The organism is Rhodococcus sp. ARC_M12, assembly GCF_022810385.1.
GTDB classification, from domain to species: Bacteria; Actinomycetota; Actinomycetes; order Mycobacteriales; family Mycobacteriaceae; genus Rhodococcoides; species Rhodococcoides navarretei.
On the sequence record NZ_JALGQI010000010.1, the window covers coordinates 112,489 to 170,159 of the forward strand.

At 65.0% G+C, this 57,671-nt stretch carries 44 protein-coding genes and 1 pseudogene (2 of these 45 only partly in view); 27 read left to right on the forward strand and 18 right to left on the reverse strand.

Annotated features, from left to right (window positions below; genetic code table 11):
• The 3 genes from MTX35_RS14515 to MTX35_RS14525 form a co-directional block, all read left to right on the forward strand.
• A protein-coding gene (locus MTX35_RS14515) for a non-ribosomal peptide synthetase (protein ID WP_308198132.1) crosses the window boundary here: on the forward strand, positions 1-5,696 show its 3' portion. It extends 8,986 nt beyond the left edge of the window; only the last 5,696 of its 14,682 coding nucleotides appear in the window; its start codon lies off the left edge, out of view; its stop codon occupies positions 5,694-5,696.
• A complete protein-coding gene (locus MTX35_RS14520; RefSeq protein ID WP_243595654.1) occupies positions 5,693-6,709 on the forward strand; it encodes an alpha/beta hydrolase family protein in 1,017 nt (338 codons plus the stop codon). Before MTX35_RS14515 ends, MTX35_RS14520 begins: the two co-directional genes overlap by 4 nt.
• 197 nt (positions 6,710-6,906) lie before the next feature.
• The gene (locus MTX35_RS14525; RefSeq protein ID WP_243595655.1) at positions 6,907-7,593 is read left to right on the forward strand and encodes a thioesterase domain-containing protein; all 687 of its coding nucleotides are present in this window, start codon (positions 6,907-6,909) and stop codon (positions 7,591-7,593) included.
• Positions 7,594-7,602: 9 nt separating this feature from the next.
• Here the strand turns inward: MTX35_RS14525 and MTX35_RS14530 are convergent, their stop codons facing one another.
• Positions 7,603-8,940: an amylo-alpha-1,6-glucosidase gene (locus MTX35_RS14530; protein ID WP_243595656.1), complete on the reverse strand. Its 1,338-nt coding sequence runs from the start codon at positions 8,938-8,940 to the stop codon at positions 7,603-7,605.
• A gap of 108 nt (positions 8,941-9,048) precedes the next feature.
• Between MTX35_RS14530 and MTX35_RS14535 the strand changes: the two genes are divergently transcribed.
• Together MTX35_RS14535 and MTX35_RS14540 are read left to right on the forward strand one after the other, a co-directional pair.
• Positions 9,049-9,564 carry a DinB family protein gene (locus tag MTX35_RS14535; RefSeq protein ID WP_243595657.1) on the forward strand — a complete coding sequence of 172 codons (516 nt, stop codon included), beginning with the start codon at positions 9,049-9,051 and terminating at the stop codon, positions 9,562-9,564.
• A 123-nt stretch (positions 9,565-9,687) separates the two neighbouring features.
• Positions 9,688-10,359 (forward strand): SDR family oxidoreductase, encoded by a 672-nt coding sequence (locus MTX35_RS14540; RefSeq protein WP_243595658.1) that lies wholly within the window; start codon positions 9,688-9,690, stop codon positions 10,357-10,359.
• A gap of 76 nt (positions 10,360-10,435) precedes the next feature.
• Here the strand turns inward: MTX35_RS14540 and wrbA are convergent, their stop codons facing one another.
• Positions 10,436-11,035: an NAD(P)H:quinone oxidoreductase gene (gene wrbA / locus MTX35_RS14545; protein WP_243595659.1), complete on the reverse strand. Its 600-nt coding sequence runs from the start codon at positions 11,033-11,035 to the stop codon at positions 10,436-10,438.
• A gap of 547 nt (positions 11,036-11,582) precedes the next feature.
• Between wrbA and MTX35_RS14550 the strand changes: the two genes are divergently transcribed.
• The 4 genes from MTX35_RS14550 (at position 11,583) to MTX35_RS14565 (ending at position 18,246) form a co-directional block, all read left to right on the forward strand.
• The gene (locus tag MTX35_RS14550; RefSeq protein ID WP_243595660.1) at positions 11,583-13,979 is read left to right on the forward strand and encodes a heavy metal translocating P-type ATPase; all 2,397 of its coding nucleotides are present in this window, start codon (positions 11,583-11,585) and stop codon (positions 13,977-13,979) included.
• 19 nt (positions 13,980-13,998) lie between these two features.
• A complete protein-coding gene (locus MTX35_RS14555; protein ID WP_243595661.1) occupies positions 13,999-14,550 on the forward strand; it encodes a flavodoxin domain-containing protein in 552 nt (183 codons plus the stop codon).
• A 119-nt stretch (positions 14,551-14,669) separates the two neighbouring features.
• A complete protein-coding gene (locus MTX35_RS14560) occupies positions 14,670-14,933 on the forward strand; it encodes a hypothetical protein (RefSeq protein WP_243595662.1) in 264 nt (87 codons plus the stop codon).
• A 148-nt stretch (positions 14,934-15,081) separates the two neighbouring features.
• Complete coding sequence (locus MTX35_RS14565) at positions 15,082-18,246, forward strand: HAD-IA family hydrolase (RefSeq protein WP_243595663.1); 3,165 nt, start codon at positions 15,082-15,084, stop codon at positions 18,244-18,246.
• Here MTX35_RS14565 and MTX35_RS14570 read toward each other — a convergent pair.
• A complete protein-coding gene (locus MTX35_RS14570) occupies positions 18,230-18,859 on the reverse strand; it encodes a cytochrome b/b6 domain-containing protein (protein WP_243595664.1) in 630 nt (209 codons plus the stop codon). The two genes, MTX35_RS14565 and MTX35_RS14570, sit on opposite strands and share 17 nt — an antisense overlap.
• A complete protein-coding gene (locus MTX35_RS14575) occupies positions 18,843-19,568 on the reverse strand; it encodes a molybdopterin-dependent oxidoreductase (RefSeq protein ID WP_243595665.1) in 726 nt (241 codons plus the stop codon). The genes MTX35_RS14570 and MTX35_RS14575 overlap by 17 nt, the downstream gene beginning before the upstream one ends.
• Positions 19,569-19,656: 88 nt before the next feature.
• Between MTX35_RS14575 and MTX35_RS14580 the strand changes: the two genes are divergently transcribed.
• Complete coding sequence (locus MTX35_RS14580; RefSeq protein WP_243595666.1) at positions 19,657-20,082, forward strand: pyridoxamine 5'-phosphate oxidase family protein; 426 nt, start codon at positions 19,657-19,659, stop codon at positions 20,080-20,082.
• A 5-nt stretch (positions 20,083-20,087) separates the two neighbouring features.
• On the opposite strand, the gene MTX35_RS14585 is transcribed toward MTX35_RS14580, so the two are convergent.
• The gene (locus tag MTX35_RS14585; RefSeq protein ID WP_243595667.1) at positions 20,088-21,326 is read right to left on the reverse strand and encodes a lipase family protein; all 1,239 of its coding nucleotides are present in this window, start codon (positions 21,324-21,326) and stop codon (positions 20,088-20,090) included.
• A 117-nt stretch (positions 21,327-21,443) separates the two neighbouring features.
• Positions 21,444-24,266: a leucine--tRNA ligase gene (gene leuS, locus MTX35_RS14590; RefSeq protein WP_243595668.1), complete on the reverse strand. Its 2,823-nt coding sequence runs from the start codon at positions 24,264-24,266 to the stop codon at positions 21,444-21,446.
• 68 nt (positions 24,267-24,334) lie between these two features.
• On the opposite strand from leuS, the gene MTX35_RS14595 reads away from it, so the two are divergent.
• The 4 genes and pseudogenes from MTX35_RS14595 (at position 24,335) to MTX35_RS14610 (ending at position 28,134) form a co-directional block, all read left to right on the forward strand.
• Positions 24,335-24,739, forward strand: coding sequence for an SdpI family protein (locus MTX35_RS14595; protein WP_243595736.1), 405 nt, complete (start codon positions 24,335-24,337; stop codon positions 24,737-24,739).
• Positions 24,740-24,743: 4 nt separating this feature from the next.
• Positions 24,744-25,724, forward strand: a complete 981-nt coding sequence (locus MTX35_RS14600; protein ID WP_243595669.1) for a DUF1648 domain-containing protein — start codon at positions 24,744-24,746, stop codon at positions 25,722-25,724.
• A 9-nt stretch (positions 25,725-25,733) separates the two neighbouring features.
• Positions 25,734-26,735 carry a bile acid:sodium symporter family protein gene (locus MTX35_RS14605; protein ID WP_243595670.1) on the forward strand — a complete coding sequence of 334 codons (1,002 nt, stop codon included), beginning with the start codon at positions 25,734-25,736 and terminating at the stop codon, positions 26,733-26,735.
• A gap of 36 nt (positions 26,736-26,771) precedes the next feature.
• Positions 26,772-28,134 (forward strand): annotated as a pseudogene (locus MTX35_RS14610) (glutamate decarboxylase).
• A 63-nt stretch (positions 28,135-28,197) separates the two neighbouring features.
• Here the strand turns inward: MTX35_RS14610 and MTX35_RS14615 are convergent.
• Both MTX35_RS14615 and MTX35_RS14620 read right to left on the reverse strand, forming a co-directional pair.
• Positions 28,198-28,815, reverse strand: a complete 618-nt coding sequence (locus MTX35_RS14615) for a YqgE/AlgH family protein (protein ID WP_243595671.1) — start codon at positions 28,813-28,815, stop codon at positions 28,198-28,200.
• A gap of 120 nt (positions 28,816-28,935) precedes the next feature.
• Positions 28,936-29,625, reverse strand: coding sequence for a TetR/AcrR family transcriptional regulator (locus MTX35_RS14620; protein ID WP_243595672.1), 690 nt, complete (start codon positions 29,623-29,625; stop codon positions 28,936-28,938).
• Between the two features lie 118 nt (positions 29,626-29,743).
• Here MTX35_RS14620 and MTX35_RS14625 point away from each other — a divergent pair, with 118 nt between their 5' ends.
• From MTX35_RS14625 to MTX35_RS14635, 3 genes are read left to right on the forward strand one after another with little or no spacing between them, the layout of a single operon-like run.
• On the forward strand, positions 29,744-30,673 hold the full coding sequence (locus tag MTX35_RS14625; protein WP_243595673.1) for an NAD-dependent epimerase/dehydratase family protein: 930 nt from the start codon (positions 29,744-29,746) through the stop codon (positions 30,671-30,673).
• 24 nt (positions 30,674-30,697) lie between these two features.
• Positions 30,698-31,987: an MFS transporter gene (locus MTX35_RS14630; RefSeq protein WP_243595674.1), complete on the forward strand. Its 1,290-nt coding sequence runs from the start codon at positions 30,698-30,700 to the stop codon at positions 31,985-31,987.
• A gap of 59 nt (positions 31,988-32,046) precedes the next feature.
• Positions 32,047-33,549: a DUF4185 domain-containing protein gene (locus MTX35_RS14635; RefSeq protein ID WP_243595675.1), complete on the forward strand. Its 1,503-nt coding sequence runs from the start codon at positions 32,047-32,049 to the stop codon at positions 33,547-33,549.
• A gap of 50 nt (positions 33,550-33,599) precedes the next feature.
• Here MTX35_RS14635 and MTX35_RS14640 read toward each other — a convergent pair whose 3' ends face one another.
• The gene (locus MTX35_RS14640; RefSeq protein WP_243595676.1) at positions 33,600-35,066 is read right to left on the reverse strand and encodes a CCA tRNA nucleotidyltransferase; all 1,467 of its coding nucleotides are present in this window, start codon (positions 35,064-35,066) and stop codon (positions 33,600-33,602) included.
• Positions 35,067-35,167: 101 nt separating this feature from the next.
• On the opposite strand from MTX35_RS14640, the gene MTX35_RS14645 reads away from it, so the two are divergent.
• The 8 genes from MTX35_RS14645 (at position 35,168) to MTX35_RS14680 (ending at position 46,580) form a co-directional block, all read left to right on the forward strand.
• Entirely contained in the window at positions 35,168-35,758 is a 591-nt protein-coding gene (locus tag MTX35_RS14645; RefSeq protein WP_243595677.1) for an NUDIX hydrolase, read from the forward strand.
• On the forward strand, positions 35,755-38,166 hold the full coding sequence (locus tag MTX35_RS14650; RefSeq protein ID WP_243595678.1) for a glycoprotein: 2,412 nt from the start codon (positions 35,755-35,757) through the stop codon (positions 38,164-38,166). The genes MTX35_RS14645 and MTX35_RS14650 overlap by 4 nt, the downstream gene beginning before the upstream one ends.
• Positions 38,163-42,293: a lipid II flippase MurJ gene (locus MTX35_RS14655; RefSeq protein ID WP_243595679.1), complete on the forward strand. Its 4,131-nt coding sequence runs from the start codon at positions 38,163-38,165 to the stop codon at positions 42,291-42,293. The genes MTX35_RS14650 and MTX35_RS14655 overlap by 4 nt, the downstream gene beginning before the upstream one ends.
• Before the next feature lie 99 nt (positions 42,294-42,392).
• Positions 42,393-42,974 (forward strand): RNA polymerase sigma factor SigM, encoded by a 582-nt coding sequence (sigM, locus tag MTX35_RS14660; protein ID WP_243595680.1) that lies wholly within the window; start codon positions 42,393-42,395, stop codon positions 42,972-42,974.
• Positions 42,975-43,033: 59 nt separating this feature from the next.
• Positions 43,034-43,765 (forward strand): hypothetical protein, encoded by a 732-nt coding sequence (locus MTX35_RS14665; protein ID WP_243595681.1) that lies wholly within the window; start codon positions 43,034-43,036, stop codon positions 43,763-43,765.
• A 127-nt stretch (positions 43,766-43,892) separates the two neighbouring features.
• A complete protein-coding gene (gene trxB / locus MTX35_RS14670) occupies positions 43,893-44,882 on the forward strand; it encodes a thioredoxin-disulfide reductase (protein WP_243595682.1) in 990 nt (329 codons plus the stop codon).
• Positions 44,883-44,916: 34 nt separating this feature from the next.
• The gene (gene trxA / locus MTX35_RS14675; protein WP_243595683.1) at positions 44,917-45,249 is read left to right on the forward strand and encodes a thioredoxin; all 333 of its coding nucleotides are present in this window, start codon (positions 44,917-44,919) and stop codon (positions 45,247-45,249) included.
• A 137-nt stretch (positions 45,250-45,386) separates the two neighbouring features.
• Complete coding sequence (locus tag MTX35_RS14680; protein ID WP_243595684.1) at positions 45,387-46,580, forward strand: N-acetylmuramoyl-L-alanine amidase; 1,194 nt, start codon at positions 45,387-45,389, stop codon at positions 46,578-46,580.
• A 33-nt stretch (positions 46,581-46,613) separates the two neighbouring features.
• Here MTX35_RS14680 and MTX35_RS14685 read toward each other — a convergent pair whose 3' ends face one another.
• The 9 genes from MTX35_RS14685 to rpmH form a co-directional block, all read right to left on the reverse strand.
• Positions 46,614-47,294 carry a GNAT family N-acetyltransferase gene (locus MTX35_RS14685; protein WP_243595737.1) on the reverse strand — a complete coding sequence of 227 codons (681 nt, stop codon included), beginning with the start codon at positions 47,292-47,294 and terminating at the stop codon, positions 46,614-46,616.
• Positions 47,295-47,558: 264 nt separating this feature from the next.
• Positions 47,559-48,635, reverse strand: coding sequence for a ParB/RepB/Spo0J family partition protein (locus MTX35_RS14690; RefSeq protein WP_243595685.1), 1,077 nt, complete (start codon positions 48,633-48,635; stop codon positions 47,559-47,561).
• A gap of 4 nt (positions 48,636-48,639) precedes the next feature.
• Entirely contained in the window at positions 48,640-49,650 is a 1,011-nt protein-coding gene (locus MTX35_RS14695) for a ParA family protein (RefSeq protein WP_243595686.1), read from the reverse strand.
• A gap of 90 nt (positions 49,651-49,740) precedes the next feature.
• Positions 49,741-50,418: a 16S rRNA (guanine(527)-N(7))-methyltransferase RsmG gene (gene rsmG / locus MTX35_RS14700; RefSeq protein ID WP_243595738.1), complete on the reverse strand. Its 678-nt coding sequence runs from the start codon at positions 50,416-50,418 to the stop codon at positions 49,741-49,743.
• A gap of 1,606 nt (positions 50,419-52,024) precedes the next feature.
• On the reverse strand, positions 52,025-52,702 hold the full coding sequence (locus MTX35_RS14705) for a R3H domain-containing nucleic acid-binding protein (RefSeq protein WP_243595687.1): 678 nt from the start codon (positions 52,700-52,702) through the stop codon (positions 52,025-52,027).
• A gap of 25 nt (positions 52,703-52,727) precedes the next feature.
• Positions 52,728-53,819 carry a membrane protein insertase YidC gene (gene yidC, locus MTX35_RS14710; RefSeq protein ID WP_243595688.1) on the reverse strand — a complete coding sequence of 364 codons (1,092 nt, stop codon included), beginning with the start codon at positions 53,817-53,819 and terminating at the stop codon, positions 52,728-52,730.
• A gap of 4 nt (positions 53,820-53,823) precedes the next feature.
• Positions 53,824-54,153 (reverse strand): membrane protein insertion efficiency factor YidD, encoded by a 330-nt coding sequence (yidD, locus tag MTX35_RS14715; protein WP_243595689.1) that lies wholly within the window; start codon positions 54,151-54,153, stop codon positions 53,824-53,826.
• On the reverse strand, positions 54,150-54,530 hold the full coding sequence (gene rnpA / locus MTX35_RS14720) for a ribonuclease P protein component (RefSeq protein ID WP_243595690.1): 381 nt from the start codon (positions 54,528-54,530) through the stop codon (positions 54,150-54,152). The genes yidD and rnpA overlap by 4 nt, the downstream gene beginning before the upstream one ends.
• Positions 54,531-54,560: 30 nt before the next feature.
• A complete protein-coding gene (gene rpmH, locus MTX35_RS14725; protein ID WP_026347786.1) occupies positions 54,561-54,704 on the reverse strand; it encodes a 50S ribosomal protein L34 in 144 nt (47 codons plus the stop codon).
• A 620-nt stretch (positions 54,705-55,324) separates the two neighbouring features.
• On the opposite strand from rpmH, the gene dnaA reads away from it, so the two are divergent.
• The gene (dnaA, locus tag MTX35_RS14730; protein ID WP_243595691.1) at positions 55,325-56,857 is read left to right on the forward strand and encodes a chromosomal replication initiator protein DnaA; all 1,533 of its coding nucleotides are present in this window, start codon (positions 55,325-55,327) and stop codon (positions 56,855-56,857) included.
• A 583-nt stretch (positions 56,858-57,440) separates the two neighbouring features.
• Positions 57,441-57,671, forward strand: the 5' portion of a protein-coding gene (dnaN, locus tag MTX35_RS14735) for a DNA polymerase III subunit beta (RefSeq protein WP_243595692.1). The gene runs 954 nt beyond the window's last position; 231 of the gene's 1,185 nt are visible here — the first part of the coding sequence; it begins with the start codon at positions 57,441-57,443; the stop codon falls past the right edge of the window.

Genomic DNA, 57,671 nt, shown 5'->3' on the forward strand with positions numbered 1-57,671 from the left:
CGCTCGCAGATCCGACTCGGCCGGTGGGAGACATCCCCATCCTGACCGCCGAGGAAGCACCCCGGCTCGTCGGTGCCCCCGCGCTCGGACACCGCACACTGCCCGATCTGCTGGCGGGTGCGGTCATGAGTGCGGGAGGCAGCGGTATCGCGCTCGAGAGCGGTGCCTCGAAGTGGACGTACTCCACGCTCGACGATGCTGCGACCGTCCTCGCTCGCACACTGATGCGGCGCGGTATCGGGCCGGAGCAGTACGTGGCAATAGCGCTGCGCCGTGGAATCTCCTCGATGCTGGCAACCTGGGCGGTGGCCAAAACCGGTGCCGCGTTCGTTCCCATCGACCCGACGTACCCAGCCGATCGTATCGACTACATGCTCACCGATTCCGGTGTGAGTCTGGGAATCACCGACGACGATCACCTGAATTTCCTGCCCGGAGAGCACACCTGGATCTCCATCGACAGTGCAGCCGACCCGCTGATCGACTGCGCACCGGTGGGTGACCTCGACCGGACCGCGATGCTTCGACCCGATCACCCGGCATACACGATCTACACCTCGGGGACCACCGGGCACCCCAAGGGCGTCGTCGTGTCCCACCGCGGCCTGGTGAACCTGGTTGCCGACCTCGTCGATCGGTTCGGTCTCGACAACGACTCTCGTACCCTGCATTTCGCGTCGCCGAGCTTCGACGCCTCGGTGGTGGAACTGCTGATGGCCGTCGGGGCCGGATCGACCATGGTGATCGCCGACCCGGAAATCCTCGGCGGTTCCGAACTCACGGCCGTGCTGCAGCGCGTCACCCATGCTTTCGTCACCCCGGCCGCGTTGGCCACCGTCGACCCGTCCGAGATCTCGGCGTCGACCACCATCGTCGTCGGTGGCGAAGCCTGCCCCCCGGCCCTCGCCGACGCGTGGGCGCAGCACCTCAGGTTCTTCAACGGTTACGGCCCCACCGAAACCACCGTCTTCGCCACGATCGACGGGCCCGTGCAGGCCGGATCGCCCGTGTCGATCGGCGGTCCGGTGCGGGGAATCGAATCGGTCGTGCTCGACGATCGGCTGCATCCGGTACCCGTCGGTTCGGTCGGCGAGCTGTACCTCACCGGGGATGCCGTCGCTCGGGGCTATCATCGGCGATCCGGCATGACGGCAACACGTTTCGTCGCCGATCACGGCGGTCGTCGGCTGTATCGCACCGGTGACCTCGTCCGCAGGATCAGCCGGGTCGGTGCCGCGGGTTCCGATCCGCACAGTGATCGCTACCAGTTCATCGGCCGCGCCGACGCACAGGTGAAGGTACACGGATTCCGGATCGAGCTCGGCGAGATCGACGCCGTGCTCGCCGAGTACGACGGCGTCGCCCAGGCGGTGAGTGCGGTGAACGGCTCCCAGGTGTTCGGCTACGTCGTGCCTGCTGCGGGGCGGGTGCTCGATCCCGAGTCGATTCGCAGCCACTCGCGACGCTTGCTGCCCAATCACATGGTGCCGCAAGCGATCACGATCCTGAACGGCTTACCGCGTACGGGCTCCGGCAAGGTCGATCGCGCGGCGCTGCCGATGCCGGCCCTGGCCGCACGGAGGTTCGCCGAACCCGCCACTGCCACCGAACACCTCGTCGCCGCAGCCTTCGCGCTGGTCCTCGATGTCGCCGCAGTCGGTGCCGAGGACGACTTCTTCGCACTCGGCGGCACGTCCCTCTCCGCCACTCGGGTGATCGCGCACATCAACGACACCGCAGGCACCGCGCTCGCGGTCCGTACGATCTTCGAGTCGACGACGGTGCGCTCGCTGGCCGGTGCAGTCGACGCTGCCGAACGTTCCGCGTTGCCGCGTCTGGTGGCCGGTCCGCGACCGTCGAACATCCCCCTGTCGTTCGCGCAGATGCGGATGTGGTTGCTCAACCGTTTCGAGCCGGCGTCGGCCGCGTACAACATCGCCTTCGCGGTGCACCTGGACGGCGATGTGGACTGTGATGCACTGCAACTCGCAGTCGACGACGTGCTCACCAGGCACGAGGCGCTGCGCACCTACTTCCCGGTGGTGGGAGCCGGTCCCGCCCAGGTGATCCTCGACCACGTCGAACTCGACCTGAACCCGGTCGACATCGACGAGAGCGAGGTGCTGGCACGGGTGGCTGCGGTGATCGGCCGCGGATTCGATGTCACCGCCGCCGTGCCGTTGCGCGGTGCGCTACTGCGGACCGCACCGAGCACACACGTGCTCGTGCTCGTCGTGCACCACATCAGCGCCGACGGTCTGTCGATGACACCGCTGGCACGGGACGTTGCGCTCGCCTACGGGTCACGAGTCCATGGCACCCCGCCGCAGTGGACTCCGCTGCCGGTGCAGTACGCCGACTTCGCCGTATGGCAACGCGAGGTCCTGGGCAACGACGAGGATCCGACCTCCGTGTTGTCGCGGCAGATTCGATTCTGGACGACAACTCTGGCGGATCTGCCCACGGTACTGGACCTTCCGACGGATCGACCCCGGCAGGCCGTGGCGTCCAAACGTGGACGTGCGGTGCAGTTCTCGCTGTCCGAGCAGACCGCTGTGGGTGTGCGGGCCCTTGCCCGCCGGACCGGGACCTCGGTGTTCATGGTCATGCACGCGGCGTACGCAGCTGTGCTGTCTCGACTGACCGGGGGCACGGACATCCCCGTCGGGACCCCGGTGTCGGGTCGCGGATCGGGTGCGCTCGACGACGTCGTCGGGATGTTCGTCAACACCCTCGTGCTGCGACTGAACGTGGATCCGAGTCGATCGTTCACCGAACTCCTGGCGCACACACGCTCCGTCGATCTCGCCGCGATGGAGCACTCCGACGTACCGTTCGATCGAGTGGTGGAGTCCATCGCGCCTGCCCGCTCGACGGCACATTCCCCGTTGTTCCAGGCGTTGCTGGCGCTCGAGACCGAGCGACCTCGGGGCGTGGATCTCCCAGGACTGACGATCACACCGTTTCCGTACGAATCCGAGGTCACCCGCTTCGATCTGGCACTGACGATCACCGACGCCGACGGTCTGGACGGATCTCTGCGCTACGCAACGGATCTCTTCGACGAGCACACCGCGCGTCGATTCGCCGACGAGTTCGTCGCGCTCCTCGATGCCGCTCTGGCCGACCCGTCGACCGCGATCGGCGACCTCGCACCACCGCGCGACGCAGTACTGTACGGCCCGCCCGACACCCCGATTCGGACCCTCGGCCAGCTCCTCGACGCGGCCACGTCCGCCCGTCCTGACGCAATTGCGCTGCGCTGGAACGGAATCGACTACACCTACCGAGAGGCCGACGCCTATGCGAACCGGCTGGCCCGCGTGCTGCTGGGATACGGGGTCGGGCCCGAGACCGTGGTGGCAGTGGCGCTGCCCCGCTCGGCGGAATCGGTGCTGTGCACCTGGGCCGTCACCCGAACCGGCGCAGCATATCTGCCGGTCGACCCGGCGTATCCGGCCGAGCGCATCGCACACATGATCGCCGACTCCGGTGCGGTACTCGGAGTGACCGCCTCGCATGCTCGACGCGCTCTGCCTGCGGATGTCCCGTGGGTGGAACTCGACGATCCCACGTTTCTCACCGAGTTCGAGCCGGCCGACGAGACACCCGTCGCTGCAACAGAACTCATCGGACCGGTGCTCGAGTCGACCGCCGCGTACGTCATCTACACCTCGGGCTCGACCGGGCGACCGAAGGGGGTGGTGGTCAGTCACCGCGGCCTGGCCAATCTGGCCGCGTCCCGCAAGGAACTGCATCGAGTGCAGCACTCGTCGCGGTTCCTGCACAACACGTCTCCGAGTTTCGACATGGCCGTCGGCGAGATGATCTCGGCGCTGTCCGCTGCGGCGACGCTCGTCATCTCACCGCCGACCGTTCTCGGTGGGGCGGAATTGGCGGCGTTCATCCGCGACGAGCAGGTCACGCATGCGTTGATGACACCGTCCGCACTGTCCACGCTCGATCCCGAGGGTCTCGACTGCCTGGAGGTGCTGTGCGTCGGCGGCGAAGCATGCAGCGCCGAACTGGTAGCCAAGTGGAGCCGTGGGCGCCTGATGCTCAACGGGTACGGGCCCACCGAGGCCACCGACATCTCCACCCTCGGTGAGGTACGCCCCGGCGAACCGATCACGCTCGGCCGACCACTGCACGGGCTCCGCGCGATGGTCCTCGATGCCCGCCTGCGCTGCGTCCCGATCGGAGTACGTGGGGAGCTGTACGTCGCCGGGCCCGCACTGGCTCGTGGGTACCACCGCCGATCCGGTTTGACCGCAACACGATTCGTGGCCGATCCCCTGAATCCCGAATCGCGGATGTATCGCACCGGAGACCTGGTGCGGCGTACCGCCGACGGTCGTCTGCTGTACGACGGCCGCAGTGATCAGCAGGTCAAGATCCGCGGCTTCCGCATCGAACCCGGGGAGATCGACGCGGCGCTGACCGCGCACGCAGGTGTCGAGCTCTCGGTGACGCTCGCGGTACCCGGCCCGGCGGGGGAGCAGGCGATGGTCTCCTACATCACGGGCAGTGCACTACCGGAGGACGTGCGCGACCATGCTCGACGTTCTCTGCCCGCTCACATGGTGCCGGCTGCGGTGACGGCCATCGACGAGATACCGCGGACCGGAACCGGAAAGCTCGATGTCGCCGCGCTCCCGGCGCCGGTGTTCGGGACCACCGCGTACCGTCCCGCCACCACCGCTGCGGAGATCGCCGTCGTCGAGGCCTTCGAGGCAGTGTTGGAGACCGATGGAATCGGATTGGACGACAACTTCTTCGAACTCGGTGGCAGCTCGCTCTCTGCGATGAGAGTGATCGGTGAACTCCGCGCCCGGTCGTACGAGATCGGTATGCAGTCGCTCCTGATGGACGCGACGGTGACGGCCGTTGCCGAGCGAATCTCCGCAGGTGCGGCCGATTCCGAGGAGCTGGCGGTGCTCCTTCCGCTCCGCGAGGCCGGCGAGGGCGCTCCCGTGTTCTGCATTCACCCGATACTCGGATTGTCCTGGTGTTACACGGGATTGGGCAACTATGTCGACAATCCGCTGTACGGATTGCAGACCCCGACCCCGGGCGAGTTGCCGACCACACTGTCGCAGTTGGCTTCTCGCTACGTGGACGAGATCTGCCGCGTCGCGTCCGAGGGCCCCGTCCATCTGCTGGGGTGGTCACTGGGCGGTGTCATTGCACACGAGGTGGCGGTGCAGCTCGCAACGTCCGGCCGGAGAGTCGCCTCGCTCGTGCTGCTCGACGCCCACCACGGCGACAGCGGCGACTGGGCCGATGCGATTCCCGTGGCCGACCTGATGTCCGGACTCGGCCTCGACCTCGCCGTGCCCGCGGGCCAGGTCGTGTCTCTCGACACCGCCGGTGAACTGCTCGACTCCGTCGACACCGGCGGCATTCTCGACCGCGCGGACATCGAGCGCCTCATCGCGTCCGCGCAACACAATCACGCACTGCTGCAACAACATCGACCGGGCGTCTACCCCGGTGATGTCCTGTTCTTCGCCGCCGGTCTGGACGGTGGCGATGGCGTCGGGCAGTGGTATCCACACACCGCCGGATCGACCACGGTCGTCTCCGTCCGGGCCACGCACTGGCAGATGTGTGCGTCGTCCACCCTTGCTGCCATCGGCCCACGCATCGCCCACGAACTTCGCGCCACCGAGAAGAAAGAGCTGAAGAATCGATGAAAGCTCCACGCCTGACGGCTCTCGCCCTGGCCGCCGGACTGCTGCTCGGAATTCCGACGGTCGCGTCGGCGCAACCCGCGGCTCCCACCGATCAGGTCCACCGTCCGGTAGGGACGGTGGAGAGCATCGACAAGATCGACGACACTCGCTGGGACGTCTTCGTGCGCTCGCCCTCGATGGACACCGTCGTCAAGATCCAGGTGATCCGGCCGTCCAACACGTCCGTGCCCCGGCCGACGCTGTACATGCTCAACGGTGCCGGTGCGGGTGTCGACGGTGCCAACTGGTTGGCCAAGACCGACATCGTGGACTTCTTCGCGGACAAGAACGTCAACGTCGCCATGCCCGTCGGCGGATACCTGAGCTACTACACCGATTGGGAACGCGACGACCCGAAGCTCGGCCGGAACAAGTGGCAGACCTTCCTCACCCACGAACTACCGCCGGCGCTCGACGAGGCCTTGGGGGCTGACGGCGTCAACGCCATCGGAGGCCTGTCGATGTCTGCGGGATCGGTGCTCGATCTCGCCATCCAGGCTCCGGGACTGTACCGAGGCGTGGCGTCGTACAGCGGGTGCGCGCAGACGAGCGATCCGGTGACTCGTTCCTTCATTCGCGCGTTGGTGCAGCTGCGCGGCGGCGGCAACACCGACAACATGTGGGGACCCGACGGCGATCCGCAGTGGGTGGAGCACGATCCACTCGTCAACGCCGAGAAACTCCGTGGACTCGAATTGTTCGTCTCCAACGCCAGCGGACTGCCCGGCCAGTACGAGATGCCCGGGAACGTCCGGCCTGCCGGATCTCCGCCGTTGGTCGACCAAGCAGTTCTGGGTGGCCTCATCGAGGCCGGAGCCAACGTGTGCGCTCACAACCTGGTGAACCGTCTCGGCGAACTCGGCATCCCGGTCACGACGAACTTCCCGGCGGCCGGAACACACTCGTGGCAATACTGGCAGGACGCACTGCGGGCATCGTGGCCGACACTGGATCGGGCGCTGAGTCGGCTGTGATGAACGGGGACGTTCGGGGCCCGGATGTGGGCGCACGATGGTGAACAGTCACTAATGCGTTCTGTTCGCAGACGTGGTTGAGTCGTCAGTAATGAGACGTGGGTAACACTCACGCTGCCGACGGCGACATACCCAGAGTCGGCACGTACAAACCCTATGGAAACACGAACTTCATCTCTTGGCTCGGAGGCGCACCCATGACTGTCGTGAACGATCTTCCCCATCTGGCCCTCGCGGAACTCGACCCGTCGAACTATGCGGTGCCGACGATCGCGCCGATCCGAGCCACCGGCCACTTCGATCCCGTGTTCTGCGTCCACCCGCTGGTGGGCCTGGTCGATTGCTACGCAGGTCTGGCCGGCCACATCGACGACGAACGGCCCATCTACGGCGTCCAGGTACCGACGTCCGGTGAGCGCTCCGAGTCCCTCGTCTCCTTGGCTTCGCGGTACGCCGACGACATCGCTCGTATCCAGACCGACGGTGCCGTTCACCTCCTGGGGATGTCGTTCGGCGGAGTTCTCGCCCACGCCATTGCCGTCGAACTACAGAGCCGAGGCGTCACCGTCGGCGCGCTGACGCTGCTCGACAGTGACCCCGTTCGGGCCCGCGCCGAGGGTGCGGATCTCCTCGCATCCATGGGTGACGAGATCGATCGCAGTCACGTCGAAGAGCTGCTGGCCGTCGCCTCGCACAACGACGGGCTCGTCCAGCGCCACCTGCCCGGCATCTACTTCGGCGACATCCTGGCCGTCTCGTCACTCGGCACCGACTCCGGCTCCGCCTGGCATCCCTTCGTCTGCGGCACCGTCGCCAAGTACCTCGTGCCCGACGCCACCTCGTTCGACGTCGTCGGCCCGTTGGTCGACAGCTACCTCAGCTGATTTCTCCCTTCATCCCAGCCAGTCCAGTACGGCCGCGGCCGTCCAGGATTGCTGCATGCTGCCGAGCGGCTTACCGGTGAACGGCTCGTAGTACTCGGCAAAGCTGCCGTCGCTGGCCTGACGCAAGCCTTCATCGCGCAAGGACAGTGACCGCTCCGACCAACCGCGACGCGCGAACGCCCACGAGAACAACCACGTCATCACCGGCCACACCGGCCCGCGCCAATACTCGCGGGCACGGAAGTCCTTCGAGACCGGCGACGTCGACGGCGGCACGGCGTACCGCAGATCCGGATGCCCGCAGAATCGTGTGCCCTCGAAGACTCGAAGCAGGTTGCGCTCCTGCTCGCGAGGCAAGCCGCCGCAGAGCAACGGCGCGAACATCGCGATGGTCTCGGTGCCGATCCACTGACCCGTCCGCAGGTCGAAGTCGCGGGCCCCACCGGAGCGTGCGTCCGTCGTCGCGACCACTCCCGTGCGGAACTTCTCCGCCCACGACCGCAGTTCCCGCACATCCGAGTGGGGACGAGAATGGTCCTCGCCGATGGTGGCGAGTACATCGCACGCCACCGCGAAGATGGCGCTGACGAACACGTCCTCGACGGCGAAACTCATCTTCGTCTTCAATGCATCGTCGTCGTAGCCGACCTGCTTCATCTCCTCCACCAGCCAGATGTAGCGGTCGTACTCGAGATTGCTGGGCCGCTGGGAGGCGTCGGTGATGACCGCCTTGTCCTCCCGGAAGTACGGATCCATCTCTCCAGGAACAACATTGGCGTAGGCCGAATCCCACCGCGGCGAGTTGTCCATGCCCGACTCCCAGCCGTGGAACAGCGCGATACGCCCGTTGTCGTCGACGTCACGCGCCTGAGCGAGCCAACGGTGCCACCGCACCAGATCACCCCAGCGGCGATCGAGAAACTCCTCGGCGACAGCACGCGTCGTACGTCCATGTCGCTTGGAGTGGTCGAGGATCCGCTGCACCGCGATCGCGTGCACCGGTGGTTGGGTGATGCCGGAGGTCTGCGGGTTCATCGGAGCCTGGGGAGCGAGTGTTCCGGTAGCCCAGCGCGCCGGACCGGGAAAGTAGCCGTCGACCCCATTGGCGAAGACGATGTGCGGGATCATCCCGTTCTTCCACTGCGCCGAGAGCAACGTGTCCATCTCCACCACAGCACGCTCGACACTGAGCGGTGCCAGTCCGACGGAGACGAATGCCGCGTCCCAGCTCCACATGTGCGGATACAGCCTCGGGGCCGCGCTGGTCATGGTGCCCAGGTCGTTTCCTCGAAGCAGGTACGCCGCCCGTGCCGCCAACTGCGTGGAAGTGAAACCTCGATCGCCCATGCAGACAGTTTGCGTCCATACGCGCAATTCCGCTCGGTTGGATTGCGGACCGAACGTGTCCTTGTTTGTTCCTAGTGTGGGTTTCACCAGCTCACCCAGGAGGAAACGATGATCACCGAGAACACCGACATCCGGAAAATGCTCGACCAACAACGCGCGAACTTTCTCATCACCGTCCGTGGAATCACCGATGAGCAGGCACGCACCCGCACCACCGCCAGCGAACTGACCCTCGGCGGACTGTTGCATCACGTGATCAGCAACGAGAGGCATTGGATGAAGGTGATCGCCGACCTGGACGAGACGGCCGAGTTCGACATGGAGTCCGCCGGCGGCGAGTACGTCATGGCGGAGGACGAAACGGTCGCCGGGCTGATCGCCGAATGGGACGAGGTGGCGCGCTCCACTGCCGACGCCCTGGCAACGTTGGATCTCGATGTGTCGGTCCCCGTTCCGACGGCACCCTGGGCACCCGAACGTACCTGGCAGAGCGCACGATTCACCGTGCTGCACATACTGCGCGAAATCTCGCAGCACGCCGGCCACGCGGACATCATCCGCGAGGAACTGGACGGTGCGAATACGACCCGGACCTGGGCCGCCGCGGCGGGGATGAGCTTCTAGTCGAGTGTGAGTTGCTGCTGCAACGAGTGCTCCACTCCACGGGTTCAGGCCGGGGAATCCCCGATTCACGCTCCGGAGTGGAGCGAAACGTGCGGACGCAAGGGGCCTGATTACTGTGGTTACATGACTCGTACTGCACTGGTGACCGGAGCAAGCCGTGGCCTCGGGGCCCATATCGCTCGACTGCTCGCTCCGGATCATCACGTGTTGCTGGGGGGACGATCGGCCGAATCTCTCGAGCCGATCGCGTCGGAACTGGCAGGAGCTACCCCGTGGCCGGTGGAACTGACCGATCCCGACGCCGTGGCGGCGGCCGCGTCGGGCATCGATTCTCTGGACGTGTTGGTGCACAACGCCGGAGTGGCGGCACTGGGGACAATCGAGGAGTCGACGGCCGACGATTGGCGTCGCCAGTACGAGGTGAACGTCATCGCCGTCGTCGAGCTCACTCGATTGCTCCTACCGGCACTGCGAAGGGCGAACGGTCATGTGGTGCTGATCAATTCGGGTGCCGGTATTCGCGCCAATCCCGGTTGGGGCGGTTACGCGGCGAGCAAGTTCGCGCTACGGGCATTCGGGGATGCGCTGCGGTCGGAGGAGCCGTCCTTGCGGGTGACCTCGGTGCATCCCGGACGTATCGACACCGAGATGCAGCAGGAGATCGTCGCGCACGAGGGTGGGGAGTACGACGGCTCGAAGTTCTTGCAGCCCAACACTGTTGCGCTAGCAGTACGCAACGCAATCGATACGCCGGCCGATGCCCATCCGACAGAATTGGTGCTGCGCACCAGGTGAGCGTCGGTGCCATTGGTCCTTGCCGAGGCTCAAACCCCGGCCGCGCTCCAAGTCGCCTGTGCGGGTGCGGGACTGCCTACTTCGCCAGTGCGGTTGCGATGGTGACGACGCGAGTGGCCATGTGCTCGAGTGCCGCATTCGTGGCGTCCTCGAGCTCGTTCTGGTTGTCACCGCCGGTCACGTGGCCCACGCCGTAGGGATTGCCGTCGACGAACTTGAGTCCGTCGGTGTAGCCGGGCGGCACCAGGACTCCGCCGAAGTGCATCAGCGAGGTGTACAAACCGATGAGGGTTGTCTCCTGGCCGCCGTGCGCGGTTTGGCTGGAGGTGAAGGCGGCGTACGCCTTGTTCGCGAGTTCCCCCTTGGCCCAGTATCCGCCGAGCGAGTCCATGAAGTTCTGGAACGGTGCCGCGGTGCTGCCGAAACGCGTCGGAGATCCGAGGATGACGCCGTCGGCCCAGACGATGTCGTCACCGCTGGCAGCGGGAAGGTCCTTGGTCGCTTCGTAATTGGCGGTCCATGCGGGGTTCTCGGCGAAGGTGCTCGGGTCGCGTGTTTCCGCGATGTGCCGCACGCGAACCTCTGCACCTGCAGCAGTGGCTGCGTCGGCGAGTTTGTTCGCCATGGTGGACCCGTGGCCGGTTGCCGAGTAGTAGATGATTGCGATCTTGGTCATTGGTGCGGCCTTTCGATGTGGAATGGTCGACATACGGAGGACGTGACTTTCGTACGTGCCACCGAGTGGATCGGCGATCGGCTGGAACCGCGCGCCGTCCGATTCCCGGAGGTAGCTCGCTCTGTTCAAATGGTTGCGATGTCAACTACTCCGACCATACCTGCTGTGGTTTCCTTGTCAACTACTTTCAACCGGCCGAACGAACCCTGGCCGCGTCGCTCGGGTCCCGTCCCGCACGAGGCACGCCCGCACCCGTCCGGTGAACCGATCACTGTCACTCGTCGCCGACGAATTTTTCGATTGCTCATCCGCGCACGTTTTCGCGAACCTCGGCCCGACCTAAGTCCCGCACATCGAGGACCAAAGGATCGTGTGCGCGAGGTCGATTCCAGAGTTCGATGGAGATCAAACGATCGTCAGAGGAGTTGGACATGTCGATGAATCCGATGGACTCGATGAGCATGGTGCACATGATCATGATGTGTCTTCATCAGATGGGCATCCTGCAGCCGATGCACATGAACATGTGAACCGTACGAGCGGCGCGGTGACATCGACGCAGCAACCCTCGGTACCGGAACGGCTACGCGCTGCGGCCGATCCGGCCTTGCTCGTAGCGACCGTCGGTGCACTGCTCTGCGGTGGGCTCGCCTGGTTGCTCGACGCGAAGGCCGTCGCCGACGGCTTCTGGATCGCCGGAACCGTGGTGTCGATTCTCCCGGCCACCTGGTGGGTGATCGACGCCCTACGCCGCGGCCGCGTCGGAGTCGACCTGATCGCGGTCCTGTCGCTCGCCGGCACCCTCCTCGTCCACGAGTACGTTGCCGGCGCACTGATCGGAGTCATGCTGGCCACCGGACGAGCTCTCGATTCCGCGGCCGAGCGCCGAGCCACGAAGGACTTGCACTCCCTGCTGGACAACGTCCCGCATACGGCCCGCCGCCGGATCGCGAACGACGTACAGACCGTACCGATCGACGACGTCGGGGTCGGCGACGCGATCGTCGTCGGACCGGGAGAGGTGGTGCCCGTCGACGGATGGATCACCTCCCCGATCGCGGTTCTCGACGAATCGGTGCTCACCGGCGAAGCGATGCAGGTTCGACGTCGTACCGGTCAGGACGTACGCAGTGGCGTCGTCAATGCCGGTTCGGCGTTCGAGCTCTCCGCCCGCGCGACCGCCGCGGACAGCACGTACGCCGGTGTCGTGCAGTTGGCCCGCGAGGCCGCTGCCGAGAGCGCTCCCGTGGTCCGGCTGGCCGACCGAATCGCAGCCTGGTTCCTGCCCTTCGTCCTGATCGTCTCCACGCTGTCCTGGCTGATCAGCGACTCGGTCGTTCGCGCCGTTGCGGTTTTGGTGGTCGCTACACCCTGCCCTCTGCTGCTCGCGGCTCCGATCGCGATCGTCTCGGGCATGTCGCGCGCCTCTCGCATCGGCGTCCTGATTCGGCACGGCGGAGCCCTGGAGAACCTCGGGCACGCCACCACTCTGGTGCTGGACAAGACCGGAACCCTCACTACCGGCAGACCGACCGGCAGCGACATCGTGGCAGCACCGGGCACCGACGCGACCGAACTCCTCCGACTCGCCGCGTCCGCGGATCGACTCTCGCCGCACGTGCTCGCCGAGGCCATCGTGCGGGAGGCGACGACGCGCGGTCTGGCTCTATCCATGCCCACCGATGTCGACGAGGCAGCGGGGACGGGTGTCGCATCCACCGTGGACGGCAGACGCATCACAGTCGGCTCTTTGGATGTCGGTCCCGACGCACCGGCGTGGGCGCGGGCAGTACTTGCACGGGCCGCCTTCGACGGAGCCGTCATCGCCTGGGTCACCATCGATTCCGCACTCGCCGGAGCGTTACTGCTGATCGATCCCCTTCGTCGCGACGCGTCCCGAACGCTGCGGCGTCTGCGTTCGGCCGGATTGACGCGCGTGGTCATGTTGACCGGAGATCGCCACGAACCTGCCGAGGCGGTCGGAGCGATACTCGGACTCGACGCGGTGTACGCCGAGCAGACCCCCGCCGACAAGGTGGCCGGGGTCCGGACCGAACGGGAATCCGCGGTCACGATCATGGTGGGCGACGGCGTCAACGATGCTCCCGCACTGGCCGCAGCGACGGTCGGGGTGGCGATGGGTGCGCGAGGCTCGACAGCGAGTTCGGAAGCGGCCGACATCGTGCTGACCGCAGACCGTCTGGACCGGCTCGCCGACGCGATGGAGATTGCCCGTCGATCCCGTCGCATCGCCGTCCAGAGCGCCGCGGTCGGGATGGGATTGTCCGTGGTGGCCATGGCATGTGCGGCCTTCGGCCTACTACCGCCCGCTGCGGGCGCGCTTCTGCAAGAAGGAATCGACGTTGCCGTCATTGTCAATGCGCTGCGGGCACTGCAGGTCGACCCGGCACGCAGAGTCGCACTCACCGAGAGCACTGCCGGCATGCTGCGTAGATTCGACACCGAACACGACCTGATGCGTGAGGATCTGTCTCTGCTTCGACAGACTGCGCAGTTGATCACGACAGGGCACCTCGAGCAGGCGCGCGCGTCGTTGCGACTGGTCGACACGTTTCTCACCGATACCCTGTTGCCGCACGAGCGGGCCGAGGACACCGAGTTGTACCCCGCATTGGCCGGTCCCCTCGGCAGCAGTGAGGCGACAGCGACGATGAGTCGGATGCACGCCGAGATCGGACGCGTGTCCGGTCGTTTGCGCACCCACCTCGAGCAGGCGGATGCCCGAGGGCACGTGAGCGAAGACCAGTCCGACGACCTGCTCGCCTGCCTGTACGGCCTGTACGCCCTGCTGCGCCTGCATTTTCTGCAGGAGGAGGAGAACTACTTCACCCTCGCGTCGGACGACGAACCGACCGAGCGGAAACAACCGGACGATGTTCGTAATTCGCCGAATTGTGTTGCAGCCGAGAAGAACACACCATGAATAGGACGAGGTGCTTCACATGACGGATCCGAACTGCGTCGATGTGCTGGTGCTGTACGCCACGGCGAAGGGATCCACTCGCGGGATCGCCGAGAGGATCGCGTCGTGTCTGCGCACAGGAGGTACCCGGGTCGCGGTCAGGTCGGTGGCCGACACCTCGCCCCTGCCGAGCTGCGCTGCTCTCGTGTTCGGCAGCGCCGTCCACAACGGACAGTGGCTGCCGGCTGCCGAAGACATGGCGGGACGGATCGCGGAGGAGTGCGGCGTCACTGCTCCGGTGTGGGCCTTCTCGGTGTCCACCGTTGGATCGACCAGCACGCTTCTCTCCTCTCGGTTGGCCGACTTCCTCCGCCCCCGCACACCGGAACCGCTTGCCGTGCAGAGGCTTCGGAAGCAGGTCCCGCTTCGCGATCATCGATGGTTTGCCGGATCGATCGCACCGGGAGATTGGCCGGGGGTGGGCCGAGTGGTGTTCCGACTGATGGGTGGGCACTACCGTGACGCCCGCGACTGGCCAGACATCGAGCAGTGGGCCCGCCGAATCGAATCGGCCGTTCACTCGTCGACATGATCGAGCCGGTGGTGCTGCACCGCTCTCGGCCGTCGGATCAGGGACCTTCGGCCCTGTCGACGCAGACGTCGATTGAGGAATTCTCGGTACGGACGCAATCCTCACCACGGAGGTGCCCGATGCACAGACCCCCCTGGATATTCGACGACACCCGCGATCACCTCACGACCGATGTGCTGCTCACGGCCGGCATCATCGGGAGCGGTGTGTACGTCACGACGATGGCGCAGGGATCCACGACGTGGAGCTTCCTGTCCGGGTTTCTCGCCGCGACGATGTTGCTGGGTGCCACCGCTCTGTCTCACCCGGGAACATTGTTCGAGCGTTCGGACGGACGACCGAACCCCACCGCTGCAGAACCCGACCTCACGCTGGAACCATGACCGAGCCTGCCGACCGATTCGACCGGGTTGAGCCGGCAGACGCGATTCGAGCCGAACCCGAGACGGTGGTGTGGCTCGATCCGAGTCCACTCCAATCATGCTGGGAGCGAGTCGTGTTCGGACGTACTCACAGAGGTCATGTCGAGCAGTGAGGATTCAGGATCGCACGATCGCGGCCGTGCTGTTCGACCTCGATGGCGTTGTGACCGACTCCGCCGAGCTCCACGAACGAGCATGGAAGAAGACGCTCGATTCCCTTCTCACCGCGGCCGGACAGTCGGATCGCCCGTTCACCCACCAGGACTACCTCGATTACATCGACGGCCGACACCGCGTCGACGGCCTTCGCTGTTTCGCACACGCGCGGGCGATCGAACTGGCAGACCAGGACGGCATCGAGACCTGGGCTAGGCGAAAGAACGACGAGTACCTCCGCATTCTCGACGGCGAGGGCGTGCGCATTATCGACGCGACGGTCACCGTGCTCCGTCGGTTGCGGCTGGCGGGGGTGCCCACAGCGATTGTCTCCGCCAGCCGCAATGCCGCGCACGTCCTCGAATTGGCCGGTATCGGTGGATTGTTCGACGCCAGGGTGGACGGTGTGGATGCGGAACGACTCACCCTCCCGGGCAAGCCGGCACCCGCGATGTACCTCGAAGCCGCCCTGAGGCTGGGTTTGCCCCCGACATCCCTTGCCGTCGTGGAGGATTCGTCAGCCGGCATCGACGCTGCCCATGCTGGGCAGTTCGGCCTCGTCATCGGCCTGACACACGGGCAGCAGCCGGCGGGAGTGGACACCGCCGATGTCGTCGTCGGCGAGCTCACCGAACTCCACCTCGACTTCGACCCCGATCTATCGGCCCGGCAACACCGGTCGTGCGAGTTGTGCCGTGCCGATGTGTCCTCACCGTGGGCACTGCAATACCTCGGCCTCACTGCGTGGGAGGAAGGGGTCCGGGAGAGTCTGTGCACGCTGGGCAACGGTTACTTCGCAGTCCGTGGTGCCCTTCCCGAATCGGTCTCCGACGGCGTGCACGGTCCGGCTACGTACATTGCCGGTCTCTACGACAGGGCGACGTCGACGATCGACGGTGCCGATCACGAGGACGAATCCATCGTCGCCTGCCCCAACGGGTTGCTCACGACGTTCAGGATCGAAGACGGGCCGTGGCTGACCACCGACAATCAGCGTCTGCTGCACCATCATGTCGTGCTGGAACTGAAAGAAGGTGTGCTCCGTCGAGAGAGTCTGCTCGAAGACGATGCGGGGCGGCGCACGTGGCTTCGGCAAGCACGGATCGTATCGATGGCCTCGCCACATACTGCGGCACTGCGCAATCGGATCGAACCCGTGAACTACAGCGCACCGATCACCGTCCGCTCCGTCCTCGACGGAAACATCCGCAACGACAACGTTTCCGACTTCCGTTCGTTGAACAACATTCATCTGACCGATCACGACACAGGCACACTCACGGATGGCCGATCGTGGCTCCGCGCACGAACCGTCCAGTCGGCCATCACGGTCGTCGTGGCGGCACGAATGAACTCGCCGGCCCCGGTGCGAGCGGTCGGCAAGCAACCGACGGCGATCGCGCTGGACACCACGGCAGACGTCGAGGCAGGTACCACGTTGGAGGTCACCACGACGGTGGCTGTCTACTGTTCGCGTGATCGAGCGATCTCGGACCCCCTCGAATCGGCGTTGGCACTGGTGGCGGAGTCGGGACCCTTCACAGCACTCCTCGACGAACATCGCAGCCAATGGCAGCGGATCTGGAATCGCTACGAACTCGACGCATCGTGCGCCGACGAGCACACCATCCAGGCGCTCCGCCTTCAGCTGTTCCACGTCATCGCGTGCCTGTCCCCGCACACGATCGAACTCGACGTCGGTGTTCCTGCTCGCGGCCTTCACGGCGAGGCCTACCGCGGGCACGTGTTCTGGGACGAACTCTTCGTTCTCCCGCTCCTCAACCTGCGCCTACCCGAGCTGTCGAGGTCGCTGTTGCTCTACCGACACCGACGCCTCCCCCAAGCGCGGCGTCGAGCGCGCGAACTCGACTGTGCGGGAGCACTTTTCCCGTGGCAGAGCGGAAGCGACGGCCGCGAGGAGACGCCTCGATTTCTGTTCAATCCACGATCGGGGCGGTGGATGGCCGACCACTCGAGCCGCCAGTTCCACGTCGGACTCGCAGTCGCGTACAACGTGTGGCACTACTGGCAGGTGACGGCGGACTTCGGGTTCCTGGTCTCGTACGGTGCCGAGATGCTGATCGAAATCGCGAGATTCTGGGTCGGCCTCGCGAGCTGGGACTCGGCGGAGCAGCGATTCGACATCCGGGGCGTGATGGGTCCGGACGAATTTCACGACGGCTATCCAGGCCGACCCGGGGAAGGGATCGACAACTGCACCTACGTCAACGTGATGGCGTCGTGGAGCATTCGTCGAGCTCTGGACGCGTACGACATCGTCGGGCACGACGACGTCGGCCTGTGGAGCCGTCTCGAGATCGACCCGGGTGAACTCGACCAGTGGAGGTCGGTTGCGAACCGTCTTCGGGTGGAGTTTCTCGACAACGGCCTGCTCGCTCAGTTCCACGGGTACGGAAAGCTCAGAGAACTCGATCTCGACGAGTACCGGCGCAGATACGGCAATATCGGTCGACTGGACTTGATCTTGAACGCGGAGGGAGATTCCTGCGCGGAGTACAAGGTCTCGAAGCAGGCCGATGTGCTGATGCTCCTGTATCTGTTCACGGCCGAGGAGCTGACCGAGCTGCTCGGCTCGATGGGGTACGCCTTCGACCCGGTGACGATCCCCGCGACAATCGACTACTACCTCGACCGGACCACTCACGGTTCCACTCTCAGTAGGGTCGCCCATGCGTGGGTTCTCGCGCGCAGCAATCGAATCGACTCGTGGGAGATGCTCCGCACGTCCAGCGCCGCCGATCTCTCCGACACTCAACGAGGAACGACACGCGAGGGAATCCACCTCGCTGCCATGGCCGGCAGCATCGATATCGTGCAACGGTGCTACACCGGAATCGACGTCCGCGGCGACACCCTGTGGCTCCATCCGCAACTGCCGTCAGAACTCCGATCACTGGCATTCGATCTCCGCTACCGCGACCACCACATTCACGTCCGATGCGACGCGGCGTCGACGACCGTGAGCATCCAGCCGAGCGCGCGGCCGCCGATCTCGATCGACATCGACGGCCGGACCTACCTCATGAGCGGCGGTCGAACGGTCGTCCATCCATCGAATGCGACCACTGATTCTTCGACGATCACGGTCGATCACTGACGTCGGCCCGCGGACCCTCGTCCACCCACTCGGGATGCTCGTGCTCCGCCCAGTCTCGCGTGACCACACCCTCCGTCATTCCGCGCATGGCCTCGGTGTCGTTCCACGCGTACGTGATGTGTCCGACGACGAGTAGCCCGAATCCCAGTGCGAACCAGTCGTGCACGAAGGTCGCGCCGATGCGCCAGTCCAACGGACTCCAGTTCTGGAAATACATCACGGCACCGGTGAGCAGCAGCACCAGAATCGAACCGCCGCTGAGCGCGCCGTTGAGCTTCTGACCCGCATTGAACTTGCCGACGCCGATCGCACCGATGCGTCGAGCCTTGGAGCGCAACCACTTCCAGTCGTCGGCGACGAATCTGTTGAGGCGCGTCATGTCCCGTCGATACCCCCTGGATATCGCACCGGCGATCAACGGAATCGGCAACAGAAAGCCCGACCACACATGCACGAACTCCACCACGGGACGATTGCCGACGAGCACCGCGAGCGACCCGATGTACAGAATCGCCGCGGTCACCATGCACACGATCACCAAGACCCCGACTGCCCAGTGCACGTACCGTTCTACCCGGCCGAACCGATTGCGGTCGTCAGCTCGTGGGGTCATCGCGACGCCCGTTCGATTCGCCGACGTACGCGTCGACGTCGTATCCACGATTCTCCCAGTATCCGGGAACCACGTTGTCCGTCAGCTCGATTCCGCCGAGCCACTTGATGCTCTTGTAGCCGTACATCGGACCGACGAACAACCGCACCGGACCTCCGTGATCGTGGGTGACGGGGCCGTCGAGCATGGTCAACGCAACCAGTACGTCGTCGCGACGGGCCTGCTCGAGCGTCAGACTCTCGGTGTACGTGCCGTCGAACGAGGTGAACCGCAGCGACGTCGCCGATGCGGTGGGTCCGACGGCATCGAGGACATCCGCCAATCGCACTCCGCTCCAAGCAACTTCGGGCACCCGCCATCCCGTGACGCACTGGAAGTCACGCACCAACGACGTCTGCGGCATCGAACGGAGGTCCTGCAGAGTGAACGTCCGCGGTGAGTCGACGGAACCGCCCACCGTCAGGGCATAGGAGTTCTCGTCCTTGCGCGGCGCGCCCAGCGTCACCGAATAGAACCGGAAATTGTTCCCGACGGGAATCAGTCCGATCAGTCCCGTCGGATCGTGGTTACCGATCGGCCCGAGTACCGACGCGAGACCCTTCTGGACCGCGCCCCCACCGACGATGCCCGCCACCCCGGCCGCCACCAGGCCGAGCACGACTCGGCGACCCACGGGGCTACCCGGAATCTCGCGTTCGTCGATCGGCATTCCTCCACTGTCCACGCTCGACGGCGATCCGTCACCTGGTGCCCCTCGAAGTCTGGATGTTCGACGCGGGAAGTCCTACCGTGGAGACATGGCACTGTCGAAGACAGAACGCGAAGAGTATTTGGCCGAATCGCATATCGCCGCGCTGTCAGTGGCGGCCGGACCGGATCGCGGCCCGCTGACGGTCCCGATCTGGTACGACTACACCCCCGGCGGTGATGCCTGGGTACTGACCGGCAAGACGTCCAAGAAGGCCCAACTAATCAGGGCTGCAGGGCGATTCACCCTCATGATCGAACAGTCCGATCCGACGATCCGCTACGTCAGCGTCGAGGGCCCCGTGGTGCGCGAGGAACCGAGCACCCCGGAGCTGCTGCGCGACATGGCAGCCCGCTACCTGCCTCCGGACAAGGTCGACGGCTACCTCGAGATGGCCAACCGAGAGCACGAGGAGAACGTGGTGTTCTACCTGCGCCCCGAACACTGGCTGTCTGCCGATCTCGGGGCCATCTGAGATAACTACGAAGTCGGGGTCAAGGCATTGCCGGGCGGGATCGTCACACAGTTGCTGCGCGTCGGCCCACCGCCGAACCGCTCGGTGAGGAACTGCAGACCCTGAGCCTCGAAGGCCGGGAAGGCTTCGCTGTGCGTAAGGCCGTCGTACTGCGCGTACTGCACATCGACGCCCCTGGAGCAATAGTCGTGAGCCAGTCCCTGTACATCACCGGTGATCATGACGGAATCGCCGATCGGATCGGCCTGCCCGACCGCCAGGAACATCGGCGTCCGTGGAGTGCCCTGGCTGCCCATGATGTTGTCGTCGATCGCCGCCACCACCTCGGGTAGGTCGAGCAAGGAGGTGTACGGGGCCTTCACCATCGAGGCGTCGGTGAGCGTGGGGTAGTCGTCGGCGAACTGGGCAATGCATTCCTGATCGACCTGGTCGATCACCTCGAAGCCGTAGTCGGAGATGAAACTGGTCAGGTCGAGTCCGTACGCACGCTCGTAGGCGACGATCAGTGCCGGGATGACACCCGCCCACTCTCTGTTACCGCTGACGTACGGAAGGTTGTGAGCCAGGTCGACCGGCAGCCCGCCGGCCGCTACTCCGACGAGATTCAGCTCGGGTGCGTACTCGGGGGCGATCTCGGATCCCCATTGCGTCGGCACGGATCCACCGGAGTACCCGATCATCCCGACGGGGGTGCTCGACGGAACCTGCAGGAAAGACTGGGCCGCGCGAACGCCGTCCAGAGCTGCGTAGCCCGACTGCCGCCCGATCGTCCACTCGAGCTCCTCGCCCTCGTAATCCGGCACGACGACGGTGTAGCCGGCTGCGAGGTAACCGGCGATGACCGCCTGTTCCGCGCCGGCAATGGGACTGGTCGACCCGCCGCTGAGGGTGTACGAGGGATTGCACTGAGAGCCGAGGGCGTCGTACGCCATGTGGTACGAGACGATCCGCGTCGGCCCGGGGATCAAGGGCCGCAGCACCGTGGCGACCGTGACGACGCCGTCACCCTGCTGGTCGGTAGTTCTGTAGAGAACCTGACTCCCCGAGATCGGCGTCGGCTGGCTGGGGGTACGGAACGTCATGGGCCTCGACCGCAGCACCGTTCCGGGGGAGACGTCCAGGCCGCCGTCCCAATCGTAGAACGGATCATTCGCTGGAATCGGCGAGCCGGGTCCCGGATCCGCTTGTGCCACCGGCACACTCACCAAAGGTACGGACCCGAGAAGCAGTACGACCGAGGCCATCAGCCTCACCGCAAACCCTCTACCAGCCAGTGACATGGAACAATTAAACCCCCGCGAACTCGAAGTTATGGACGGAAATCACCAGATTTTCATCCATAACTTCGAGTTCGGCGAGAGCTACTTCAGAACGATGTTCACCATTCGACCCGGGATCACGATGATCTTGGTCGGGGCCTTGCCGTCGAGCAGGGCCACGATTTTCTCGTCCGCCAGTGCCGTCTTCTCGACGTCGTCCTTCGTCGCATCGGCCGGGACGGTGATGCGGCTGCGGACCTTGCCGTTGACCTGGATGGGGTAGTCGACGGTATCGGCGACGAGCCACTTCTTCTCCACGCGCGGGAAAGGCCCGTGTGCCAACGACTTCTCGTGACCGAGCTTGCTCCACAGTTCCTCGGACAGGTGCGGTGCCAACGGAGCCAGCATCAGGATCAGTGGTTCCACGACCCCACGCGGCGCACCGTCCGGGTACGCCTTGGTGATGTGATTGGTCAGCTCGATCAGCTTGGCACCGGCCGTATTGTCGCGCAGCGCAGCGTAATCCGCGTGCACGCCGTCGATCACGCGGTTGAGCACTCGCAGCGTGTCCTCGGTGGGCTTGGCATCGGTGACGCGAACCTCGCCGGTCACCTCGTCGAGCACCAGTCGCCACACGCGCTGCAAGAATCGCTGTGCGCCGACGACGTCCTTCGTCGCCCACGGCCGGGAGGTATCGAGCGGGCCCATCGACATCTCGTAGAACCGCAGGGTGTCGGCACCGTACTCGGCGAAGATCTCGTCGGGGGAGACCGAATTCTTCAGGGACTTACCCATTTTGCCGTATTCACGGTTGACGGGCTGGTCCTGATAGAAGTAGCCACCGTCGCGTTCGACGACCTCGGCCGCGGGCACGTAGACCCCGCGGGCGTCGGTGTACGCGTACGCCTGGATGTAGCCCTGGTTGTACAGCCGACGGTACGGCTCGCTCGAGCTGACGTGACCCAGATCGAAGAGCACCTTGTGCCAGAAGCGCGAGTACAGCAAGTGCAACACCGCATGTTCGACGCCACCGACGTAGAGATCGACGCCGCCCGGATCGTGGGGTCCGTGGATCTCCGGACGCGGACCGACCCAGTACTTCTCGTTCTCCGGGTCCGCAAAGGCCTCGGAGTTGGTGGGGTCGATGTAGCGCAGCTGGTACCAGGAGCTACCGGCCCACTGCGGCATCACGTTGGTGTCGCGGGTGTAGGTCTGCAACCCGTCGCCCAGATCCAGTTCGACGTTGACCCATTCGACGGCCTTGGCCAGTGGCGGGGACGGCTCGGAGCCCGCGTCGTCCGGGTCGAACGAGACCGGTGCGTAGTTCTCGACCTCCGGAAGTTCCACCGGCAGGGCGGAATCGGGTAGGCCGTGCGGGTTGCCCTCGGAGTCCCAGACGATCGGGAACGGCTCGCCCCAGTAGCGCTGGCGGGCGAACAGCCAGTCGCGCAGCTTGTACTGGATGGTGCCGCGTCCGGTGCCGTCCGCTTCCAGGCGTGCGATGACGGCGGCCTTGGCCTCGTCGACCGGCAGACCGTCGAGGAAGCCGGAGTTCACCAGCGCGCCGTCACCGACGTACGCTGCCTCGGTGACGTCGCCGCCCGAAATGACTTCGCGCACAGGCAGACCGAACGCGGTGGCGAACTCCCAGTCACGCGCATCGTGGCCGGGTACGGCCATGATCGCACCGGTGCCGTAGCCCGTCAGCACGTAGTCGGCGATGAACACCGGCACCTGCTCGCCGTTCACCGGGTTTGTCGCGTAGGCACCGATGAAGACGCCGGTCTTCTCCTTGTTCTCCTGCCGCTCCAGATCGGACTTGGCGGCGATCGACGCGCGATATGCCGCAACGGCTTCCGCGGGAGTGGCGGCCCCGCCGGTCCACGTGTCGGAGACATCCGCCGGCCACTCGGGAGCGATCAGCCCGTCGACCAGTTCGTGCTCGGGGGCGAGCACCACGTAGCTCGCGCCGAACAGAGTGTCCGGGCGAGTGGTGAACACCTCGATGCCGGAGAACGAGACCTGCGCACCGCGAGAGCGTCCGATCCAGTTGCGCTGCATCGTCTTGACCTTCTCGGGCCAATCCAGGTACTCGAGGTCGTCGACCAGTCGGTCGGAGTACGCGGTGATCCGCATCATCCACTGCCGCAGGTTCTTTCGGAACACGGGGAAGTTTCCGCGGTCGCTGCGTCCGTCCGCGGTGACCTCCTCGTTGGCCAGCACCGTACCCAGGCCGGGGCACCAGTTGACCATCGAGTTGGACTCGTACACCAGGCGGAAGCCGTCGATCACCTCACGGCGCTCGCCGACGGTCAACGACTCCCAGGAGCGGCCGTCGTCCAAGGCCCGCTCACCCGAGGCGAACGCCGCCTCCAGTTCCGCGATGGGCCGCGCCTTACCGAGGTCTGCGTCGAACCACGAGTTGAAGATCTGCAGAAAGATCCACTGTGTCCAGTGGTAGAAATCGACGTCCGTCGTCGCCAGGGACCGTCGGCGATCGTGGCCGAGGCCGAGGCGTCGCAGCTGGCGTCGCATGTTGACGATGTTGTCCTCGGTGGTGCTGCGCGGGTGCGTGCCCGTCTGCACGGCGTACTGCTCGGCCGGCAGACCGAACGCGTCGTACCCCAGGGCATGCAGCACGTTGCGACCCTGCATGCGGTGATAGCGCGCGAAGACGTCGGTGGCGATGTAGCCGAGAGGGTGCCCGACATGCAGGCCGCTGCCCGAGGGATACGGGAACATGTCCTGGACGAACAGCTTGTCGTCGGGGACCTCTCCGGCGAGCGTTCCGACCGGGTTGGGCGCGTCGAAAGTGCCCTGCGTCTCCCACAGATCCTGCCACTGCTGCTCGAGGCGCCCGGCGAGTTCGGCTGTGTAGCGGTACTCGGGAGCGGACTCGGTGGGTGCTTCAACGGAATCGGTCACACCTACCAGCCTAAAGTGTGACGCGGCCCGCCTGGTACCAGGACCTCGCTGCGCCGTATCCTGGCCAGGTGGTCATCGTCTCGGTTGTGTTGTTCGTGCTCGCCCTCGTCGTCGGGGCTGTCGCTGCCCTGTCACTGCTCGGCCGGCTCCCGCGCAATCGTTTCGCCGGTGTTCGTACCCCCGAGGCAATGCGCGACGACGAGACGTTCGTCCTCGCGAACCGTGTCGCCGGACCCACTACCGCCGCATCTGCGCTGGTACTGGCCATCGGCGGCGTAGCCGCACTCGCACTGAACGGCATCGCAGCCGTCGTCGGAGTGGTCGTTGCCCTCGTGGCCGCGCTGTTCATCGCCGCAGCCGGCGGATCCATCGGTGCCCGCGCAGCCGCAGCAGTGCCGGCACCCGCCGAGGCCGACGGATGCGGTCACTCGTGCATCTCCTGCAGCCTCAAGGACGCCTGCCAGCCGAGCTGAGCGCATGAAACAGAAGAGTCTGCGCACCTTCGACCCGGCCGGGGTCGTCTTCGGCGTTGTCGTGCCCCTTGTCGTGGCCGCACTGGGACTCGTCCTGGCGTACCTGTGGCAGGGCCGTCTGCCGGAGGAGGTCGCCACTCACTTCAGCGGCACCGAACCGGACGACTTCTCCAACCCGCTCTCCAACGCCTGGACCCTCGCGATCGCAATCGTGCTGGTGGGCGGCGGGTGCAGCGCCGTCGCATCCTTGGCTCGGGTGCTGCTGATCATGCGGCGCACGATGCTGATCATCGGGCTGACCGTCGTCGGGACGATCGGTGTGCTGCAGATCGCGACCCTCGTTCGCGAACTCGACATGGCGACCGCGCAGAGTGTCACCATCCCCGGTTGGGCCATGGCGGTGGGAACCGTCGTCGGGTTCGCTGCCGGGCTGTTCGGCGCATCGAGGCTGCGCGACCACCGCGAACGCACCGTCGCCACGTCGCCTCCGCACTCCGATCTGCCGCGGTGCAGTCCCGAGCTACCGCTGGTGGTCCATGTCGGAGCCAGTCGCGTCGCCGGCATCACCGTCGTGGCGGTGTCTCTGGCCGGGGCCGCTCTGACGTGCTACCTGTCCGGATCGCTCTGGCCGGTCTTCCTGTTCGCCCCACTGACCATTCTGATTCTGTCGCTGCTGCGCTTCACCGTGCACATCGACAGCGACGGCCTCTATGTCTCGAGCCTGGGGATGGCGGCATTCGACTACGACATCGACGAGATCACCGGGGCATCGGTTCGGACGGTCGACCCGTCGAAGGATTTCGGCGGTTGGGGTCTGCGGGCCAAGGGACGCGGAAACTACGCCGTCGCCACCGACGCCGGCCCCGCAGCCTTCGTCACGTTCGCCAACGGAGACCGGCTCACCATCAGTTCTGCCGACGCGAAGAAGATTGCCGGAACTCTCAACACCCTGACCGCGCGGACTCGCAGCACCTCGGTGGATTAAGTTAGCCGGGTGAAGTTGTTGCGGGATACCGTGTTGGATCCCTTCCTGTTGGGAATCTTCGCGGTCGCAGCGCTGGCGAGCCTCTTCCCGGCCACCGGCACGGCGGAGGACGTACTGGGTTGGGTCACGCGTATCGCCATCGCCCTGCTGTTTCTCATCTACGGCGCGCGACTCTCACCGCGCGACGCCTGGAACGGCATCAAGCACTGGCGGCTGCACTCGGTGATCCTGGCGTGTACGTACCTCCTGTTCCCGGCGCTCGGGCTGGCCTTGCGAATTCTCGTCCCCGGCGTGATCAGTGACGACCTCTACACCGGAATGCTGTTCCTGTGCCTGGTCCCCTCGACCGTGCAGTCCTCGATCGCCTTCACCTCCATCGCCCGCGGCAACGTCGCCGGTGCCGTGGTGAGTGCCTCGTTCTCCAACATCATCGGTGTGTTCGTCACCCCACTGCTGGTGATCGCCCTGATGACCACCACCGGTTCGGTGACCATCGACCCGGGCTCGATTCTCGACATCGTGGTCCAACTAATGCTTCCGTTCGCCGTCGGTCAGCTGATCCGGCCCTGGGTGACGGGGTGGCTCACCCGGCACAGCGCGCCGACAAAACTCGTCGACCGTGGTTCGATCCTGCTGGTCGTCTTCGCCGCCTTCAGCGAATCCATGAACCAGAACGTGTGGTCCTCGGTGGCGGTGTGGCGCATCGGCGTCGTCGTCGCAGTGTGCACCGCGCTGCTCGCCCTGGTGCTGACCATCACCTGGTACGGCGGCAAATGGTTGGGCTTCGCCTTCGAAGATCGGCTGGTACTGCTGTTCTGCGGCTCCAAGAAGAGCCTCGCCAGCGGGCTGCCGATGGCCGCAGTGCTGTTCGTCGGCCAACCCGTCGGACTGATCGTGCTGCCGCTGTTGATCTTCCACCAGATTCAGCTGATGGTGTGCACCGTGATCGCTCAGCATTTCGCGCGACGACCGGAACCAGAACAGAGCCCGGTGAGCAGCGTCGCGGACTAGATTGGGTGACAGTCGAGCCGATCACGGGAGAAGACGATGACCAGGAAAATCCATGCCGACGGTATCGTCTCTGCGGCCTACACCGGCCGGCTCGCCACCGATCCTGTACCCGCACTCAGACTTCCCGAGGATCAGCTCGATCCCGACGCCGCCTACCGCTACATCCACGACGAACTGATGCTCGACGGCAGCTCGCGACTGAATCTGGCCACGTTCGTCACCACCTGGATGGATCCACAGGCCGAAAAGCTCATGGCCGAGACGTTCGACAAGAACATGATCGACAAGGACGAGTATCCGTCCACCGCCGCCATCGAGGAACGCTGCGTCAATATCGTCGCCGATCTGTTCCATGCGCCCGGACTCGATCGCGAGGACCCGTCGTCGGCCACCGGGGTCTCCACCATCGGATCCAGCGAGGCCGTCATGCTGGCGGGGCTGGCACTCAAATGGCGCTGGCGGGCCAGGGGAGCGGGTACCGGCACTCCGAATCTAGTGTTGGGCAGCAATGTTCAGGTGGTGTGGGAGAAGTTCTGCCGCTACTTCGACGTGGAGCCCGAAGTACCTCCCCGTGGAACGCGGACGGTACGTCATCACCCCGGAACAGGTTCGGGACGCGGTGGACGAGAACACCATCGGCGTCGTCGCGATCCTCGGCACCACGTTCACCGGAGAACTCGAACCGGTGCAGGAGATCTGCGCTGCACTGGACGAGATCGCCGGCGGTGGCGGGCCGGACGTACCGGTGCACGTCGACGCGGCCAGCGGCGGCTTCGTCGTTCCGTTTCTGTATCCGGAACTCGAATGGGATTTCCGGTTGCCTCGCGTCAAGTCCATCAACGCCAGCGGCCACAAGTACGGACTGACCTATCCGGGAATCGGATTCGCCGTCTGGCGGACCAAGGAGGACCTGCCCGAGGATCTCGTGTTCCGCGTCAACTACCTCGGCGGAGACATGCCCACCTTCACGTTGAACTTCTCCAGGCCGGGTAACCAGGTGATCGGGCAGTACTACAACTTCCTGCGCCTCGGCAGGTCCGGCTACACCGACATCATGAAAGCACTGCGCGACACAGCCGTTCGCGTCAGCCGACACCTCGACAACCATCCCGACATCGAGGTGATCACCGACGGCTCGGCCATCCCCGTGCTGTCGTTCATGCTGAAAGCACACTGCGAGTTCACCGTCTTCGACGTGTCCCACGAACTACGCGCTCGCGGATGGCAGGTACCGGCATACACGATGCCCGACAACGCAACCGACGTCGCCGTACTCAGAATCGTCGTCCGAGAAGGCTTCAGTGCGGACTTGGGCCGAATGCTGTGCATCGCCATCGACGAGGTGATCGCTGGACTGACATCAGGCGGGCACTCGAGCGCGAGGGCCTTCTCCCACTAGTGCCTGCGGCAGTGGTGCGGTTAGGTGCCCGGGGTGGCACTTAACCACGCCACTGCGAAGCACTCAGTTACGGTCGACGTCGATCGGATGAGATGCCAACAGCGCCAACGGCATCGGCTGACGTCTCAAGACCTGCGCCCACAGATCGACGCGCGGCGGGCCGATCACGTCGGAAGCCAAGGCAGACAACACTATCCAGTCGTCTCGGTCGAGTTCGCCTTCGAGTTGACCGAACGTCCAGCCCGAGTACCCCGCGAAGATCCGCACACCTTCCACGAACGGCGCGATCTCGGCAGGATCGGAATCGAGATCGACCATCACCACTCGGCCGTCGACGCGTCGCAGACCGGGAATGCCGTCGATCGAGACGCCGGTCCGCAGCGTCGCCAGACACAGGGCCGAATCGCGCTTGACCGGGCCACCGACGTACAGCGCCTGCGGCTTTGCCGCCAGTTCGGACCAGTTGGGCAGTACGTTCTGCACCGCGGTCTCGCTGGGACGGTTGATCACGACCCCGAGGCTGCCCGCGTCGTTGTGTTCGATGATGTAGATGACGGTGCGTCGAAAAGTGGGCTCCACGAGTTCGATGGACGACACCAGCAGACTGCCGGGACGGACATCGCGTAAGGCCGACGCCGTCTGGTCCTCGGGTTCCTCCGCATGCGCTGCCACGCTAGTCATTGTGGCACCGCGCACCCACGGATGTGGCGCAAGCGACGCGGCCAGTTCTGATGGGTCGTTCCGCAGGCTCCACTCCCGCCTAACCTGGTCGTTCCGCAGGCTCCACTCCCGCCCCTGCTCCTAGTCGAGCCCGGCGATCTTCGTCAACAATCCCAACTGGTACTCGAACAGGTCGTCCCTGCTGGCGAACGTCGTGGCACCGTACTGATCGAACACATCGAAACTGATGGCCCCGAACAACGACGCCCACACCATCACTCCCCGGGCTATCAGCTCGTCGGGCAGATCTGTTCCCATCTCCCGGCGGATGTCCTCGAAGCTACCGTGCAGTGAGGCCAGTTCGGGCGGATCGGCTTCGACCTCCGGGCGCCGGGTCTGCCATGCCGAATGCAGGACGGCAACCAACGTGCTGATCACCCGGGTGCCCGGACCGGTGGTCTGCTCCGCGGGCGCGTGGTAGCCGGGCACCGGGCTGCCGAACAGCAACGCGTAGCGCGCCGGCTCCCGCAAGCCCCACTGCCGAACCGTCCGGCCGAGCGCGAGGAACTTCTCCTTGGGTCCGTCGGCCGCGTCCACCGCTGCGTCGACGGTGTCACCGAGCTCGGTGTATCCGTCGACGACGAGCAGGGTCAGCAACTCGTCGCGACTGGCGACGTATCGGTAGACGGCCGAGGACACGACGCCGAGGTCCCGTGCGACAGCGCGCAACGACAGGGCCGCCGCGCCGTCCGCGGCCAGGTGTTCGCGTCCGATGCGGGTGATGTCGGCCAGGGTCTGCGCACGGGCTCGGGTGCGGGGAGTACTCGCCATAGCCCTCACAGTAACTCCTGCTCTTTCGAGAGAGCAGTGCTCTTGCTTTATTGCCGAGACGGGTGCACACTCGACAGATCAGAGAGCACCGCTCTCGCTTACCTCGAATGGAGCGATCATGAACGAACTTCACGTCGTCACCGGAGCCGGACCCGTCGGCTGGACGGTCGCCGAACAACTTGCTGCGCAGGGGCATTCGGTGCGGGTGCTCACCCGTACCGGCAGTGGACCCGAGCACCCGATGATCGAACTCCGCGGCGTCGACATCGAATCCGACGATCTTCGACCCCACCTGAGCGGTGCCACCGCCGTCTACCACTGCACCCACGTCGCGTACGAGAACACGGTGTGGCGGGACAAGCTCGCCGCAATGGAGAACCGCGTGCTCGACGCGGCCGCGGGCACCGTCGTCGCGTTCCCCGAAAGTCTGTACGCCTACGGCCGGGTCGACGGACCGATCCGCGAGGACTCACCCCGCGACGCGACATTTCGGAAATTGGGAGTACGAACACAACTCCTCGCCGCACGCGACGCGCACTCGACCCCCACCGTCAGCGTCGCCGCCTCGGATTTCTACGGCCCGCGCGTGTTGACCTCGCACATGGGTGAACGGGTGATCGCACCCATTCTGACCGGTAAGCCGATCCTCGTCATGGCCTCTGCCGATCTGCCCCACTCGTTCACCTACGTCCCGGATCTGGCCGCCGCGATGATCACGGCCGCAGCGTCACCGTCGATGTGGAACACCGTCCTGCATGCACCCACCGCGCCTGCGGTGTCGCAGCGCGCAATGATCGAGATGTTCTCGGCTGCAGCACAAGTACCGACCCCGAAAGTCGGCGTCATTCCGACCTGGGCACTGCGACTGCTGAGTACGGTGCCCGGTCCGATGAAGGAGCTCGGCGACACCCTCTACCAGTTCCGCTACTCCTACCTCCTCGACTCGAGCCGTAGCGAGGCGATCCTCGGGCAGCAGCCCACGCCCCTCGTCGACGGTGCGGCGGCAACGATGAAGTGGTGGGCCGCGACTCCCGCCGTCTCCGTATGACGGGCGGGGGCTAAAGTCCCGTCGGTGAACGACGCCTCCTTCCGTACCCGACTGCGCGAATCCCCGGGGGTCGGCAAGCTGACGACCGTTCGGTTCGCCGGTCAGTTCGGCGACGGGTTGTTCCAGGCAGCGCTCAGCGGTGCCATTCTGTTCAATCCGGAGCGCGCGACGAATCCGGCCGAGATCGCAGCAGGATTCGCCGTGCTGCTCGTCCCGTACTCGTTGGTGGGACCGTTCGCCGGAGCGCTGCTCGACCGCTGGGACCGCCGGTCGGTCCTGCTGTGGGCCAACATCGTTCGCATCGTGCTGATCATCACCACCGCGGTACTGCTGTGCGCAGGGGTGGACGCGACACCGTTGTTGCTGTTGGCCTTGGCCACCGTCGGGCTCAGTCGGTTCGTACTCGCGGGGGCGTCGGCGTCGCTACCCCACGTGGTTCGACAATCGTGGCTGGTGCCGATGAACTCGGTGCTGGCCACCGTCGGATCCGGATTCGCAGCGGCAGGTGCGGGCCTTGCGGTCGCGGTGATCGGTGCCGTCGGCGCCGGTGATCTCGGCTCGGGTATCGCCGTCGGTCTCGCGGCCACCGGATCGGTCGTCGGGGCTGCCGCCGCCGCGCGGTTCCGACCGCGATCTCTCGGTCCGGGTATCGGGAGCCACACCGACAGTCCCCTGAAAGACGTTGCGACAGGATTGAAATCGGGCGCACAGGCCGTCTGGCGCTCCGCCGGGGTCACGACCGCGATGCTCGGCATCGGCGCACACCGCATCGTGTTCGGCATCAACACCCTGATCATGGTGTTGATACTTCGCGAGAGCGCGGTAGAGAGCTCGCTTCCCGGCGGACTCGCCGGCTTCGGTATCGCTGTCGGGGCCACGGCGGTGGGCATGTTCCTCGCCGCCCTGATCACCCCCTTCGCCGTTCCGCGGTTCGGGCGCACCCGCACGATCGCTGCCGCACTGGTGCTCGCCATCGTGGCGCAACTCGCAGCCGTCTCGGGCCTGACGCAGACCAGCCTGCTGATCGGGGCCTTTCTCCTGGGCATCGCCGGACAGTCCGTCAAACTCAGCGGTGACGCTGCCATGCAGATCGAGATCGACGACGACCATCGTGGCCGCGTTTTCGCGTTGCAGGACACCGTGTTCAACGTGGCGTTCGTCGCCGCCCTCGCCGCTGCGGCCTTCGCGGTCGGCCCCGACACGACCGATCTGAGCCGGGACCCCACCGCGCACACGTTGGTGTTCGTCGGAGCGGGAATCTACGCCCTCGGCCTGGCCGCGGCGGTGCTGAACACCAGGCGCGCACGCCGCTGACGTGGTGTATCTTTCCGTATCGGACCGACAGGTTTCGTCGGAGAACACGGGGGCACCGCATGTACGGCCGCACGACGTCGATCGGCTGCATCCTCGCAGTTGCAGCAGGTACGGCCGTTCTTGCTGCGCCCCCCGCGTTCGCAACCCCGCCGCCGCCGGTGAACTCCTGTGGCGAAACAGGATTCGACCCCAAGGACTATCCACCCGAGCCCATCGGGCCGGGCAATCCGCCGCAGCTGCCACCGTTGCCGGACCGCGTGGTGATCCCCGTGCCGTATCCGTCGATCGAGCTGGTTCCGGTACCCGACCCGGCCCCGAACAACACCCGCGTGCAGGCGGAACCGCTGACCAACCCATGCGCGGACCCGTGCCCAGATCTCACCGACGACGCCGACACCCCGACATCGGGAACCGGCTCTGCTGACCATCTGCCGTTTCCACGCATCGAGATCGACCCGCAGGCCGAACCCATTCCCATCCCGATTCCCGGCCCCGGTGGTGCCCCGGGCACCCCGCCGCCCGCTCCCGCCGTCACCGCGGCGGAGCCCGGCCCGACGACGGTACCGCCGGTGGAATCTGCCGTCGGACACGTCGAGGTCGTCTCACAGCTGACCGGACCGGGATCGGAGAACCGCACCGACAAACGCTGGCAGGTCGACGGCACCGACCTCGGCATCATGTGGGAGAGCAAGCCCGGCGAGGTCGCCGTTGCGTTCGGCGATTCGTTCGGCAAGGGCTGGGAATTCGGCGTCGTCGGCGGCGACGACTGGCGCTCGAATGTGCTGGGACACAGCACCGACACCGACCTGTCCGACGGCATGACCCTCGATTCGATGGTGCAGGATTCGCGTTGTCACGCAGCCGAACTGCTGCCGTCGCGCAAGATCAAGAACTGGGAGACCACGGTCATCCCCACCTCCGGCTTCGCGATCGACGACCGGCAGTACATGTCCTACATGTCCATTCGGCGCTGGAGCACGATCCCCGGCATGTGGTGGACCAACTACGGCGGTATCGCCTACTCGGACGACAACGGGTCCACCTGGGTGAAGGACGAGCATGCCAAGTGGGACAACCTCTTCGGCTTCTCCAAGTTCCAGGTCTCGACGATGGTTCCGGCGGGGGAGTACGTCTACATGTTCGGCACCGTCAACGGACGCGCCGGGCAGGTCGGGCTCGCCCGCGTCCCGAAGGCGGACGTGCTGAACAAGACCGCCTACCAGTACTGGGTGAACGGCACCTGGGCTCCGGTCGGATCGAACGACGCCACCCCCATCGCCGACGGTATGGCCGGGGAACTGTCGGTCCATCACGACGAAGCCCGTGGCCTCTGGCGGATGACGTATCTCGATCCGCTACGCGGCGACATCGTTCTGCGCGAATCAAATTCGCCGCAGGGCCAGTGGACCGCACCGACCACCCTGATCGACACCGCCGAGTACCCCAAGACCTACGGCGGCTTCATCCACCCGTGGTCGACGGCGAACGACCTGTACTTCACCGTCTCGGAGTGGGACAGCTACAACGTGTACCTGGTCAAGGCCGAGCTGCGCTCGTCGTGAGCGGAAGTTCGTAGTGGGCTACGAAGTTTCGTGCACGTGCGCGGGACGCGCTACTGCGTCGGCCACCACTCGAGCAGCGCGGCTTCGGCGTCCTCGCGGGAGAGCGGACCCCGGTCGAGGCGCAGTTCCTTCAGGAATTTCCAGGCCTTGCCCACGTCGGGTCCGGCCGGAATGTTCAGCAACTCCATGATCGCGTTGCCGTCGAGGTCGGGCCGAACCCGCGCCAGATCTTCCTGCTCGGCGATGCGGGCGATGCGCTCTTCGAGATCGTCGTAGGTGGCCTGCAGAGCCGCAGCTCGACGCTTGTTCCTCGTCGTCGAGTCGGCTCGAACCAGCTTGTGCAGCTTGGGAAGTAGCTCGCCGGCATCGGTGGCGTAGCGGCGGACGGCCGAGTCGGTCCACTGACCCTTGCCGTAGCCGTGGAAACGCAGATGCAGGAACACCAGATGCGAGACGTCCTCGATCATCTTCTTCGAGTACTTCAACGCGCGCATACGCTTTCGCACCAGCTTGGCACCGACGACCTCGTGGTGATGGAAACTGACGCCACCGCCCGGCTCGTTTCGTTTGGTATCGGGCTTGCCGATGTCGTGCAGCAGTGCGGCCCAACGCAATACGAGATCGGGGTCGCCGTCCTCGAGATCGATCGCTTGCTTGAGCACGGTCAGCGAGTGCCAGTACACATCCTTGTGCTGGTGATGCTCGTCGATCTCGAGCTTCATGTCCGGGACCTCGGGAATGATGCGCTGGGCCAGCCCCGTCTCGCACATCACGTCGATGCCGTCGATCGGGTAGTCGCCGAGTATCAGCTTGTCCAGCTCGACCTGAATTCGCTCGGCGGTGATGCGGTCGATCTGCTCGGCCATGTCCTCGATGGCTCGGTGCACCCGAGGCATCAGCGTGAATCCGAGCTGGGAGACGAACCGAGCGGCCCGCAGCATGCGCAGTGGATCGTCACCGAACGAGGTTTCCGGTGCCGACGGGGTGTCGAGTACGCCCTCGAGCAGAGCGTCCATGCCGCCGAGCGGATCGACGAACTCCTGCCCGCCGTCGGCTCCGAGACGGACCGCCATGGCGTTGACGGTGAAATCGCGTCGAACGAGGTCTTCTTCGAGGCTGTTGCCGTACTGCACCTCGGGATTGCGGGAGACCTGATCGTAGGAATCGGTGCGATAGGTGGTGATTTCGATCGTCTGGCCGTCCTTGGCCGCACTGATGGTTCCGAATGCGATACCGGTGTCCCACTGATGATCGGCCCAGTCCGCCAGCAGCGACTGAACGTCCTGCGGCCTGGCGTCGGTGGTGAAATCCAGATCGGTTCCGAGTCGACCGAGAACCGCATCGCGCACAGTTCCGCCCACGAGGTAGAGCTCGTGCCCGGCCGCGGCGAACAGGGCGCCGAGCGGAGTCAACACCGGAGCGAGTTCACGCAACGTCACCGCAGCTCCGGCCAGCAACCTCTCCCGCCGGGCATCGGTGTGCTCGTCGGAAACGGAGGACAGGGACTGATCGGCCACGGTGGAAGAGCCTACTGGCGCTGCACCGAACGGATTGTCTCGGCCACTGACCGCGGTGCGGCACGGTCGAAGAGTGCGCAGAGGCAACTAGTATGGATCGGGTGTCTGCTGCCGAACGTGCGAACAGGAGCCGCCGCAACCCGCGGCGGCGTCAGGCACGCGCCGACACTCAAGCACCCAAGCTGCGGACGGTCCGCGAAACCTCGGCAGGCGGCCTGGTGGTCGACGGCCTCGACGGGCCACCGGCCAAGCGCTGCGCAGCCCTCATCGGCCGCACCGACCGTCGCGGACGCCTCCTCTGGTCCCTGCCCAAGGGTCACATCGAACAGGGCGAAACGGCCGAACAGACGGCAATGCGCGAGGTCGCCGAGGAAACCGGCATCCGCGGAACCGTCCTGGCCTCGCTGGGAAGCATCGATTACTGGTTCGTCACCGAGGGCCGACGCGTCCACAAGACCGTCCACCATTACCTGCTCCGATTCCTCGGCGGCGAACTCTCCGACGAGGATCTCGAGGTCACCGAGGTCGCGTGGGTCCCGCTGAACGAACTCCCGTCTCGACTCGCCTACGCCGACGAACGCAAACTCGCCGCCATCGCCACCCGCCTCATCGATGACATGAACACCGACGACACGAACAACGGCGACACGAGCGGCGGCCACTCGACCGCACCCACCCCCGGCGGGAAGTGAGCGTGCGGGCCCGGAAGGTCACTGCCGCCGCATTGACCTCGTTTCTGCTTGCGATCGCGCCGGCCATCGGCACTGCGGCTTTGATCCCCGAGCAACTTCCGAATGCCGCAGCCCAACCCGACGCCTCCGTCGGCGACTCGAGCGCCACCACCAGCGCGGTTCCCGATACTCCGATGACGCAGGCCGGTAACCCGTTCCTCACGCTGAGCATCGAGACCGTTGCGCCCTCCACCGTCACCACCAGCAGCGATCCGTTCGTGACCGTTCGCGCCACGGTGAGAAACACCGGAGACCGACGCGTCGACGACGTCAGTGTGCGCATGCAGGCTGCTACCGCCGTCGACACCACGGCCGGCCTGCGGACCTCGCTGACCCTCGACCAGGACAGCTTCGATCGCGTCGGAGATTTCGTCACGGTCGCCGAGTCCCTGGAGGAGGACGAGAGCCGCCAATTCGACATGTCGATGCAACTGCGCAGCACCACCGAGCCCTCACTGGGAATCGAGGCACCCGGCGTCTACCCGCTGTTGCTCAACGTCAACGGCACGCCCGAATACGGCGGAACCGCACGGCTCGACGACGCCCGCTTTCTCCTCCCGGTCGTCGGACTACCTCGCAACCCCGGCGAACTGGACCCCACCGCTCCCGACGCGATGCCGCTGCCTCCCAACACTCGCAATCCTGTCGCCATGACGGTGCTGTGGCCGCTGGCCGACATCCCTCGTCTGGCTGCCGGAATCCCCGGCTCGGTCGACGAACGCGTTCGGCTGATCGACGACGAACTCGCCGGTGAACTCGCCGATGGCGGACGTCTCGACACCCTGCTCAAAGCCGTCGAATTCGCGACGCAACCGGGCCTGGATCCCGACGGCAAGTTGGCGTCGAGCCTGTGTATCGGCATCGATCCCGATCTACTCGTCACCGTCTCGAACATGACCCGCGGCTACCTCGTCGTCGACAACCCGGCCGATCCCGCAGGCACGACCCGGGAGGGCACGGGAAGCGCAGCGGCAGCTCAATGGCTGTCCCGACTCGAAACGGTCGCGTCGAGCAGCTGCGTGACGGCGATGCCGTTCGCCCAGACCGATCTGGGGGCGGTGGCCGACATCGGCGATTCCACCCTGCTGAACAGCGCCGTGAGCGCCCCGGCAGACATCGTCGACGGCATCCTCGGCATCAGCTCGACCCGAGGTTTCACCTGGAGCACCACCGGTGGGGTCGACGCCGGCACCGCCGATGCCCTGCGATCGGCCGGCACCGACACCGTGCTGGTCGCCGACAACAGCATCAGCCCGCCCACCTCGGCACCCACGTCACTACTGGTGTCGACCGACACCCAGCCGTCGGAAACCCAGCCGACCGAGACCTTGGCCGCTACCCACTACGACTCGGCCACTGCGGCGGCGCTGGCCGGAGTCGGAGACATCCCGTCCACGCCCGCTCTGACCCCTGCCGAGCAACGCTTCGACCTGGCCGCCGACTCGCGCACCGCACGCCTGCAGGACGCGCTCGGAGCCGTCAACTTCCATGCACTCGTCGGGGCGGATCGCCCTGGACGCAGCGTCACCGTCGCGCCCCCGCAGTACTGGACCGCCGGGGGAGACGAGCCGTCAGCCATTCTGTCGACGGTGTCCTCGCTGCTGCGTTCCGGTCTGGCGACGCCGCGCCCACTGGCCGATCTACTCGCCGAGCCGACCTCCGGACTACCGGTGACCAGCATCGACGCGGCCACCGAGCTCGACGCCGGAACCATCGACCTGGTGCGATCGCAGAGCTCCCGGATAGACACGCTGATGCAATCGCTCGTCGAGGATCCCCAGTCGGCGCTGACCCCGCGCCTGTACACCGCCCCGCTGCGCGAGGACATGCTGCGCGCACTGTCGACGGCGGGTCGCGCCAGCGCCGTCAGCGAGGAGACCGGAGCCATGGCGCGCGATCGACTGACCGCCACCCGCATCGGACTGGACACCATCTACGGCTCGGTGACCGTGCTGGCACCTGGCGGTGTCTACACCCTCGCCTCGGAACAGAGCCCACTGCTCCTCGTTGCGCGCAACGACCTTCCCGTCCCGGTCAACGTGCTGCTGCGAGTCGATGCGCCGCCGGAGATGACGATCAGTGACGTCGGTGTGAACCAACTTCCGGCCCGCGGATCTCGCACCATCACCGTGCCGGCCGAGGTGGACGACACCCGCAACCTGTCCGTCGACTTCTCGGTCACGACCCTCGACGGTTCCCGGCTCGGTGAGGTGTCGACGGTATCCGTGCGATCGAACGCATACGGCCAGGCGCTGGCCGTCATTACCGCCTGCGCCGGCGCTCTCCTACTGTTACTTGCAGGTCGACGCCTCTGGCATCGATTCAGAGGTCAACCCGACCCGGCCGACGAAGGGTACGAGAGACCATGACAGGCAACGTCCCGTACGACGGCGACCTGCCGCGGTCGCGGATGCCCGCATCGCAGGTGTTCCGACGCACGACGCCACCGCGGTCCGCACCCTGGGAGCGGCAGTCGCGGCCGGAGCTGCGGTCGTACCCGGCACCGCCGCCGCTGGACGGTCAGCCCGCCGCCGACGACGCCGTCACCCAGCTCATTCCGCGGTTCCGCGAGGAGGACTACCCGCAGCAACCGTCCGGCACGGTTCCGCCGACGGAGATTCCGCCGAGCGGACCCGAGTCCGCACCGCGACCGGAACCGAAACCGCAGAAGTCACTGCTGGCCGCGTCGGGCTCGATCGCGGTGGCGACCCTGGTCAGCCGCATCACCGGCTTCGCCAAGCAAGTAGCCATGACGGCTACCCTCGGCGCGGCGCTGGCCAGTGCATTCACCGTCTCGACGATTCTGCCGAACATGATCTCCGAGCTCGTTCTCGGCGCGGTATTGGGAGCGATCGTCGTTCCGGTGCTGGTGAGGGCGGAGCAGGAGGACGCCGACGGCGGACGGGCGTTCGTTCGACGCCTCTTCACCATCGCGGTGGCGCTGCTCGGAACCGTGGCGCTCGCCGCAACGATCGCAGCCCCGTTGTTGGCGCGACTGATGCTCGACGGCGATCCGAAGGTCAACGAGAACCTGACCATCGCGTTCACCTATCTGGTGCTGCCCGCGCTGATGTTCTACGGGCTCTCCGGCCTACTCACGGCCGTGCTCAACACCCGGCAGAACTTCAAGCCCGGGGCCTGGGCACCGGTGTTCAACAACCTGGTCGTGCTCGCCGTCTTCGCCCTGTACCCCTTCGTGCCGGGCGAGATCACCCTGAACACGATCGAAATGAGCAACCCCAAAATTCTCGTTCTCGGCCTCGGCGTCACCGCCGGTGTCATCACCCAGGTCGTGGCGCTGATCCCGGCGCTGCGCCGCGAACGCATCGACCTGCGTCCACTGTGGGGATTCGACGAGCGCCTGAAGAAGTTCGGCGCGATGGCCGCGGCAATCGTGCTCTACGTCGTCATCAGCCAGATCGGGCTGATCGTCGCCACCAGGATCGCATCGGGCACCGACGATGCGAGCAACGTGATCTATTCGCAGGCCTGGATCGTGCTGCAGTTGCCCTACGGCATCCTCGGCGTGACGGTTCTGACGGCCATCATGCCCAGGCTCAGCCGCAACGCCGCCAACGGTGACACCCCGTCCGTCGTCGACGATCTCTCGGTCGCCACCCGCCTGACGATGGTCGCACTGGTCCCGATCGTCGTGTTCCTGACCTTCGCGGGGCCGTGGGTGGGCGAGGCGCTGTACGGCTTCGGCCGGTTCGCCGAGGTCGCACCCAGACTCGGCGAGGCCGTGAGCTGGTCGGCCTTCTCCCTCATCCCGTACGCCCTGGTCCTGATCCACCTGCGGGTCTTCTACGCCCGCGAGAAGGCCTGGACACCGACCTGGATCATCCTCGGCATCACGGCCGTCAAGATCGGCCTGTCGTTGCTCGCCCCGATCGTTGCGTCCTCGCCCGAGCAGGTGGTGCTGCTCCTCGGTGCGGCGACCGGCCTGGGCTATACCGTCGGCGCGATCATCGGCGGATACCTGCTGCACAAGAGCCTGGGTAGCCTGCGGATGGCCAACGTCGGCAAGACCATCTGGCTGGTCCTCATCGCCTCGCTCGCAGGTGGTGCGGCCATGCTCGCGATCGACCGGATCCTGGGTCTCGACGCCCTGATGAACGGCTGGGTCGGCAACTTCGCCCGCGTCGCGATCGACGCCGTCATCATGCTCGGCATCACGTTCTCGATCCTCTGGTTCGGCAAGATTCCCGAGGTTCTGGCCGTCACCGTGGCCCTGAGCCGGCTCGTTCGCAGATTCCGCGGGGGGACGGCACCACAGGAGGCGGATCTCGCCGCTGCAGAAACGGGCGTGATTCCGGTTATTCGAACCGAGCCCACATGGGACACTGCGCGGGATCGGCTCCCGTACCCTGGTCATCGGCACCCGGGGGCACAAGCCTCCGCAGGTCGACCGTTCGCAGAACGACACGGGGCATATTCGCCTGAAGGAGTAACAGTGACCGACGACGATGTTGCTGGGGGGCCGGCACAGTCTCCAGCAAACGAAGCCGACCGAACGAGCGGCGGAGTCGAAGTCGACACCCAGGACCGCAGCGAACCCGTGAAGACCCCTGCGTCGACATCACCTGCGTCGAAGTCACCGGCACAGAATGCAGCCACGACTCCCGAGCAGGACGACGAGAAGTCGGCCGACAAGGCGACTCCCGCCGAGTCCGCTGACAGCAAGCCTGCTGCGAAGCCGGCCGACAAGACGATTTCCATCTCCAAGGCCGCCCTCGCGGCGCGTCCGACCGACAAGACCGTGTCCATCTCGAAGGCGAAACTGCCGGTCGAAGGCCCCATCGAGAAGAAGGGGACGCAGGAGTCCGAGCCCGAGCCGAAGTCCGAGTCGGACGCCGATTCCGAGAAGACCACGGTGACACCCGCGACGGCGACCGACGCATCCAGCGCGGACACGGCCGCTGCGGCCGCTCCCGCGAGCGTTCCCGGACGCACCCTCCGCGGCCCCACGCTCATTCCCGGTGCCTCGGTTGCGGGCGGACGATACCGACTGCTGACCCCGCACGGTGGCGCGCGCGGGCTCAAGTTCTGGCAGGCCCACGACGTCAAACTCGACCGCGAGGTCGCGCTGACATTCGTCGACGCCGATCAACAGTCCACCGCGTCGACCGACGACCGCACGCAGGGACCGCAGGCCATTCTCTCGCGCACGCTTCGTCTGGGTCGGATCAACTCGCCCGGCCTCGCACGTGTGCTCGACGTGGTGCGCGGCAGCTCCGGCGGCATCGTCGTCGCCGAATGGACGCCCGGCCGATCACTGCGCGAAATGGCCGACACCGTCCCTGCCCCCACCGGCGCCGCTCGCGCGATCAAGGTTCTCGCTGCAGCCGCCGAAGCGGCGCACCGCAGCGGCGGTGCACTGTCGATCGATCACCCGGATCGCGTCCGCATCAGCACCAGCGGCAATGCCGTCCTCGCGTTCCCCGCGACACTGGCCGACGCAGACCCCAGCTCGGACGTCCGCGGACTCGGCGCGATGCTCTACGCCCTGATCACCGCCAGGTGGCCGCTGTCCGAGACCACCGGCGGTGCCGTCGTATCCGGCGATGCAGCTCCGGCCCGCAGCGTCGGCGGTATGCGTCCGGCCGACCGTGACGACAAGGGTGCGCCGCTCGAGCCGCGGCAGATCCGTCCGGATGTTCCGTTCGAGATCTCCGCCGTCGCAGTGCGGGCGCTGGAACAGAACAGCGGAATCCGGACCGCTGCCACCGTGCAGCACGTCCTCGATCAAGCAGCCGTCGTCAACGACAAGACGGATCTGATGCCTGCTCTACGGCTGGGCCAGCGGGCACCCGGTGCCAGTGGGCACTCGCTCGCAGATCCCGAGGAGATCGCAGCCGAGAAGGCCAAGTCGATGCGCACCAACATCGCCATCGCGGTACTCGGTGCCCTGACTGTGATCGTTCTCGCGTTCGCCGGCTTCTGGCTGTTCACCTCGATTGCCGGTAACGACACCGACACCCCCCTCGACAGCCAGGAATTCGGCCTGACGACTCCGGCCGAGGCACCGCCCGCAGCCGATCCCGCGGCACCCCCGGCTCCGACCGGTGGACCGGTGGCGATGAACGACGTCGGTGTGTTCTCCCCCCAGGGTTCCGCCGACAATCCGGGCACCGCCTCCAACGTGATCGACAACGACCCCGGTACCGAGTGGACGACCGACTCGTACTTCCAGCAGTTCCCGGCTCTGAAGAACGGCGTCGGGCTGCTCGTGTCCATCCCGTCGTCGACACTGCAGAATGCGTGGATCGAATCGACGTCTCCGGGAACCGTCGTCGAGATCAGGTCGGCCCCCAACGACTCTCCCAGCCTCAGCGACACCACGCTGCTCGGTGAAGCCACCCTGCAGAACGGTAGAACCGACATCCCTCTCACCGATGCGGAGCCCACCGGAAACGTGCTCGTCTGGATCACCACGCTGTCGGAGCAGGGCGGCCGGATCGCGTCATCGATCTCCGAGATCGGTTTCGACTCCTGAATCCAACTTTCGGTAGCTGAAACGGGTTCGTTTCGTACTTCACGGTCTCGATGGCCTAGGCTCCCCCCAATGCGTTAACACGGGGGGAGCCGTTTTCGTATGACTGAACGTGCCGATTCGGTGCCGGGGGGGCGCACGGATGCGGAACTTCTCGCTGCCCACGCGGCCGGGGAGCCGAACGCCTTCGCCACGCTGATCTACCGACACCACGAACATCTATGGCTGACGGCCCGCCGCACCAGCTACACACCGGAGGACGCCTCCGATGCTCTGCAGGAGGCGTTGCTCTCCGCGCACCGCACAGCCGGATCGTTTCGCGCCGACGCCGCCGTCCGCAGCTGGTTGCACAAGATCGTCGTCAACGCGTGCCTCGACCGGATCCGCCGAAACAAGGCACGGCCCTCGGTTCCTCTGAGCGAGAACGAAAGTCACGAGCCGGTGTCGCCGAGGGACCGAATCTCGGAGACGGAGACGAGCATTCTCGTTCGACAGGCTCTGATGACCTTGCCGCCGGATCAGCGCGCGGCCGTCGTCATCGTGGACATGGAGGGCTACTCGGTGGCCGACGCTGCCGAATTGCTCGGCGTTCCCACCGGTACCGTCAAGAGTCGATGCGCCCGTGGCCGACTCAAACTGTCGACGCAGCTCGCCTACTTGAAAGACGCGGGGAACCGAATCTAGACCCCTCGCGTCTATATCGTGTGAGAGACAAAGCAGATTCGGCGAAGGGAGGCAGGAACGTGTCGTCGAGCACCGACTCGCTACCCGATGCCCCGTTCTCGCCGGAGCTGCTGGCCGAGCTGCATGCGGACGCGCTTCCCGATGACGTCAGCGAACGTCTGTGGCCGCTGGTTCGACTCGACGAGGAATCGATGCGCGTACTTGCCGGTCTCGACGCGGTGTCGGCCCGACTGCACGAGATGGGCGAGGATCCGAACGGAACGTTGGCAATTCCGGCCGACGTCGCTCGGCAGATCGATCGCACGATTCACACGGTCGAACAGTCGACGCCCCCGGTGGGCGTCGTCGTCCCACTCCGTCCGCGACGGCACCGTACGGTACTCCGAATCGCCGCTGCGGCAACACTTCTCGCGGCCGGATCGCTCGCGGCCGTAGCGGTCTGGCACACCCCCGAGGAACCCGAGTCGATCGCTGCCGACCCGTCACCGGGTCCGGATTCCGCTCTGGTTCTCGATTCCGCCGATCTCGATTCCGGTGTCGCATTCGGCATCATCGGCAAACGCGATCCCGGCGCACTGGCCGATCCGGTCGATCTCGCAGCCTGTCTGCGGTCCAACGATGTGGATCCGGCCACCACCGTTCTGGGATCGAGTCAGGTACGGGTCGACGGCCGAGACGGCACTCTGCTGGTCCTCGCCGGAGCGCAGCCGGCCCAGTTCATCGCCCTTGCGGTGGGCAACGATTGCGGTGGTACCAACCCCGACGTCCTGACGCGGCGCGATATCGGCTGACACATCTCTCTCCGGGGAACAACTGCCTCTAGGGTGGTGTTGACCAGATGTACGTCGACCGGCGCGTGCAGTGTGCACCCGGCTGTCGGCGCCCAGTAACACGCCGCACAAGATCGGAAGGTCTGCATTGAGTACCCCCAAGGTTCACGATCTCATCATCGTCGGTTCGGGACCGGCCGGTTATACCGCCGGTGTCTACGCGGCCCGCGCAGAACTGGAACCGATCCTGTTCGAGGGAACGCAGTTCGGCGGCGCGCTGATGACGACCACCGAGGTCGAGAACTTCCCCGGCTTCCGCGAGGGCATCATGGGCCCCGATCTGATGGAGCAGATGCGTGAGCAGGCCGGCCGATTCGGTGCCGACATCCGCACCGAGGACGTCGAGGAGCTGGACCTGACGGGTCCGATCAAGACGGTCTCCGCAGGCGGTGAGACCTACCGCGCACGCGCGATCATTCTCGCCATGGGCGCAGCAGCTCGCTACCTGTCCATCCCGGGCGAGGAGAAGTTGCTCGGCCGCGGCGTCAGCGCCTGCGCCACCTGCGACGGATTCTTCTTCCGCGATCAGGACATCGCCGTCATCGGTGGTGGCGATTCCGCCATGGAGGAAGCGACCTTCCTCACCCGTTTCGCGCGCAGCGTCACCGTCGTGCACCGCCGCAGCGAGTTCCGGGCGTCGCGCATCATGCTCGAGCGCGCCAAGAACAACGACAAGATTCGCTTCCTCACCGACACCAAGGTGCTCGAGGTCCTCGGCGACACCAGCGTCACCGGGATTGCACTCGAGCACGCCGTGACCGGCGAGAAGACGACCCTGGACGTGACCGGGATGTTCGTGGCGATCGGTCACGATCCCCGCAACGAACTGGTCAAGGGCCAGGTCGAGCTCGACGACGGCGGCTATGTCAAGGTCGCCTCGCCGTCCTCGGCCACCTCCGTCGAGGGCGTGTTCGCTGCCGGCGACCTCGTCGACCACGTGTATCAGCAGGCCATCACCGCTGCGGGTACGGGTTGCACCGCCTCGATCGACGCCGAGCGCTGGTTGGCCGAGCAAGGCGACATCACCAGCAACACGCTCGAGCACGCCGACCAGCCGGTCGACGCCGTCAACGCCTGACCACCACCGAGTTTCACACATCGAGGAGATACACATGTCCGACGCCAAGAGCACAGTCACCATCACCGACGCATCGTTCGTCGACGATGTGCTGACCAGCGAAAAGCCCGTTCTGGTCGACTTCTGGGCCACCTGGTGCGGCCCGTGCAAGATGGTCGCTCCGGTTCTCGAGGAGATCGCGGCCGAGCACAAGGACAAGCTCACCATCGCCAAGCTCGATATCGACGCCAACCCGCAGGCTGCGCGCGACTTCAAGGTCATGTCGATTCCGACGCTCATCCTCTTCCAGGGTGGCAAGCCGATCAAGCAGATCGTCGGTGCCAAGGGCAAGGCCGCACTGCTCAAGGACCTCGAAGGCGTTATCTGACTCACCCTCGATTGGTGTGGATTGCCGAAGAAGCGCGTCTTTCTGCGACAATCATCTGATGTGCCGATGCTTGGCGTCGGCACATCAGTGCACCGAACCGCGGTAGCCGTCAGGACGATCGAGAGGGTCTTTCCAGCATGCAGGAGCTCAGTCACGGCGATTCCGGACCCGCCGTCGCCGAGGTCCGCGGCACTCTCTCGGCCCTCGGTTTCCTCCACGAGGCCGTGGTCCCGCCCGGCCCGATGGACGACGGCCACTGGACGGCTCCGGGCTCCGTGTTCGACCGAGCTCTCGACGGTGCTGTTCGCGCCTTCCAGCAACACCGCGGCCTCTTGGTCGACGGCGTCGTCGGCCCCGCTACCTACCGCGCGCTGAAAGAAGCGTCGTACCGCCTCGGCGCGCGCACCCTCATCTACCAGTTGTCTGCTCCGCTGTACGGCGACGATGTCGCCTCTCTGCAGACGCGATTGCAGGATCTCGGTTTCTACAGCGAGCGCGTCGACGGCTTCTTCGGTCCTCGTACGCACGAGGGCCTGTCCTCGTTCCAGCGTGAGATCGGCTTGTCGCCGGACGGCATCTGTGGGCCCGCCACCCTGCGTTCGCTCGATCTACTCGGCACGCGGGTCACGGGCGGGTCCCCGCATGCCATGAGCGAGGAAGAACTCGTCCGCAAGTCCGGACCACAGCTGACCGGCAAGCGCATCGTCATCGATCCCGATCTGGGTGGAGCCGACACCGGCCGAATCGTCGACGGTCCGCTCGGCCGAGTGTCGGAGTCGGAAATTCTGTGGGATCTGGCCAGTCGCCTCGAAGGCCGCATGGCCGCGACCGGAATGGAGACTTTCCTTTCTCGTGCGCGCGGCACCAATCCTTCTGTCGCCGATCGCGCGGAGACGGCCAACGCCTGGGGTGCCGATCTGATGATCTCGTTGCGATGCGCGTCGAGCACCAGTCCGGTGGCCAACGGCGTCGCAAGTTTCCACTTCGGCAATTCGCACGGTTCCACGTCCATGATCGGCCAGGTACTGACAAGTTATGTGCAGCGTGAAATCGTAGCCCGCACACCGCTTCTCGATTGCCGCAGCCATGGCCGGACGTGGGATCTGTTGCGCCTGACCAACATGCCGACCATACAGATCGACCTCGGCTACCTCACCAACGAATCCGACGTCGATGTGCTCAGCGACCCGCGGTACCGCGACATCATCGCCGAAGCAATTCTGATCGCCGTGAAGCGGCTGTACCTGCTGGGTCAGGACGATCAGCCGACCGGAACGTTCACGTTCGCCGAACTTCTGGCCGAAGAGCTCGCCGCAGCCGATCGTCCCTGACCTCGACCGGTCGACGCGTACGACCGAGTTCTGTCAGCGCGCTCCGACCGTCGACTTCTGCTCGATGTCGACGACGGAGATACTGGCTGCGATCAGCAGTTGTTCGAGCGCCGATTCGACGTCCTGCTTCCATCCGTGATCGCGATCGAGCTCGAGCCTCAGTCTCGGGAATCTGTGATGGGGAGCGATCACCTCGAAGCCAACCTTCTCGAGGAAGTCCGCTTCGATCATGCACGTCGATGCCGAACACGTCAGCTGTGCGGTGGCGTTCGGAACCACCGACGCAGCATCGTCGGCGTTGCGACGAATACCGAACGCCTCGAGCGCACGGACTCCACGATTGACGAGATCACCGACCACTGCCTGAATCAACGTGGCCGAGTGCAGGTCGGCGTCGTCCGGTGAATCGATCCTCAGTTGGGTCAACAGAACGGCGTCGTGGCTGACCGGAGACGTCGGGAACGTCGTTGCGCGAGGGACTGCACGGGGTGGGCAGTAGAGGGCGCATCCGATCGTGGTGCCGTCGACGGACAGCAACTGCCCACACGACCCCCATTCGAGCATGATGGTCGACAGCCACACTTCGTTCTCGAATTCGAGGTCGACCGAGGAACTCTCCGACGCGGGATCGAGAACCCAGAAGCTGCACCGCCGCGAATGCGTCGGCAAGTGCTCGAACGAACCGAGCGTCACTCCGGTCACCATCGCCGACACCACTTACCTCAGCCTTCGTGCTCTCGTTCTCCGCGAGAATTCTCGATCGGAGCCGATCAGCTCCTCGACCAGGATGTCACACGGGTCGTTCCGCAGGCTACAGTCCTGCGATGCGATCACCTGTCCCGTCGGGTGGAGCCGATCATTCAAATGTGTTGCATCACAATATTTTTCGATCGGATTGCGAGTTTTCGGGACTGTCTCCGACCGAGCTACGTCACAGTGACGTTTCGCCCGCATATGGATGGTCCTGAAAATTCGCGGCTACTTTTTCTTCTGAGCTTCCATCATCTCGACGATCCTCTGAAGGTCGTCGACCGACCCGAACTCGACCACGATCTTGCCTTTTCGCTTGCCGAGACTGACCGTCACGCGAGTGTCGAACGAATCCGAGAGCCGATCTGCGACGTCTTGAAGGCCCGGCATCTGGATCGGCTTGCGCCGGGGTGCCGGTTCCGGGTTCGTACCGTCCTCGCGATTGGCGAGTGTGACGGCCTCTTCGGTGGCACGAACGGACAGGCCCTCGGCGACGATGCGCGCCGCCAACGACTCCTGCGCATCCGAACCAGCGTCGAGCGAGAGCAATGCGCGGGCATGTCCGGCCGACAGAACCCCTGCCGCGACTCGTCGCTGAACGGGAATCGGCAGCTTCAACAGACGGATCATGTTGGTGACGACCGGACGTGATCGCCCGATTTTCGCAGCGAGTTCCTCGTGTGTGACGTCGAATTCTTCGAGCAACTGTTGGTACGCGGCCGCTTCTTCGAGCGGATTGAGCTGCACTCGATGGATGTTCTCGAGCAGTGCGTCCCGCAACATCGCGTCGTCTGCAGTCTCCCGAACGATCGCGGGGATCGTTTCGAGGCCGGCTTCTTGGCTTGCACGCCATCGGCGCTCGCCCATGACGAGCTGATATTTTGCGTCTCCGGCAGCAGCGGAACCCGATACGAGACGAACGACGATGGGCTGCATGAGCCCGAATTCGCGGATCGAGTGCACCAGTTCGGCGAGCGATTCGTCGTCGAAGACGTGCCTCGGCTGCTTCGGGTTCGCCTCGATTCGATCCGGTGAGATCTCACGATAGACGGCGCCGACGGGGGAGAGGTCGTCACCATTGAGCACCGGCGGGGTGGGTGTAGGTGCTGTGGCGATCTCGGTGAGGTCCTCGGCCGGAGCAGTTCGCTTCGGCTTGGTGGATGTATCCGGACGGTCGGCGGCGTTTCGGTCCGCTCCGATTATCACGTCTGCCGCAGCGTTGCCGAGGCGTGGCCCGGCATCAGGTCCGGTGGGGATCAGTGAGGCCAGGCCGCGACCCAGACCACCCTTACGTGTTTGACTCATCTGGCTACTTCTTTCGTGCTTCGTCGATGCCGGCCGAACGTGCAGCGAGCTCTCGTCCGGCGTCCAGGTAGCTCATCGCACCGCGTGAACCGGGGTCGTAGTCGAGCACCGTCATGCCGTATCCGGGTGCCTCCGAGACCTTCACACTCCGAGGAATGACGGCGCGTAGGACGGCGTCCCCGAAGTGCTTGCGTACCTCTTCCGCGACCTGGTCTGCCAACTTCGTGCGCCCGTCGTACATCGTCAGGATCACCGTGGAGACGTGCAGTTCGGGATTGAGATGAGACTGCACCAGTTCGATATTGCGGAGGAGCTGACCGACGCCTTCGAGCGCGTAGTACTCGCACTGAATAGGAATGAGAACCTCGGTCGCAGCCACGAGCGCGTTGACGGTCAACAGACCGAGCGACGGGGGGCAGTCGATCAGGATGAAGTCGGCGTCGATCCCGCCGAGCTCCTCCACCGACAGCGCCGTCTTGAGACGGCCTTCGCGAGCGACCATCGACACCAGTTCGATCTCGGCTCCGGCGAGGTCGATGGTTGCTGGAATGCAGAACAACCTCTCGCTGTGCGGACTCTGCTGAACCGCGTCTTTCGCGCTCACCTCACCGATGAGCACCTCGTAGCTCGACGGCACACCCGAATGATGCTCGACGCCCAAAGCGGTGCTGGCGTTGCCCTGAGGGTCGAGATCGACCACCAGAACGGTCAGTCCCTGCAGCGCGAGTGCGGCAGCCAGATTCACAGCGGTAGTGGTCTTACCGACACCGCCTTTCTGATTGGCGATCGTCAGCATGCGTCGCTTCGCCGGCTTCGGAAGGGACACCGATCCCGGATGCAGAACCTGGCTGGCTCGATGCGCGGCCGCACCGATCGGAGTGTCGTTCGGTGAGATCGCGTTCGTGTACTCGAACCCGGAGCCGGTCTTCACTCCCGACTCCCTACCCGAACTACTCGACGCGTTTTTCTTGGACGCTGTTTCACGTGAAACAGCGGGATCGGACCCACCCGACATATGTGCTCCTTAGTGCGGAACTGACTGTGTTCAATACGTTCGCTACGTTCGATCGGATCGAGCGCGGGACTCGCGAGCCCACAATCGACATCAGTGACGACTCAGTCTCCGCGGCTCACGCACCGCTCTGACCACGATGGTGGGGGTGGGCAACAGACCCACTCCGCACTCCACTACCTCCAGCTTGCCAGCACCCATCCGAGTGAGGGAAGTCCGGTCACGTTCGATCTCTTCCGCAGCGCTCGACCCCTTCAGAGCGAGCATCCGGCCTCGCTCGTGAACCAGGGGGAGCGACCACTTCGCAAGCTTCTCGAGCGGGGCCACTGCCCTCGACGTGACCACGTCGGCGCCGCCTGCTTCTTTCTTGACGCCGGGCTGTTCTGCGCGTCCGCGTACGACCAAGATGTTCAGGTCCAGTTTGTCGATGAACTCCGCAAGGTAGACGGTGCGTCTTAGAAGCGGTTCGACAAGTGTCACGCGGAGATCAGGGCGGGCGATCGCCAAGGGAATGCCAGGCAGTCCGGCGCCGCTCCCGACATCGACGACGGTCTCGCCTTCGTCGATCAGCTCTCCGATCGCGGCGCAATTGAGGATGTGTCGCTCCCACAACCGCGGGACTTCTCGCGGTCCGATGAGGCCACGCTCCACGCCCGCCGTCGCCAGCGAGTCGTGATATCGCTGTGCCATCTCGAGACGATCGCCGAAGATCTGCTCTGCGACGGCCATCAACTGGGTGCTGTCCACGCCTTCTTGTTCCACGTGAAACATCTTCCCGTGCCTGGGCACCGAACGCCAAACGATAGCGATACAACTCCTCGAAACGGCGCTTCCAGGTCACATTCGTCGACCATGGATGCGACGCGTAACCGTGTGCACGGAGAAGTCCGCCGTCCGATGAAGACATGTCGGCTGTCCGGCGCGACACCCCCTGAATGAACCACTCGCAACACAGCGAGCCGCGCGGCAAGGCGTCGTTCGGATCGCTCCCGTCGTACCCCAGAAGCAGTCCCGCTCGAACGGACACTTCTGCCATGTTTCACGTGAAACTGCAGCGGCGATGGATGGCGCCATCACGCGGTCGTCGTCACTTGATCAGCTCGATCCATGCGCCGACACGGGGAGACGTAGCCCGAACAATCAGTCCGTGACGACCGTCCCTCCGTGTCTCGCCGTTGGAGCAATCCGGTCACGAACGCATCCGTGGTCGACGCGTGTCGGTAGGGATCTCTGGCGAGACTCGATGATGCCGAGTCGATTCGATGTTTCACGTGAAACTCAACCAGCGGAGGCCGGAGGGGGTCCGTGAAGCGTCAGCGGGCAACATCATCTTGCGAACCCAGATGTCCGCCCTCCAGTCGGTGGTCGATTCTCCGCATTGCCACGGGCAGCCCGGGACGGAGCGCGGGACCGACGTCACGGCCGCACATGTCCGACCCCCTTCCTTCGGTACGACGGGATACGCCTGTCACGCATGCCGGGCGAGTCCGCGGTTCCGCCGCCCGCATCGATCGTGTCGCAAAACCGGACGACATCTCTGAGTCCCTCGAATCCACATCGCCCGCAAACCGATCCAGCGATGTGTGCCGGATCTGTTTCCGCGATTCGAGATGGGTGGGTGCCGTTCGCCCACAACCGCGTAGCAGGCGCAGCCGACTACGGACGCCGTAGACGGCGGGAAGCCGCAACGGGTCCAGCGTTCGAGTAGCTCGGCCGACCGTGTACATCTGTCGGAGTGCGACCCGGTCAGTAGTCATCGGACTGCGCTCGTCATCGTTCGTGAGCCCTCGGGCGCACACTGCTGATACCCGAGGCTTGTCACTTCTCAGGTGCGAAGCTGTCAGGTGCGGGCCGTCGAACCACGACACTCGGATACACCGCTTGATCGACGGCATAACGATTCCAACTCCGGACGGCCGCCCCATCGGCGGGGGAGTGCTCGATCATGGTCCGGTCTGCCCTCCGATGTTTCACGTGAAACTGCGACGGATGGATCCGGCTCGATATACCGGGATCGTAGACATGGCTCTCCGAATCGATGCATGGCACAGATCTCGACGACAGCGGAGCGAAGTGTTCGGATCAGCTGACGGAATCCGCGATCATCAGTACAGCGGAGACGCCGTCGTTTCACGTGAAACAATCACGAACAAACCGGCCCGGTCGCACTCGATGCCCATCGCACACGCCGTCACAGTGACGAAAGCGCTCCGTCTCCTTGGATCTGACGAAACCGAGGAGAAAATCGATCTCCGAGCATGCCCGCCCAGTACGCGGACAGCTAATTACATCGATGACATTCACCATCCGGATCGACACCATCCGGATACGACGATGGCCCCCACCGAAGTGGGGGCCATCGGATCAAAAAGCTCGGTTACGCCTTGACGACAACAACCCGTCGCGCGGGTTCGACGCCGGTGCTCTCGCTCGCCACGCCATCGATCTTCGCGACCGCGTCGTGCACGATCTTTCGCTCGAACGGAGTCATCGGGGTCAGCTCCTCACGTTCACCGGATTCGAGAACGCGACGAGCAGCCTCTGCTCCGAGATTGCCGAGTTCGGTGCGCCGATTGGCGCGCCAGCCCGCGACGTCGAGCATCAGCTTGCTTCGCTCACCGGTCGACTGCTGAACGGCCAGACGCGTCAGCTCCTGCAGTGCATCGAGAACTTCACCCTTGCGCCCGACGAGCTTGGCGAGATCGTCGCCGCCGTCGATGCTGACGATGGCGCGATCACCTTCGACATCGAGGTCGATGTCGCCGTCGAAGTCCAGAACGTCGAGCAGCTGCTCGAGGTAATCACCGGCGATCTCCCCTTCCTCGACCAGGTAGTCCTCGTCATCATCCTCGTCGTCGTCCGACCCGTCGACGGTCTTGTCCTCGGCGGCACTCTCGTTGCCGGACTCTTCGACGACAGGAGTCGCGTCTGCATCCACCCCGACTGCACTCACCTGATCGGTCTCGACCACCACGTCACTTGCTCCATCTCCGGATACCGCACCGACTGTGTTCTGTACTTCGTCGTTCTGAGCTTCTTCTACGTCCGCTGCCATGTTCGTCCTTCTCTCGACGTGTCGGTCAGCGCCGCTTGCGCTTGGTCGACTTGTTCCGGTTCGCCTGCGGTCTCGGTTTGGCCGGCGATGTGGCACCGGTTGTCGAACCCGACGTGCCGTCGCCGGTCTCGACCGTCGACTGATCGCTCGTCGGTGACATCTTCGAGAGCTTGGGGCGAGCACCGGGCTTGGGCTTGGTGGTCGACACCGGCTTCACTCCGGGCTTCGGAGCGTTCTCGGAACGCTTCTCCACCGCGGCCGCTGCCTTCGCGGCTTCCTCCTTGTCGATCTTTCCGAACACCAGGTGCTGCTGCGCGTAGGTCCAGGTGTTGTTGCTGACCCAGTACAGCAGGATCGCGACGGGCAGCAAGGCACCGAAGACCAGGACTCCGAGCGGGAAGACGTAGAGGGCGAGCTTGTTCATGATCGCCGACTGCGGGTTCGCCGCTGCCGCCTCACTCTGACGCGCCACCGAGGCACGCGAATTCAGGTGCGTCATGATCGCCGCGATGATCATCAGTGGGATGGAGACCGCCGCAATGACCCAGGTCGACGGGATGGTTGCGTCGGGGCCGACGGCGAATGCGTTGAGCTGGTCCTGCGGCATCGTGATCCATGCCGAAATAGGGGCACCGAACAGGCGGGCGTCGAGGAACGACTGCACGTCGGCCACGTTGAACGCGTAGTTCGACAGCTCCCGGTTCTCCTCGGGAGTCAAGCCGAGCTGACCGAACCCGGTACCGGTGCGGTTGAACGAGCGCAACACGTGGAACAGGCCGATGAACACCGGGGCCTGTGCCAGCACCGGCAGACAGCCCATCAGCGGATTGAAGCCGTGCTCCTTCTGGAGCTTCTGCATCTCCACGGCCATCTTCTGCTTGTCTTTGCCGTACTTCTTCTGCAGAGCCTTGATCTGCGGCTGTAGCTCCTGCATCTGCCGCGTGGTGCGGACCTGCTTGACGAAGGGCTTGTACAGGATCAGGCGGAGGGTGAAGACCAGGAATACGACGGACAGTGCCCAGGCGAACCCATTGCTGGGATCCTGGAACACAAAGCCGAACACCTTGTGCCATACCCAGAGAATCCAGGCAACCGGGTAGTAAATGAAGTCGAGCACGGCTCTATGTACTCCTCTGTTCTTCCACTCGCGCGAGATCGTGGTGTTCTTCGGTTTCGGTCGGCTCGGTGACGATTGCGCGCCACTTACCGGGTTCGGGCACCGGGTCCCAGCCTCCAGAGTGCCAGGGAGCACATTTGAGGAGGCGGACGACTGCCAGCAACGAGCCCTTCGACATCCCGTGCACCTGGAGCGCCTCGATGGCGTACTCACTGCAGGTGGGGGAGAAGCGACAGGTGGGAGGTCTCATCGGGGACACGTATGTCCGGTACAACCCGATGAAGTAGACGAGCGTGCGAGCAGGAATGGAACGAAGGTTGCCCATGAACGTCATGACGGCGGACCCTTCGGAGCTTCGAGAAGACCGAGCTTCTTCAATCCTGAACGCAGTTGAATCGATAGATCTGCCGAGGTCGCACTCGCGGCTCCGGGCAGTGCACGGATCACCACGTCGGTGGTTTCGGTGAGCTCACCGAGGACGTCGGTACAGATATGCCGAAGCCGGCGCGCAACTCGATGACGAGTTACGGCCGGCCCGACTGCCTTACTGACTATCAATCCGAAACGTGGCCCGTGAACGGTGGATGCGATGCCCTGCTCGCCACGCGCAACGGCGTGTACGACCAGGTTCGATCTACCCATTCGGCGTCCTCGACGCATCACCACGGAAAAATCACGTGCGCGGTGCAATCGATTCGGCTCAGGAAGCATCCCGAGCTCCAAGCTTCGGACGAACGACTATCAGGCTGTGAGTTCTTTGCGGCCCTTGCCGCGACGTGCGGAAACGATTGCACGACCCGCACGGGTACGCATACGAAGACGGAAGCCATGAACGCGCGCGCGGCGGCGATTGTTCGGCTGGAACGTCCGCTTGCCCTTGGCCACGGTCAACACTCCTCGAGATTCGACGACGCCGATCTGTCGGCGCCTGCTGTAAAGGTTCAGCGAGTTCGGATGAAGTCGCTTGCCTCCCGAGCGAGAAATCCGAGTGAAGACAGACTGTGAGCAGCCAGCAAGCATCGGCCACCTCGCTATTGGGTGACTGTTCGAGAGTACTGATCGAGTCACCGGTGGTCAAACTCGGTTCGTACCGGTGGGTGCAGGCGTTCATCCACAGGCGGCACTCGCCGGCGGCAACTCACGCTGTGATGTAGGCCGAACAGCTCCCCGCTGCCACGAGCAACGCGACACAATTCGTCCGATTGCAGTACAGACAGTTGCAACGGTGCAGGTCAGACTGGCGCAATCGCCATACCACGAAACGAAACGCGTTCTGGGGTCACATCGGTGTCGTTTATCCACACCTGTGGATAATTGTGTGGAAACACAGTTCAGGTGGCATATTCGTACCTTGCGGGGTCCACCCACGGACCCTGGTCTCGGCCGCTGCGACGCACGAACGACGACGCTATCCGACGATGTCGCCGCGTGAGCGCGAAACGACGTACGAATTCAGGCGTCGGACACACCGCCCGAGACGAATGCTCGACGACGGAGGGCCCAACGTGAACGACGATCCGGATGCGCTGGCGCGCATCTGGCCCGAGGTGGTCGCGGAGCTCACATCCGACCGACACAGTGGGTCGCCGCTGACCAAGGGCCAGAAGGCCTGGCTCGCGCTGGTCAAACCGCTGACATTGACTCAAGGGTTCGCGCTTCTGGCAGTTCCGTCGACCTTCGCCCAGGAAGCGATCGAACGAGATCTTCGCGAACCCATTCTCGGCGCCCTCGGGCGTCACCTGGGACAGGGTGTCGAGGGACTCGGAGTGCGCATCTCCGCTCCCGAGGACGAGAAGATCGACTCCGAGCGTTCGACGTACCCCGATGCCCCAAGTTCCCCGACCTACCGGCGCCGCGTGCTGACCAGCAGAGACGACGAGCCATCGGACTCCGAGACCGCCGACTACGAGGAGGTCGACGACGAACGCGAGGCACTGGCCAGCGTCCAGAACTCCTGGCCGACGTACTTCACGAAACCGCCCGATTCGACGCCGCCGTCCTCGGGTGCGAACAGCCTCAACTCGAAGTACACCTTCGACACCTTCGTCATCGGCGCCTCCAATCGGTTTGCACACGCCGCTGCGGTGGCCATTGCCGAAGCACCTGCTCGCGCGTACAACCCGCTGTTCGTGTGGGGGGCGTCGGGCCTGGGCAAGACTCACCTCCTGCACGCGGCCGGTCACTACGCGCAGCGTCTGTTCCCGGGCATGCGCGTCAAGTACGTCTCGACCGAGGAATTCACCAACGACTTCATCAACAGTCTTCGTGACGACCGCAAAGTGGCGTTCAAGCGTCGCTACCGCGAGACCGACGTGCTGCTCGTCGACGACATCCAGTTCATCGAGGGCAAGGAAGGTATCCAAGAGGAGTTCTTCCACACCTTCAACACCTTGCACAACGCGAACAAACAGATCGTCGTCTCGTCCGACCGGCCACCGAAGCAGTTGGCCACGCTCGAGGAGCGGCTTCGTACCCGCTTCGAGTGGGGCCTGATCACCGATGTGCAGCCGCCCGAGCTCGAGACGCGTATCGCCATTCTGAGCAAGAAGGCTCGGATGGACCGGCTCGATGTGCCGCACGACGTACTCGAGCTCATCGCCAGTCGAATCGAACGCAATATCCGTGAGCTCGAAGGCGCCCTCATTCGCGTGACGGCTTTCGCATCGCTCAACGGACAGGCACTCGACCTCACTCTGGCCGAGGTGGTTCTGCGCGATCTGATCCCCGATTCGTCGAGTCTGGAGATCAATGCGGCCACGATCATGGCCGTCACGGCGGAGTACTTCAACACGTCCATCGAGGACCTGTGCGGGCCGGGGAAGGCGCGAGCCCTGGCCATGGCCAGGCAGATAGCGATGTATCTCTGCCGCGAGCTCACCGACCTGTCGTTGCCCAAGATCGGCCAGACGTTCGGTCGCGACCACACGACGGTGATGTACGCGGACAAGAAGATCCGCAAGGAGATGACCGAGCGTCGCAAGGTGTACGACCAGGTCCAGGAGCTGACCGCGCGGATCAAGCAGCGCTCGAAGCGGTAGACGACCGAGCGCTGACGAACACGGACAACGGCACCGAATCCCATCGCGGGTTCGGTGCCGTTGCTGTTTTCCCGTCGTTCGTCGAACCGATTCTCGACCCCGATTCCGCGAGTTTTCGAGGCGCCGACCATTGATTCACACCTGTGGATAACCATGTGGACAACATCGAAGTTCTGGGGATGGAGTGTGGGCGCCTGTGCACCGATGGGATTCGTCCACAGGGCGCCGAGCATCAACCTCGCATTGGTCCCGAGTTCATCCCCACGACACCACGCTCGGCCACCAGCGCTTCGATGGGTCCGTGCACAGATTCCACAGGACCTATTAATACTTCTGTTTTCTCCTTGAAAGAACTTCTTTGAAAACAGGTGTTGGGGAACGATCCGTTCACAGGCCCTCCGAGATGGCTCGAATCCCACGTTCGCGCCGAAGCTCGCGCTTTCGTCTTCGCTTCGGAGGGCATACGGTGTGCTTGCGCTGGATGTGCCAGACTCGTCGTTGCATCGGTTCGAGCCGCAACGATCGAGGTTGCGTCGCCGGACCGTGAAGACGAACGCCACCGAACGAGAGGAAATGCCGAGCGATGGAGCTTGGAAGTTTGAAGTTTCGCGTTGCTCGTGAAGATTTTTCCGATTCCGTCGCGTGGGTGGCCCGCAGCCTGCCGTCGCGACCGCCCGTGCCCGTTCTCGGTGGAGTTCTCCTCGCCGCCGACGAGCAGGGTCTGACGGTCTCCGGATTCGACTACGAGGTCTCCGCTCAGGTGAAAGTGTCAGCCGAGGTTGCCACTGCAGGCCGAGTTCTGGTGTCGGGCAAG

Excerpts from the sequence above, each read along its gene's own strand:
- wrbA (WP_243595659.1), bottom strand. The coding sequence starts at position 11,035 with ATGACCAAGATCGCAATCATCTACTACTCGGCAACCGGCCACGGGTCC.
- MTX35_RS14690 (WP_243595685.1), bottom strand. The coding sequence starts at position 48,635 with ATGAGTCAAACACGTAAGGGTGGTCTGGGTCGCGGCCTGGCCTCACTG.
- MTX35_RS14615 (WP_243595671.1), bottom strand. The coding sequence starts at position 28,815 with ATGACTAGCGTGGCAGCGCATGCGGAGGAACCCGAGGACCAGACGGCG.
- MTX35_RS14575 (WP_243595665.1), bottom strand. The coding sequence starts at position 19,568 with ATGCCGATCGACGAACGCGAGATTCCGGGTAGCCCCGTGGGTCGCCGA.
- yidD (WP_243595689.1), bottom strand. The coding sequence starts at position 54,153 with ATGACGTTCATGGGCAACCTTCGTTCCATTCCTGCTCGCACGCTCGTC.
- MTX35_RS14620 (WP_243595672.1), bottom strand. The coding sequence starts at position 29,625 with ATGGCGAGTACTCCCCGCACCCGAGCCCGTGCGCAGACCCTGGCCGAC.
- MTX35_RS14585 (WP_243595667.1), bottom strand. The coding sequence starts at position 21,326 with ATGGCCTCGGTCGTACTGCTTCTCGGGTCCGTACCTTTGGTGAGTGTG.
- MTX35_RS14580 (WP_243595666.1), top strand. The coding sequence starts at position 19,657 with ATGGCACTGTCGAAGACAGAACGCGAAGAGTATTTGGCCGAATCGCAT.
- trxA (WP_243595683.1), top strand. The coding sequence starts at position 44,917 with ATGTCCGACGCCAAGAGCACAGTCACCATCACCGACGCATCGTTCGTC.
- MTX35_RS14655 (WP_243595679.1), top strand. The coding sequence starts at position 38,163 with ATGACAGGCAACGTCCCGTACGACGGCGACCTGCCGCGGTCGCGGATG.
- MTX35_RS14695 (WP_243595686.1), bottom strand. The coding sequence starts at position 49,650 with ATGTCGGGTGGGTCCGATCCCGCTGTTTCACGTGAAACAGCGTCCAAG.
- MTX35_RS14525 (WP_243595655.1), top strand. The coding sequence starts at position 6,907 with ATGACTGTCGTGAACGATCTTCCCCATCTGGCCCTCGCGGAACTCGAC.
- sigM (WP_243595680.1), top strand. The coding sequence starts at position 42,393 with ATGACTGAACGTGCCGATTCGGTGCCGGGGGGGCGCACGGATGCGGAA.
- MTX35_RS14530 (WP_243595656.1), bottom strand. The coding sequence starts at position 8,940 with ATGGGCGATCGAGGTTTCACTTCCACGCAGTTGGCGGCACGGGCGGCG.
- MTX35_RS14520 (WP_243595654.1), top strand. The coding sequence starts at position 5,693 with ATGAAAGCTCCACGCCTGACGGCTCTCGCCCTGGCCGCCGGACTGCTG.
- rsmG (WP_243595738.1), bottom strand. The coding sequence starts at position 50,418 with ATGTTTCACGTGGAACAAGAAGGCGTGGACAGCACCCAGTTGATGGCC.
- MTX35_RS14600 (WP_243595669.1), top strand. The coding sequence starts at position 24,744 with ATGAAACAGAAGAGTCTGCGCACCTTCGACCCGGCCGGGGTCGTCTTC.
- MTX35_RS14635 (WP_243595675.1), top strand. The coding sequence starts at position 32,047 with ATGTACGGCCGCACGACGTCGATCGGCTGCATCCTCGCAGTTGCAGCA.
- MTX35_RS14680 (WP_243595684.1), top strand. The coding sequence starts at position 45,387 with ATGCAGGAGCTCAGTCACGGCGATTCCGGACCCGCCGTCGCCGAGGTC.
- MTX35_RS14540 (WP_243595658.1), top strand. The coding sequence starts at position 9,688 with ATGACTCGTACTGCACTGGTGACCGGAGCAAGCCGTGGCCTCGGGGCC.
- MTX35_RS14570 (WP_243595664.1), bottom strand. The coding sequence starts at position 18,859 with ATGACCCCACGAGCTGACGACCGCAATCGGTTCGGCCGGGTAGAACGG.
- MTX35_RS14560 (WP_243595662.1), top strand. The coding sequence starts at position 14,670 with ATGCACAGACCCCCCTGGATATTCGACGACACCCGCGATCACCTCACG.
- MTX35_RS14625 (WP_243595673.1), top strand. The coding sequence starts at position 29,744 with ATGAACGAACTTCACGTCGTCACCGGAGCCGGACCCGTCGGCTGGACG.
- MTX35_RS14705 (WP_243595687.1), bottom strand. The coding sequence starts at position 52,702 with ATGGCAGCGGACGTAGAAGAAGCTCAGAACGACGAAGTACAGAACACA.
- MTX35_RS14535 (WP_243595657.1), top strand. The coding sequence starts at position 9,049 with ATGATCACCGAGAACACCGACATCCGGAAAATGCTCGACCAACAACGC.
- MTX35_RS14555 (WP_243595661.1), top strand. The coding sequence starts at position 13,999 with ATGACGGATCCGAACTGCGTCGATGTGCTGGTGCTGTACGCCACGGCG.
- rnpA (WP_243595690.1), bottom strand. The coding sequence starts at position 54,530 with ATGCTTCCTGAGCCGAATCGATTGCACCGCGCACGTGATTTTTCCGTG.